Here is a 56,464-nt window from a genome sequence, read left to right on the forward strand (position 1 = left end):
TGGTTCACGGGCTCCTTGAAAAACGGTGCAGTTTTGAAAGCGGGGAATGTGCGGCCCTGCATCAGCGCAAGGCCGGTATCAAAATCAAGCGGCAGCCTTGGAAAGTGCTGCCTTCTGCGTCTGGTAGGCCCAGGCGAGCCAGGGCATGACGGCTTCCATATCCGCCGTCTCGATGGTGGCGCCGGCCCAGATGCGCAGACCGGACGGGGCGTCACGGTAAGCGCCGATATCCAGGGCGACATTTTCCTTTTCGAGCAGGGCGACGACGCCCTTGGCGAAATCGGCCTGTGCGGCGGCATCCAGCGCCTGTACCTCGGGATCGACGATCTTCAGGCAGACGGAGGTGTTGGAGCGGGTTTCCGGCTTGACGGCCAGATTGGCGATCCAGTCGTTCTTCTCGATGAAGTCGTAAATGACCTTGGCATTGGCATCGGCACGGCCGATCAGCGCCTTGAGGCCGCCGAGATTCTTCGCCCACAGCAGCGCGTCGATGTAATCTTCAACGCAGAGCATGGACGGCGTGTTGATGGTTTCGCCGGTGAAGATGCCTTCGATCAGCTTGCCGCCGGAAACCATGCGGAAGATTTTCGGCAGAGGCCATGCCGGCGCGTAGCTCAAGAGACGCTCGACAGCGCGGGGCGAAAGAATGATGACGCCATGGCCGCCCTCACCGCCCAGAACCTTCTGCCAGGAGAAGGTGACGACGTCGAGTTTCGTAAAATCCATGTCCTGTGCGAAGGCCGCCGAGGTGGCGTCGCAGATGGTCAGACCCTTGCGGTCAGCCGGGATGAAATCAGCATTGGGAACGCGAACGCCGGAGGTGGTGCCGTTCCAGGTGAAAACCACGTCGCGGTCGAAATCGACTTCGGCAAGGTTCGGCAGCAGACCGTAATCGGCCTCGAATTTGCGGACGTCCTTCAGCTTCAGCTGCTTGACGACGTCGGTGACCCAGCCCGCACCGAAGCTTTCCCAGGCGAGCATATCGACGCCGCGTTCACCGAGCAGCGACCAGAGCGCCATTTCAACGGCGCCGGTGTCGGATGCGGGAACGATACCGATACGATAATCGGCAGGAACGTTCAAAACTTCACGGGTGAGATCGATGGCCTGCTTCAGCTTGGCTTTGCCAACCTTGGCGCGATGCGAGCGACCGAGCGGCGCATCAGAGAGAGCATCTAGCGACCAACCGGGACGCTTCGAGCAGGGACCAGAGGAAAAATGCGTATTGCCCGGACGGACGTCCGGCTTCACGATATCTGTCATTTAACTACCCTTTCAGATAGGCGCCTCTCGTTAGGGAGAGGTGTCCTGACGCCGTTGCTATTCCTCTGGCCGATCCCAGTCAAGCGGAATATGTCGATACGCAGAAGAATTTTGGTCCATATGCGTCATGCCCCGTGTCAGATGCCGGTAAAACAAAACCGCCCGCACCCGGAGGATGCGGACGGTCTGAAACTACCAGCTGGGCGTGACGTTTATTTATAAACGGCAGGCTGCAGCGGAATATCGGCGGGCGGCATGTATTGTGCGGTATCGCAGCCGTTGAAGACATAACGGCCACCGACGCGCACTTCATGCGAATAAAGGCCCTTGTCACGGCCCGGACCGCCATTGTTTTCGTACCCGAACATATCGCCCTTGTTGATATGGCGGAAACGGTAGCCGATGTCGGCCTTCAGGTTACAGGTGACATCGATGGAGGCACCAGCCATCAGGGCGTAAGCGAAACGCCACTTGCCCTTGCCGCCATGTTCGGTGGTCGGGTCGCAACCGAGACCATTGGTGCTGCACGAGGTATTGCGCAGCTTGTCCCATTTGACATAGGAGCCGCCGATACCACCGCCGACATACGGCGTGACGCGGCCATAGGTGCCAAGATCGACATAGGCGTTCGCCATGAGCGTATAGGCTCTGAGCGAACTAAGATCGGTAGAGACGCATCCACCTGAGGGCGAAACACCGCAACCGCCGCTCGTGGAACCGCGGAAATCCGACTTACCCATATAGTCGAAGGTCACGTCACTGCGGAAATAGTTGTTGAACTGATAACCGACGCCGGCGCCGATGACATAGCTGTCCTTGATCGTCGCGGTATCGAAATCCGCGAGATAACCACCCGGACCACCCTGATAATAGTGAGCACCGCGTAGCTTGTTGAAGGAATAACCGACATCGCCCCGCAGATACCAGCCGCTCGCCTGGGTAACAGTAACCTCGGGTGCATCGACATAGGCCGGTGCAGGCTCAGCTTGATAAAGATCGGCAGCGATAGCGCTGGTACCGGTCAGCAGGACGGCCAGAAATCCGGCCAGGGCGTTTTTCATGACTTCCACTCCAGAAGAGGCACGTGCGGTTTCGGCAGCAGATGCCAGTGAACTGTTCAGTCATGGAGATTGACGTAAAATGGTTAAGTCCCGATTAACCACGATCATTCACTATATTTATTAGGAAATACTCAAAGAAAAAGCCGGCTGCAGAGCCGGCTTTTTGGGCGTTACTGTCTCGAAGGCTCACGCCGCCGAGCGGGCATTGGCGATGACGCCGACGAGATCGTTGACGATCTGCTCCACCTTAGCACTGTCATCGCCTTCCGCCATGACGCGGATCAGCGGCTCCGTACCGGAGGGGCGAATGACGAGGCGGCCATTATTGGCCAATGCGCTTTCCGCATCCGCAATCGCCTGCTGCACAACAGGGTTCTCCAGCGGCTTGCCGCCGGAGATACGGACATTCTTCAAAAGCTGCGGCACCGGCTCGAACTTGCGGCAGACTTCGCTGACCGTGAGGCCGGAGCGCTTGACCTTGGCGAGAACCTGCAAGGCCGCGACAAGACCATCGCCCGTCGTGCCGTAATCCGACAGCACGATATGGCCGGACTGCTCGCCGCCGACGTTGAAATTGTGGTTACGCATGTGTTCGACGACATAACGGTCGCCCACCTTGGTACGGGCAAGGGTGAGGCCCTTGTCGCCCAGGAAGCGTTCCAGCCCGAGATTCGACATGACGGTCGCCACGATACCGCCGCCGCGCAGCGTGTTGTCGGCAGCCCAGCTATCGGCGATGACGGCCATCAGCTGGTCGCCATCGACGATCTCGCCGCGCTCGTCAACGATGATGACGCGATCCGCATCGCCATCGAGCGCGATGCCGATATCGGCCCGTACTTCATGCACCTTCTTCTGCAGCGCTTCCGGGTGGGTGGAGCCGCATTCCAGATTGATATTGATGCCGTTCGGCTCATTGCCGATGGTGACGACTTCCGCGCCGAGTTCCCAGAGCGCAGCGGGCGCCACCTTGTATGCCGCGCCATTGGCGCAGTCGATGGCGATCCGCAGTCCGCTCAGCGTCACATCACGCGGCAGCGTGCGCTTGACGAATTCGATATAACGATAGATGTCGCCATCCACACGCTTGGCGCGACCGATCTCGCTCGGCTTGGCCAGCTGCGCATAGATATCCTTGTCGAGAAGGTCTTCAATCTCCAGTTCCAGCTCATCGGAAAGCTTGTAACCATCCGGTCCGAAAAGCTTGATGCCGTTATCGGAGAAGGGATTGTGCGAGGCCGAGATCATCACACCGATATCGGCGCGCAGCGACCGAGTCAGCATGGCGACGGCAGGCGTCGGAATGGGGCCGAGCAGGAAGACATCGAGACCGGCGGCGGTGAAACCGGCGACCAGCGCGTTTTCCAGCATATAACCGGAAAGACGCGTATCCTTGCCGATGACGACGCGATGGCGATGATGGCCACGGCGGAAAATCGTCCCGACCGCAATGCCCACCCGCATCGCCAGATCAGGCGTCATGGGAAAGACGTTCGATTGTCCGCGGATACCATCGGTTCCGAAATAACGGCGTGCCATTTGAACTCCAAATCTTTCGAGCATTCCGGCAAAGCTGAAAACAGCCGGAAGCGTTTTTGGCTAGATGCCACAAACCACGATAAACAGCACGTAAATTAGCGCAAAAATGGCTTATATCTTGTTACCAAAATGAAAAGGCCACCCGGAAGCCCGGATGGCCTTTTACAATTTTTAGCTTGCGCGAACGATCAATGCGGCTGCGGCTCCATGCCGCCTTCGGCCTCGCCGTCGCCCTTTGCTTCGCCGTCACCCTTCACTTCACTGGGACCGTCCTTCTTGGTGCCTGCCTTCGGCACTGCCGAACCACGGCTGCCCGGAGAATCGTCGCCCAGATCGCGAGCGGGCTTCTCGCCCTTCAGCAGGGCCTTGATCTCGTCGCCCGTCAGGGTTTCGTATTCAAGCAGACCCTCGGCAATCGCAACGAAACCATCGTGGTTTTCCGTCAGGATGCGACGCGCCTCACCATAGGCCTCGTCGATCAGGCGGCGAACTTCCGTATCGATGGTCTGGGCCGTTGCCTCGGAGACGTTCTTCGACTGCGAAACGGAATGGCCGAGGAAGACTTCCTGCTGGTTTTCACCATAGGACACCTGGCCAAGAGCATCGGAGAAGCCCCATTGGGTTACCATGGCGCGGGCAAGCTTGGTGGCCTGCTCGATATCCGAAGACGCGCCGGAGGTGATGTTTTCCTTGCCGAAGGTCAGTTCCTCGGCAACGCGGCCACCCATCATGATGACGAGGCGCGATACCATCCATTTGTAGCTCATGGAGTAGCGGTCGCCTTCCGGCAACTGCATGACCATGCCGAGCGCGCGGCCGCGCGGGATGATCGTCGCCTTATGCAACGGATCGGCCACGGCAACCTTCAGTGCGGTGATGGCATGTCCGGCTTCGTGATAGGCGGTCAGCTTCTTTTCGGCCTCGGTCATGGCGGAGGAACGACGTTCCGCACCCATCATGATCTTGTCCTTGGCGTCTTCGAATTCCTGCATGGTGACCACGCGCTTGTTGCGGCGGGCAGCCATGAGGGCAGCTTCGTTGACGAGGTTCATCAGGTCCGCACCCGAAAAACCGGGGGTACCACGGGCCAGAACCTTAAGGTCGACATTCGGCGCCAGAGGCACGTTGCGGATATGCACCTTGAGGATGCGCTCGCGGCCGACAATATCCGGGTTCGGCACGACGACCTGACGATCGAAACGACCGGGACGCAGAAGTGCGGGGTCAAGAACGTCGGGGCGGTTGGTGGCGGCGATGAGGATAATGCCTTCATTCGCCTCGAAACCGTCCATCTCGACCAGCAGCTGGTTCAGCGTCTGCTCGCGTTCGTCGTTACCGCCGCCGAGACCGGCGCCACGATGGCGGCCGACGGCGTCGATTTCATCGATGAAGATGATGCAGGGCGCATTCTTCTTGGCCTGCTCAAACATGTCACGCACACGGCTTGCGCCGACGCCGACGAACATTTCCACAAAATCCGAACCGGAAATGGTGAAGAACGGCACATTGGCTTCGCCGGCGACGGAACGCGCCAGAAGTGTCTTACCCGTGCCGGGCGGGCCGACCAGCAGCACGCCGCGCGGAATCTTACCGCCGAGGCGCTGGAATTTCTGCGGATCACGCAGGAATTCGACGATTTCCTCGAGATCCTGCTTGGCTTCGTCCACGCCTGCAACGTCATCGAACGTCACGCGGCCATGGGCTTCCGTCAAAAGCTTGGCCTTGGATTTGCCAAAGCCCATCGCACCACGCGAGCCGCCCTGCATCTGCCGCATGAAAAACAGCCAGACGCCGAGAATGAGGAACATCGGCAGAAGCGTGCCGAGATAGCTCAGGAAACCGGAGGAACCGTCGCTTTCGGGACGCGCCACGATGGTCACGTTCTTGCTCTGCAAGCGCTCCATCAGGCTGTCATCGATGACGGGGGAATAGGTCTGAAAGGCCGTGCCGTTTTCGGTATAGGTTCCGAGAACCCGGTTACCGGTGACGGTCACGTCGCGAACTCGCCCGGAATCCACATCGCGAAGAAACTGGGAATACGGAATTTCCCGCGAACCCGTTTGCGTCGGCGATGTCTGGAACATGCTGAACAATGCGATCAGCAAGAGGGCAATCACGGCCCACAAGGCGAAATTTCTGAAATTTGGGTTCATCGAACTCCCCGAACTCACACGGACAAATTTGCTGCCCGCTATAATGTGCCCCTAACATAAGGACGACATCTCCCGTTGCCAAGGCGAACGGCGTTATCTGATGCGTTTTGGTGTAAAAACTATTCCAAGGCAATTCACGAAAAAGAGGCCGGATTTAAACCGGGGGCTGTGGATATGCCGTCCGCCCGAATAAATTGGCGATTGCATTCGCCAACTCAAGGTCGAAACGTGACAGGAACAGATCGAAAGGTGCGAGCCTCGGCGTGACGGTGACGGCCTCCGCCCGCGAACCCGGCTCATCGGCTGCTGCGGCAATTTGCGGCAGCCCCGCCATCGCCTGCTTCGCCACCCCGGCCGGTACCGACGGAAAAAGCGCGGCCACTTCCGCAGTATCGCTGGCCCTGTGCGCTTTGACGTGCACTGGAAAAGCCGATCCGTTCTTCACGAGAAAACGATCGTCCCACAATCTCTGTTCATGTGCGCCAATATCAAGCTCCGGCAGGTTTCGCTGCTCGCGGAACATATAAAGCCCGTCCCGCCGGCGATCGAGCAGGACGCGACCGACCGTCAGTCGCCCGTTTTCAGCCGCTTTAAGAAACTCCAGAACGCGCGCCATGCTGCTTGCGGCCGGAAAATATGCCCTTCCCCCAAGGGTTGCGATCAGCGCCGCCAACCCATGCCGGAACTCGGGAAGATCGGGATTGACGCCATCGCCGGCCAATCTGGCTAGCGCAGCATGGAAAACCTGTGTATGCCCCCGCAGAAAAGCAGCCGTTGTTTCGGAAAGCGCCTGCCTTTTGAGAGAGGTTTCCACATCGATCCGGACAGGAGAGACGGGAAGCGCCTGCCGTACACGCACCCTTTCATATCGGGTATTTTCATTGCTCGGATCGTCAAACCAACCGCGCGAGCGGGAGGACACATAGCCACGGATCGCCTGCCTCTCACACATCAGGAACGGCCGCATGATCCAATGGCGGCCATCGTATAAGACCGCATCCGCCATGCCGGAGAGACCGAGATTGTCAGAGCCGCCGCTGCGGGCAGCGCGCATCGCCACGGTTTCGCGCTGGTCGCCGACCGTATGTCCCGTCACGACAAGATCGGCGCCCGTCTCGCGGGCGACCTCGGCAATCAGGCGGTAGCGGGCAAGCCGGGAGGCTTCGGAAAGGCCCGAGGCCGGTTTGATGCCGTCCCATCGGCGGGTAACGTGGGGGATGCCTATTTCGGCGCAGAGCATCGCCACCTTGCGCGCCTCATCGGCGGATTCCGCTCTCAGCGCATGGTCTACGGTGACGGCGGAAAGGCGCAAGCCATCCCGATCCATCTCCACCATTGCCTCATGCAAGGCCAGCAACAGACCGGTGGAATCACTGCCTCCGGAGATTGCGACGAGCATATGGGCGGGTGTGTGGAGATTTTTGACAAAAGACCTTGCCGCCGCGAGCGGCGCAACAGTCTTTTCGTTCAGAATGCGGGCATCAACCGGCATGGAAATACCCGCCACGGCAGGGAAAAATCAGCAGCTCAGCCGTTTCTGTTCGCTGGCAACCTTGCTCAGCACGGTCTTGGAAGCATTGGGATAACGCTTCGGCACCTCGCGCAGCGTGGCGCAGGCGGTTTCGGTATTGTCGAGAGCGGCAAGCGACATGCCGAGCTTCATCAGCATTTCCGGCGCCTTCGGCGATTTGCCATAGGCCTGATGGCCGTTCAGGAAGGTCTTTGCGGCCTCGTTGAACTTGCCCTGGGAATATTGCGCCTCGCCCAGCCAGAAGCTCGCATCCGCGGCCTTCGTGCCCTTGGGATAACCCTGCAGATATTGCTGGAACCCCTGTTCCGCCAGCTTGTAGTCACCGGAAAGAACATGCCCGTAAGCGGCCTGATAAATATCGCCTTCGCTGGTAAGCGCCGCCGTATTCACCGGATCCGTCTTGCGCTGGCTATTGCCCGTGCTGACGCCCGGAAGGCTGGCGGAGGAATTATTCGCGCCTTGATTCAACGTGCCGCCAACCGGCATTCCCTTGGAATCAAGCTCGATGGAGCCGAGCGTCGTCTCTCCCGGTGCCCCTGTCGGCGCGGTGGAGGGAGCAGACGGAGAAACGGAAGCGCCACCCTCGGGTGGCGTTTCGATGATCGTTGCAACGTCGTCGGTCGGCGGTGAGGCCGGATTGACCGGACTGGCTTCCGCCTTCTTTTTCGGCGCAGCGGTCGGGCTTGCACCCTTGCCGCCGGCATTGCCGCTCTCCAGTTCCTGGAAGCGGAACTCATTGTCTTCCTGCGCCTTGCGGATCGTTTCCTGCATCTGCAGAAGCTGGAAGCTCATTTCCTCGATACGGCCGTTGAGCTGCCGGATCTGTTCTTCAAGCTGCTGAACCCGATAGGCTTCATTGGCCTGAACCCGGACGACCGGGGGCTGCTGCTGAGAGTTGATCGTGCCGAAGCTACCCCCCGCACCTAACAGCGGACCCGAAACGGCGATGCCGCTCAAGCCGGTGCAGGCTGCAAGCCCCAGCATTCCCGCCACGACAAGTTTCTTCATCTCATTCGTCCTGCCTTAACTGATTTGCACCGGAATGGCGCAAGCCGGATTTTTTCCATATCAACCGAAAAAGCAACTTAACTTCGGCCAAACTGTGAAAAAAACAAAAGGCGGCCCAAAGACCGCCTTTCATTCAAGATCACGATAACGTCAGGCAATCACATGCCCGCGCCACCGAGAACCGTCACGGCGCGGCGGTTCTGCGACCAGCAGGAGATGTCGTCGCAAACGGCGACCGGCTTTTCCTTGCCGTAGGAGATCGTCTTCATGCGGTTAGCCGGAACGCCCTGGGAAGCCAGGAAGTCGCGGGTTGCAGCCGCACGACGGGCGCCGAGCGCCAGGTTGTATTCGCGCGTGCCGCGTTCGTCGGCATGGCCTTCAACGGTGATGGCGTAGTTCGGGTAACGGGCGAGCCACTGAGCCTGGCGCTGCAGGGTCTGCTGGGCGTCAGCGCGGATAGAGGTCGAGTCGGTATCGAAGAAGATGCGGTCGCCGACATTGACCGTGAAGTCCTGCTGGGAGCCCGGCGTTGCGGAGCCCGCGCCACCAAGGCCAAGTTCACCGGCGCTGTTCGGCATGTTCTTCTTGTTCGCGCAGCCTGCGAGAGCGAGCGCGAGCGTCATGGCGATGACAGCCGGGTTACGGGCCAGTTTCTGCATGGGGCTGAGTGCCGAAATGTGTGTACGGCTCATCGCCGGTCTCTCCTTAGGATTTCAATAACGTTGCCGGACACTAACTGATCGCGGTTAATAGCCGGCAAACGCTTATGGTTAACAGAAAGGAAATGTCCCATTTTTTTGCTCCCTCACAACACTTTGCGGCAAGAAAGAGGCGCACTTCCCCATGGTATCAAGTAAAACATGACGGCGCCGGTTCATGCCGGCGCCGTCATGGCAGTCATATCAGTCCAGAAGCGGCGACCATGCCGGATCCGAAGCGAAAGTCGGCGTCTTGATGAGCTGCTCGTTGTAGCCCGTCAGGTCGATCGAATAGAGCTGCGGACCGCCCGCACCGGCGTTCTGACGGAAGAACATCAGCACGCGGCCGTTCGGCGCCCAGGTCGGGCCTTCATTGTGGAAACCGCTGGTCAGGATGCGCTCGCCCGAACCGTCGGTCTTCATCACGCCAATCGAGAACTTGCCGCCCGACTGCTTGGTGAAGGCGATCAGATCGCCGCGCGGCGACCAGACCGGCGTGGAATAGGAACCATCGCCGAAGGAAACGCGCTGCTGGCCGGAACCATCGGCATTCATGACGTAAATCTGCTGGCGGCCGCCGCGGTCGCTTTCGAAGGCGACGCGCTGACCGTCGGGCGAATAGGACGGCGCCGTATCGATCGCCGACGTGTTCGTCAGCCGCGTCGTGGTGCGAGAGCGCAGGTCCATCGTGTAGATATTGGCATTGCCATCCTGCTGCAGGCTCATGATGACCTTCTGGCCATCCGGCGAGAAGCGCGGCGAGAAGGTCATGCCGGGGAAATTGCCGACAACTTCGCGCTGTCCGGTTTCCAGCTGCAGCAGGTAGACGCGCGGCTGCTGGCCTTCGAAGGACATGTAGGTCACTTCCTGACGGTTCGGCGAGAAACGCGGCGTCAGGACGATGTCGTTCGAGTTGGTGAGATTGCGGACGTTGAAGCCATCCTGGTCCATGATCGACAGCTGGCGCTTGCGGGCCGTCTTCGGGCCGCTTTCAGAGACGAAAACGACGCGGGTGTCGAAGTAGCCCTTTTCACCGGTGATCCGCTCATAGATGGCATCAGCGATGATGTGGGCGACGCGGCGCCAGTTTTCCGGCTGGGTAAAGAACTGCTGGCCAGTCATCTGCTGGTTGGCGAACGTATCCCACAGGCGGAATTCGGCGCGCAGGCGGCCATCGCTTTCACGCGTGACACGGCCGGTCACGAGCGCCTGGGCGTTGATGACCTTCCAGTCCTCGAAACGCGGCTGCTGATCCGGATTGCTGATCTTTTCGATGAAGGCGTTCTTGTTGACCGGCGCAAAAAGGCCGGAACGCTGCAGGTCGGCGGCAATGACCGCGGAAACCTGCGCGCCGATGCCGTCGCTCGACATGAAGTCGGTGATGGCGATGGGCAGCGGCTCGACATTGCCCTTGTTGATGTTGATTTCCACCCGCGCAAACGCCGGTGCGGAGAAAACCGACATGAGGGCCGCGACAGCGAGCACCAGCCGGATCGGCGAAAATATCTTCATGTTGCCAGGCCTTTCAGCATTCATAGCAATTCACTGGGATCGAAGTTCACGACAACTTCGTTCCATGCGTCATATTTGTCGGCAGGAAGGTTGGTGAACGGAGCAGAACGCATGATGGCGCGATAGGCTCCGCCGGAAAGAGCACGGCGCGTTCCTTCGGAACCGCCGGTCGCCTCGATCTCGGGCCGACCGATGATGGTTCCATCACGGTCGAGCTTCATGGTGACCCGAACGCGAACGTCCGAGGCATCCGCCATGCCGGGAATGATCTGCCAGTTCTTCTGGATCGCGCCACGCAGCGCATCCATTTCCGTCTGGCTGAGCGTCGAACCGCCCGTCGTTTTCTTGCCGCCAAGCGAGGCCTGCTGGGTGGAGCGCTTGGCGCCGCCACCCGAAGGCGCCTGCTTGTTCAAAAGCGCGGCGATATCGTCAGCGTTAAAATCGCTTTCCTTCGAGGAAGCCGATTTCGCAGTCTCCTGCTTCTTCTCGCCGGGCTTCTTGTCGGAAGGCTTGTCGGTGGACTTCGCCTGATCGGGCTTGGTCTCGGCCGGTTTTTCCGCGGGCTTCTGCTCGGCAGGCTTGGTCTCGGCCTGCTTCGGCTCTTCCGGCTTCGGCGGCTCGGGACGGGAATTCGGGCGCGGTACGTTCTGCGGCACGGGAATTTCGGCCGGTTCCTGCTGCGCGGGCGGCGGCTCTTCGGCCTTCGTTTCCTGCGGCGGCGGCTCCGTCTTCGGCTGCGGCGCGATCTCGGGCTTGGTCTGCGGCAAGGCGGCCATTTCCTGCGGCTTCGGAGCCGAGGTTTCTTCCTTGACGATTTCCTTCACCTCGTTCGCCTTGGTGTCGACGACGGGTTGCGGCTTTTCCTGCTTTGGCGGAGCGGCAGCGCTGATATTGTCGTTCGGCTTGGTGGTCGGCGTCGGCGGCGCGTCAAGATCGACCGTGTTGTTGCCGACGTTCTGGGCGTTCTCGACGATATCCGGACGCGTGGTCGGAACGGGGGCCGACTTTTCCGCTTTCGGCGCGTTCTTGTCCCCCTGCTGGATCTGGCTCAGCTCCTCGATGGGCACCAGTTCCACCGGCAGAGCCTCGGCCTGCGACACGTCAAGCGGCTCCGGCGAGCCCAGGGAAACGAGGGCGAAAGCCAGAAGCGACGCATGCACGATCGCGGATGTGGTAAGGCTGCCCTTCATCGTTTTACGTCAATTGTCCTGTTTCTGCTGGGTCACAAGGCCGATATTCTTGAAGCCCGCCGCCTGGATGCGCGCCATCACATCTGCGACGACGCCGTATGCGGCAACGGAATCCGCGCGCACGAAGATGCGCTCGTTATAACCTGTCGTGGCGATTGCCTGCAGCTTGTCGGCCACTTCTGCCGCCTGAATTTCCGTTTCCTGCAGATGGATCTGGCCATTGGCGTTGACGGAAATGGTGATCGGCTGCGTATCCGAGTTCAGCGCATTGGCGGATGTCTGCGGCAGATCGATCGGCACGCCGACCGTCATCATCGGCGCTGCCACCATGAAGATGATGAGCAGCACGAGCATGACGTCGACCAGCGGCGTCACGTTGATCTCGCTGATCGCGCCGCCCCTGCGTCGTCCGCCGCGCCCCCGGCGTCCACCGGAACCGCCGCCGCTGCCACCTGCTGACATACCCATATCATTTACTCCATTTTGCCTTGCGGCAAATTACTGCACAGCATGCGGCCGCTTACTGGGCGGCCTGCCGCGTCTGAAGTTTTTCATCGATCTGGCGCGACAGGATCGCGGAGAACTCGTCGGCGAAACCTTCCATGCGGGCGGAAAGCTTGTGCGCGTCGGCCGTAAACTTGTTGTAAGCGATAACCGCGGGAATAGCCGCGACAAGACCGATGGCCGTTGCCAGAAGCGCTTCGGCGATACCCGGCGCCACGACCGCAAGGTTGGTGGACTTCGAACCGGCAATCGCCTGGAACGAGGTCATGATACCCACAACCGTACCGAAGAGACCGATGAACGGACCGGCCGAACCGATGGTGGCGAGCGAACCGAGGCGCGCCTCGTATTGTTCGCTTTCACGCGCCATGGTCACGTCCATCGCCCGGTCGATGCGCATCTGCAGACCGATGGGCGAGCGTGCGCCGCGCTCGAAGGATTTCTTCCATTCGCGCATGGCGGAAACGAAAATCGCCGCGAGACCGCCATTCTGGCGTTCCGCCAGCGTGCGATAAAGCTCTTCGAGCGACTGGCCCGACCAAAAGACCTGTTCGAACTGGTCGAACTGGCGTCTTGCCTTGCCGAAGCTCACATATTTGTCGAAGACGATCGCCCACGTCCAGACCGAGGCGGCGATAAGTCCGATCATCACGAGCTTCACGATGAGGCCCGCCTGCATAAACAGTGCCCAGAGACTTACATCGTGCGTCGCCGCTGCCAAACCTGCCTGTTCCATAAATATCCAATCCCCGAATCCAAACGCCCGGTACGGGACCGGGCGATTCAAACGCGTGTTAACGCTCGAAGTCCTGCAGCAACAGCCGCCAACCCCTTAGCCATACCCCGATACTTGCCAGTAAGCCTTACTTGCCAATAAATTTGGTAAAAGGAAGGCGTGCGCCGCACAAATGCCAGTTGCTAAAGTAAGACACCATTATGGTTAAAGGAGTGTTACAACCGGGCCACGCCGGATGGATTTACTGGATCGGGCTGCCAATTACTTCAGGAATTTTTCCGCCACCGTCTCCGGAAGACGCCTCGGGCGACCGTTGGCGTTGATGACGGCGATGATGACCTTGGCGGCGACCAGCAGTGTTTCGCCGCGCCGGATTTCCTGATTGAGCACCATTTTCGCGCCGCCGGCCTTCTCGGTGATAGTCGTGATCGTCAAGACGTCATCCATCCGCGCCGGGCTTTTGAAATCGATCTCCATGCGATGCACGACGAAGACCAGCCCCTCCTCATCGGCAGTCAGAAGCGCGCTCTGTTCGCAGCCGAGGCAACGCAGGTAGTCTGTGCGGCCGCGTTCGAGAAAATGCAGGTAGCGGGCGTGATAAACGAGGCCGGAGAAATCCGTGTCCTCGTAATAGACACGCTGCGTCAGGCGGTGGCCATGTTCGATAAGCTCACCCGAAAGCGAAACCACAAGCTCGCTCATATTATCTCCTTGGGAATTTCAACTGCATCGCGGCGTCCTTCACGGACAATAAGATGCTCATGCCGTTGCGGCAGCGCGTCGATACGCTCCGCGATGAAACGGGGCCTCAGATCGCTCTTCAGAAGTGCTGAAGGCTGCGCGGGCAGCCAGCGGAACTCCACCTCGACACCATCCAGCATCCGATGCACGATATCGCTTTCATGGAACGGCAGGGGCTGGCGAAGCGAAACGAGATAATAAAATCCGAGTTCATGCGCCGCAAAATCGTCATAGGCGAAAAAATTCTCGGCCGACCAGAGAAGACGTTCGACCGAACAATCCCGGTCAAGCTCCTCGCCGATCTCGCGGATGATGGTTTCCTGCGAGCTTTCGCCGATTTCGGCACGGCCGCCGGGCAAGGCCCAGTAACTGTCCTTCGCACCGCGCTGGACGAGAACATGGCCGTTCTGAAAGATCAGCGCCGCCACGCGCATGCTGAAAAGCTGCGGTTTCCGGTCCAGCCGGATCATGTGACGTTCAGGGGCAGAGGTCATTTATCGTCCAGATCGCCGTCATGCCAGACGAGGTGTCTCGTGGCCTTCGGCAGGTGCTCTATTTCGTCGGCGATGAAATAGGGCGGAATATCAAGCTCGGTCAATGCCTGACGGGTTGCGGCGACCCAGCGGAACTCCAGCTCGTTATCGCCGTCCTGAACGCGGTGAATGATATCGGTCGGATGAAAGGCCAGCGTCTCCGGCAGGTCCATCAGGTAATAAAACCCGAGTTCGTGCCAGTCCTTGCCTTCGTAGTGGAAGAAATTTTCGACCGCCCAGAGAAGCCGCCCGATCTTGGCCTCGACGCCAAGCTCTTCCACCATTTCGCGCGCCAGCGTTTCTTCGGAGCGTTCGCCCATTTCGGCGCGGCCGCCCGGAAAGGTCCAGAATTTTTCATGCGACGCCCGGTGCACCAGCACGTGGCCATCGCGAAACGCCAGTCCCGCCACCCGCATCTGAAAAATGCGCTTCGGCTTGAACTTGATGCGGATGCGGGTGTCCTGCTTGGTATCGTGTGTCATGGCGCTGACCTGCGGGCTGGAAACATCAAATCGGTTTCCGTCCACCCTAGCGCATCCATCTCATCTTTTCTTGCCTTTGCGTCATCTCCCACAATGAATTCATCCAGTTGCGGCGGCTTGAGCGCGGTGCCGGACAACATGGCATGCGCCTGCCCGCGATGATGCGTCTGGTGCTGGAAGAGATGCGACAGAATATCGTCGTAGCGATCATGTTGGATACGCGCACCGCGGTGAATATTGACGTTAGCGGCAAGGCCGTCTTCATCGAGGCTGTCGACAAATGCGATCAGCACCTCGTCCAACTCCGTCTGGGCAACATGCAGATCGGCCATGGTGGCGAAAGGCTCTTCTTCAGCAAAGGCCGCAAGGCCGAGCGTGCCGCCTTGCAGGGCATCGATATAAAAACGGTCAACGGTGTAGATGTGGTTCAGCGTCGCGCGCAGCGTCGGAAAGAAACTCACACGGTACGCGACGAACGCTTCCTGCGAAAGCTGAAGACAGGCCTGATGCAGCCGAAAATTGGCCAGCCGGTTGTTGCGCGCGAGTTTGCGGAAGACCCGCAGCGGATCGTAAGACATGAAGGCTCCTCCATTGCCGCCGAAGGGCGGCGTCGTTCAATAGACGCGCTCAAGCTCCGATCTGCTTTTCAGAACCCTGGCGCCGTCTTCCTGTTCGATCAGATAGGCAGGCTCCTGCCTGCTCGCCTTCCGCTTTATTCTGGAGCCGGCGATGGTGCGTTCGACATCAACCGTGAAAATCTCGACGATTTTACCTTCACCGGTACCACTGCCCCAGTTCCACCGGACCTTCGTGCCCTTGCGATACACCGACATGATCATCTCCGTGCCAAAGACGATCAAATGCCGGCACGCCGGGCTTGTTCCCTCAATCCTCCTCCAGGGTCAGCCGGAACTGCGCCGCCTCAAGATCCTTGGGTGGCTGCTTGCCCAGATGTTTCCAGGCCGTGCCGGTCAGAATGCGACCGCGCGGCGTGCGCTGGATGAAGCCCTGCTGGATCATATAGGGTTCGATAATATCCTCGATCGCGTCGCGCGGCTCCGAAAGGCCGGCGGCGATGGTTTCGATGCCAACCGGGCCTCCGCCGAAATTGACCGCGATCATGGTGAGATACCGCATGTCGAGCTGGTCGAGACCCATTTTGTCGACCAGAAGCCGGGTCAAGGCCTCATCGGCGATCTCGCGGGTAACGGCTTCCGCCCGCGCCACCTCGGCGAAATCGCGCACGCGGCGCAGTAGCCGTCCGGCGATACGCGGCGTGCCGCGGGCACGCCTTGCCACCTCGCGTGCACCCTCATCGGTCATGTTCAGGCCCATCAGCCGCGCGCCGCGTCGGACGATCAATTCCAGTTCGTCGACGGTGTAAAAAGCCAACCGGACGGGAATGCCGAAACGGTCGCGCAGCGGCGTCGTCAAAAGCCCAAGACGGGTCGTCGCGGCGACAAGGGTAAATTTGGAAAGATCGATCTTCACCGAACGTGCCGCCGGTCCTTCGCCGATGATGAGGTCGAGCTGGAAATCCTCCATTGCCGGATAGAGAATTTCTTCCACCGCCGGGTTGAGACGGTGGATTTCGTCGATGAAGAGTACGTCGCGCTCCTCGAGATTGGTCAAAAGCGCGGCGAGATCGCCCGCCTTGGCGATGACGGGGCCGGAGGTGGATTTGAAGTTGACGCCAAGTTCCTTGGCCATGATCTGCGCCAGCGTCGTCTTGCCGAGACCGGGCGGGCCGACGAACAACACGTGATCCAGCGCTTCGCCACGGTTCTTGGCCGCCTCGATAAACACCTTGAGATTGGCGCGGGCCTCCGCCTGGCCGGTAAAATCGTCCAGCGACTGCGGGCGCAGGGTGGTGTCGATGTCCTCACCGCGCTTTTCGGGGGTGATAAGCCTTGCCGCATCACTCATGTCAGAAGTTCCATTCCGGGCAGCTTGCGAGCAGCTTTTTTGTCAAACGTATATGTCGCCACGCAGCCATTGACCCTGTTGCTTTCCGATACAATCGCGTCGGAAAAATCCGCATTTGTATTCCGGCATATGTCGATGGCATTGCCAATCGCCTCATAATCCGGAATTTCCAGTTCCCGCCGCTCAAGCATAAGCTGGAAAAACTCCAGAACGGCGCTTTTGGGATAACCGTAGAACTGGCCAAGTACCCACGCCGTCTCCAAAATCACAGCGAGACTTACAAGCAGGGTTTCTCCGTCCTCAAGCCGTGTAAGAAGACGCTTCACCGTTTCTTTTTGTTCGACATCGTCATCTACCACGATACGGAGCAGAATATTCGTGTCTATTCCGAAACGGCTGGTCATTCGTCTTCCGTCGTATCCGTAGAACGCTTGTACCGCGCAACAGCTCCCTCACCAATCGCATCATTCATCTGCTCGATGGTAAGCTTTTTGCCATTCGGGGGTTTACCGAGAATTCCGGCCAGATCGGCAAGAGATTTATTGCGAGGGACAACGATCATCTCCCCGTTACGAACCCAGGCGTAACATTTGTCGCCGGGCTTGATTTTCAATTGTTCGCGCACGTTCTTGGGAACTGTCATCTGCCCTTTGGAGGTGATTGTCACCTGAAAGCCCATGCCGCTGCCCTTTTCTTACTTTTTACCCATTGTAAGGAATTTAGCATCAAGCGCATCAACGCGAAAGCTCTTTCAGCCCGAGCCGGATCAGCTTGGCGCTGTCGCCGCCCTCCCCGCCGTTCTTCAGCGCCGCGGCAACCGCGTTGGCGGCCTGGTCGCGCGAGTAGCCGAGATTGGTGAGCGCGGAGACGGCATCCGCTACCGGCGCGGACGCGACGCCTTCGCCAAGCTCCTGCTTGAGGCCCATTGAGGCGGAAGCCTCTCCCGCAAAGGTCGGAGCCTTGTTGCGAAGCTCGGTCACAAGACGCACCGCCACCTTCGGCCCGACGCCCGGCGTGCGTGAGATCATCGTTTTGTCCTGTAGCGCAATGGCATTTGCCAGTTCGGAGGGCGACAGCGTGGAAAGAACGGCCAAGGCCACTTTCGAGCCAACACCCTGCACGCTTTGCAGCAGGTTGAACCATTCCCGCTCCAGCGCCGAGAGAAAACCGAAGAGCTTCAGCTGGTCCTCACGCACATAGGTTTCGATGAACAGCACCACCGCCTCCCCCACGGAGCCGATTTTCGACAGCGTGCGCGCCGAACAATAGGCGACGTAACAGACGCCGTGCACATCCACCAGCACATAGTCCGCGCCGATTTCCTCGATGCTGCCTTTCAGTTTTCCGATCATGATGCCGCCCGCTGCAATGAGATTTTAAATATTCAACCGGCCGCCAGCAGTCGCCGCATCCTGTCACCGCCGCGATTATGGGCGTGGCAGATTGCGATGGCGAGCGCGTCCGCCGCATCGTTACCCTTGAATTCGGCCTTCGGCATCAGGATTTTCAGCATCATGTGAATTTGCTGCTTTTCGCCGTGCCCGACACCGATGACGGCCTTCTTCACCGCATTCGGCGCATATTCAAAGACCGGCAACCCTGCGCGCGCCGGAACCAGCATGGCGATGCCGCGCGCCTGGCCGAGTTTCAGCGTCGCAACCGCATCCTTGTTCACGAAGGTCTGCTCCACCGCCGCCTCATCGGGCTGATGGCTGTGCACGATATCCGCCAGCCCGTCATGCAGCTGGCAGAGCCGCGAGGCGAGATCCATATCACCGTCCGACGTCACCGTGCCGGAGGCGACAAACCGCAGACTGTTACCGAGGGTGTCGATCACCCCCCAGCCGGTGCGCCTTAATCCGGGGTCAATGCCGATGATTCGAATCGTCTTTTGCATGAGGCACCTTATCTTTCCGGCTGCGACCCTGCCAGCGATAAGTGAACAAAACGACAACATTCATCAAATTTGCAGTGCAGCATTTACCTCTGCTTAAACCGCGTACCGCATTGTTCCCCCCACAAAATAAAAAAGGGGAGCTGCGGACATGATGATCCGCAGCATAATATCTGAGCCATATCAGCCATCCGGTGGCGCCACATGCATGGCGCGGGAACTGATCCGGCATTGGGGGCTGCATCGGCCATGCTGAACCGTTTTCATTCCATATCCACCAAAGTGCTGGCGATTTTCCTGGCGCTGATGGCGATCTCGACCGGGGCTCTGACACTTCTCGGTTATCAGAGCAGCAGCGGCGTTCTGGAAGAACAGGCGTCGAAATCCATGGAGAGCATTCTCGTCTTTCGCGGCGACATGCTTCAGGAGCGTCTTGAGCAACTGAAAACGCAGGCGGATTCCATCGCCAAGATCGAATCCCTGCAAATGGCTGTCGTTTCCATGCGCAGCGGCTGGGCGACCGTGCAGAAGAACTCGGGCGACGCGAAGGCGGAACTGCAGCGCGTCTTCGTCAAGGAAAACCCCTTCGGCGAAAAGGAAAAGCTGATCAAGCCGGAAAGCCCGAGCGGCTTTTATTATTCCACCCATGAAAAAACCCAGACGGATATTGGCGGTTATCTGCAGGGAACGCCGTTCAGCGACGTTCTCTTCATCGATCCCGCAGGCACGGTCTATTACTCTTACCTGAAAGGATCGGCTTTCGGGGAAACCGTCACCGGCAGCGCCTGGGCGGAAAGCGGCCTCGGCGCGGCCTTCGCACGTGGCGCCGCAAATGCCGAAAAGGCCGTTAACGACGTGGCCCAGACCAGCTTCTCCGGCCTGCGCATCGATGCCGCCACGAAAGAGGCCGGCATTTATTTCGGCGTTCCCGTCGTCAAGTTCGGCGCTTTCAAGGGCATCGTCCTCTTCCGGGTCAAGGAAGAGATCTTCGGCCAAATCCTCACGAAGGGTGTGACGGCCGGCAGTTCCGAGCAGTCGGCAATCGTTTCCGCCGATGGCAAGGTTATCGGCGTGGAGGGCAACAGGCTGGTCGGTCTCGATCCGGCAATCTATGGCTTCCACGGGCAGGCGCTGAATACGACGGGCATGACGATTGCCAAGATCGACCGTGCGGATGGCGAAGCCAATGCCTATGCCCGCCCCTTCTCCTTTGCCGGGGAAAAATATCTCGCGGTGGAAAGCATGCTGCGCAGCGAATTGAATGCGGGCTCGGTTTCGATTGCCGGCACGCTTGCCGTGATCGGCCTTTGCGTTCTGGCGGCCATGTGCGCGGCGACGGCCTTCTTTGCGCGACGCCTGTTCGCACCGCTGGAAAAGCTTGCAGGATTGACCGGCGAAGTGGCCGCAGGCCGTCTCGATGCGGAGATCGGCAATCAGGACCGGAAGGACGAGATCGGCCGCATGGCGCGGGCGCTTGGCAGTTTCCGCGAAAAGCTCATCCTGCAGCGGGAGATGCAAGAAACCGCATCGCGCACGCGTGAGGAAGCCGAAACGGCCCGCCGCGCGCATCTTGCGGAACGGGAGGCCGAGGCCGGCACCCTGCAGATGGTCGTGCATTCCCTGGATGAAGGGCTGGATCGGCTGGCGAACGGCAATCTCGCCTATCGTATCGAAACCGTCTTCCCCGACGATCTCGAAAGCCTGCGCCATAACTTCAACACGGCACTTTCCCGGCTCAGCGAAACCATGCAGGCCATCGGTGGCAACTCCGCCGCCGTTCGTGGCGGTTCCGAGGAGATGCGAGTGGGCGCCGATCAGCTCGCCGAACGGACCGAACGGCAGGCAGCTTCCATCACCGAAACGGCAAGCGCGATCAAGGCGATCACGGAGGCCGTCCGCGACCAGATCGAACGCGCCGAACAGGCAACGCGGATAGCCCGCGACGCCAGCGCGGAGGCCACGGCATCCAGCCGCATCATGGAGCAGACCATCGCCGCCATGGAGGCGATCCAGACCTCGTCACGCCAGATCAACCAGATCATCGGCGTCATCGATGAAATCGCCTTTCAGACCAATCTTCTCGCCCTCAATGCCGGCGTTGAGGCAGCCCGTGCGGGCGAAGCCGGCAAGGGCTTTGCGGTCGTGGCGCAGGAGGTGCGCGAACTGGCGCAGCGTTCGGCAGCGGCCGCAAAGGAGATCACCAGCCTGCTGAAACGTTCCACGGACGAAGTTTCCGCCGGCGTGGCGCTGGTGGAAAAAGCAGGCACGTCGCTTTCCGGCATCGGCAAGCATGTGCAGACCATCAGCACGCGCATCGAGGAGATCATGGACTCCACCCGCGAGGAAGCGCACACGCTCTCGGAAATCAACAGCACCGTCGCCAGCCTCGACGCCATGACCCAGCAGAATGCCGCCATGGTAGAAGAAACGACGGCCGCCATTCACAATCTCGCCTCCGAAGCGGGTGAAATGGATGGCAGGCTTGGACAATTCACGCTGGCTTCCGACCGGGATGCAGCAGGTCATCGCGACGCCCGACTAATTCGGCGGGCAGGCTGAAAAAGCAAAGGGGCCTCTTCGGAGGCCCCAATTTTTTTGAACCATCCTTCAATTCTGCGCGACTTCACTGGTAAATCGGGACACGCGCCTTACATCCGCAGCTAAAGATTTCAATTTCGCAGGAGCGTCGGATGATCCCCTTTTCCATTCTCGACCTTTCGCCCATCGGCGAAGGCGAGAGCGTCAGCGAGGCGCTTGAAAACTCCCGCCGAATGGCGATAAAGGCCGAAGAACACGGCTATAACCGCATCTGGCTGGCGGAGCACCACGGCATGCCGGGCATTGCCAGTGCGGCAACATCGCTCGTCATCGCCCATGTGGGCGCGGCCACGAAACATATCCGCGTCGGCTCCGGCGGCATCATGTTGCCCAACCACTCCCCGCTCGTCATCGCCGAGCAGTTCGGCACGCTTGCGGCGCTGCTTCCCGGCCGTGTCGATCTCGGTCTTGGCCGTGCGCCCGGAACCGACATGCGCACGGCACGGGCGCTGCGCCGCAATCTCGATGCCGGCGCGGAAAACTTCCCGCACGATATCGTCGAACTCCAGCGTTACCTTGGTCCGCCGCAGCAGGATCAGGCGATTCTTGCCGTGCCAGGCATGAATTCGAATGTGCCGATCTGGCTGCTCGGCTCCAGCACCTACAGCGCACATCTCGCCGCAGCCCTCGGCCTGCCCTATTCCTTCGCCTCGCATTTTGCCCCTGACATGCTGATGGAAGCGATCCATATCTATCGCGAGCGCTTCCAGCCCTCCGAAGTACTGGACAAGCCCTATGTGATGGTGGGTGTGATGGGGGTCGGCGCCGATACGGACGAGGAGGCGCAGCATCTCTTCACCTCGTCGCAGCAGCAATTCGTCAACCTGCGCCGCAACGTGCGCACGCAGTTTCCGAAGCCGGTGCACAGCATGGACGATTACTGGAACGAGATGGAACGTTTCTCTGTCGAACACACGCTGCGTTTTGCGGCCGTCGGCTCGCCTGAGACGATCCAGCGCCATCTCGACGGTTTCCTGGCGGAAACGCAGGCGGATGAGCTGATCGTTTCCATGCCGATCCATGACATCGAAAAGCGACTGCGATCCGTGGAGATTTTTGCCGACGTGCGAACCTCCATAAAGAAGGCTGCCTAAACAAAAAAGCCCCGGAGCGGATCGCTGCCGGGGCTTTCTTTGAAACATGAGACGTCAGGCGGAAAGCTTGGCGAGAATTTCTTCAGACACTTCGAAGTTGGAGTAGACGTTCTGCACGTCGTCATCGTCTTCGAGATTGTCGATGAGCTTCATCAGCGACTGCGCCTTTTCTTCATCCACCGGCACCGTGTTCTGCGGCTTCCAGATAGCCTTGACGCTTTCGGCTTCGCCCAGCACGCCTTCCAGCGCCTTGGAAACCTCGTTCATCGCTTCGAAACCGCAGATGATGGTGTGGCCGTCCTCGGAAGATTCGACGTCGTCGGCGCCGGCTTCGATGGCGGCTTCCATCACCTTGTCGGCATCGCCGACTTCAGCCTTGTAGGAGATTTCGCCAACCCGATCGAATGAGAACGAGACCGAGCCGGTTTCGCCGAGAGCGCCGCCGGCCTTGGTGAAAATGGAGCGAACGTTGGAAGCGGTGCGGTTGCGGTTGTCCGTCAGGGCCTCGACGATGACGGCGACGCCGCCCGGGCCGTAACCTTCGTAACGGACTTCGTCATAGTTTTCGCCATCGGCGCCGGACGCCTTCTTGATCGCACGCTCGATGTTGTCCTTCGGCATGGACTGGGCCTTGGCGTTCTGGATTGCCAGACGCAGGCGCGGGTTCATGTTCGGGTCGGGCATGCCCGTCTTTGCCGCAACGGTGATTTCGCGCGCAAGCTTGGAAAACATTTTGGACCGCACGGAGTCCTGCTTGCCCTTGCGGTGCATGATGTTCTTGAACTGTGAATGACCAGCCATGGAAAACCTGATTGTCGTAATTTGGAGATTGCGGGCCTTATAAGTGCGATAGCCGCGCCATTCAACCCCGCAAGCGCTTTCTCTTGCCGCAACAACGGAAGGAACCGATTTATCCGCTCTTCGTTCTGATCATGAACGCGGCGGAAAAGGATATTTTTCCTCCGTCGCAACATGAGACCCGAAGGAGAAAACATATGGTCAGCCTGACTGAAGCACGAGAAGCACCGGCCCGCCAGCTCTGGGACGAGATCAATTCCGTCCACGCCGGCATGCTCGGTCTCGAAGGACTGCACAACCACATGCAGCCCATGGCGCCTCACGCTGACCCCAAGACCAACACCGTCTGGTTTTTCTCCAAAAAAGACACCGATCTGGTGAAATCGCTGAAATCCGGCTCCCGGGCGCATTTCTGCGTGGTGGGCAAGGACCATGACTACCACGCCTGCCTTTCAGGCATCCTCGAAGCACGCGACGACAAAACCAAGATCGACGAATATTGGAACTCGGTCACCGCCGCATGGTACGAACATGGCAAAAGCGACCCGCAACTGATCATGCTGGCGTTGCATGTCGACGATGCCGATATCTGGGCTTCGACGGACAGCACGCTGAAATTCGGCTGGGAAATCGCCAAGGCGAACATGTCGGATGACAAGACGCCTGATGTCGGCGTCCGCCAGCACCTCACTTTTGCCTGATAAATGGCTCCCCCCGGCCTTCCCCGCCCGTCGCCATGCTACATGCCTTTTGGCACCAGTATCTGCGGCTGGCGGGGAAGGTTTCTCATCGAAACCCGGATCACCGGATCGGTCGCATAGGCAACGCGGAAACTCTCGCCGAACATCGTCAGAAACTGCTCCAGTGGCGGGCCGGTGCGGTGCATCGGCAGGATCAGCGCGGAGCGCAGGCGCTTGACCACCCGGCTCATGCTGTCTGCCCCCATGGTCAGCCCGCCATCCACCGGCACCATCAACACATCCAGACGGCCGATCTCGGCGTAATGCGTATCCGTCAACTCGTGATGCAGATGCCCGAGATGGCCGATGCACAGCCCGGCAACCTCGAAGATGAAGATGGAATTGCCGTTCTCCTGAAAGGATTCGTAATCGCCCCAGCGGTTGCGGATGTCGGTTGCGACATTGCGGATATAGACATCGCCCACCAGAACCTTGTGCTCGGCCTTTTCTCCCGGCGTATCGCTCCAGCCATGCAGCACATATTGAATGGCCGGGTCCGGACTGAGGGTAAAATGCGTCGAATGCGCCCGGTTCATCGTCACCACCGTCGGCGTGACGGGCGGACGATAGACGCCGTTATAATCGGTGGCGATTGTCACACCGCCTGGGCTTTCGATGAGATAGGTGGAATGGCCGATGAAGCTGATCTTCACCTCTTCCTTTGCCGTCGCCTGCGCCAGCTGAACACCCGGCGGATTGAAGCTCGCGAACATGACGCCCGGAATGTTGCTGGCGATCGCCTGGCACTGGCTGACGGGAGGACGGCTCGCCGTCTGGGAGAAGGCCGCTCCCGAACAGGCGATCAGCCCCGTTATTGCAAGCATTAGCACGTGCAGCATCATGCCACTCCCCTGAACTTGCGAAGCTGAGAGGATGGGGCAGGTTTTGGCGAGCGTCCAGTTACAAGAGCAGTGGAAGGCTCACCCTCTCGTCATTGTGAACGCTTCGGGGGAAGATTAAACCCAGAAGGACGGCAGGGTTTCAGAAAGCCGCGGCCCGATGCGCAGCGGCGCAATCTTTTCCGCCAGTCCGGTTCGGTCGGAAATCTCCACGCCGACGCCGCAGATTGTCGCAGGTCCGCTGGCTGCCTCGAAACGGCCCTTCGGCATTTTGGAAATGAAGCGGTTGATCGGCTCCTCCTTCTCCATGCCAAGCGAGCTGTCATAATCGCCGCACATGCCGGCATCCGACATGTAGGCGGTTCCGCCGTTCAATATCTGCGCGTCGGCTGTCGGAACATGGGTGTGGGTACCGACAACGAAACTAGCGCGCCCGTCGACGAAATGGCCGAAACACTGTTTTTCGCTGGTCGCTTCCGCGTGGAAATCGAAAATAATGGCGTCGGCCTGTTCCTTCAGCGGGCAGGCGGCAAGAATGTTTTCAGCCGACTTGAAGGGATCGTCCAGTTCCGGATGCATGAAGACCCGGCCCATGATGTTGGCAACCAGTATGCGCGCGCCGTTGCGGGCATAAAAAATGCCCGAGCCTTTGCCCGGCGTACCATCCGGATAATTGGCGGGCCGGAGGAACTGGTCATGACGCTCGCAGAAGGAAACCGCTTCCTTCTGGTCCCAGACGTGGTTGCCGGTCGTCACCACATCGGCGCCGGCATTGATGGTCTCGAGATAGATATCCTCGGTGATCCCAAAACCGCCGGCAGCGTTTTCACCGTTGACGATGACGAAATCCAGCTTCAGGTCGGAAATCAGCCCCGGCAACCGCTCCCAGACAGCCGTGCGTCCGGTCTTGCCAACCATATCTCCGAGAAAAAGAAGCCTCATTCACCCGCCCCGATCTTGCGCATGTTTCTATATTTCGTCCCCTCTAGTGCATTTCCAGGAAAAGTGGAACCCGGTTTCCCGTCCGCAAATGCGACGAAACAAAGAGTTAGGGGTCTTCGCCATTCAAGGAAAAGTGGAGACCCTCTAACCGGAAATCCATCTTTTAAAAAGTGCTAAAGCGCCTTTTGCCCACTATCGGAGATCGACAATGGGGCGGAAAACCAGCGCAGGCCGCTTTCGGTCAGAATGGCGTGAAGCGACACATCATGCGGCTCCGCCGGCACGGACGGCACTTCCTGACAATCGAAGGCGACGCCGACGAGCACGGGCTGACGACCCCTGGCGTGCAATCGCGCAATGGCGCGGTCATAATGGCCTGCGCCATAACCGACCCGCTGACCTTTGCCATCGAAGACGGAGAGAGGCACGAGCAGAATATCCGGATCGAGAACCTCCGCATCCTCACCCGGGCCGGTCGTGCCAAAGCCGGTCTTCACCAGCGGCGTATCCGGCTCAAAGGCGCGGAAGACGATGGTTTCACGATCCAGCACAACGGGCAGGACAAGACGCCCGCCCCTTGTCCGCAACGCCTCCATCAGCGGCCGGGTATCGGCCTCGGAGCGGATCGGCATAAAGCCGGAAATTACGGTGCCCGGTGCAAAGGGGATATCGGAGGCGCCATGGGCCGTTATGGACTGGCTCTTCTGCTGGCGCTCCGCCAGCGTCAGCGCATCGCGCGCGGCGAGCCTTTCGCCGCGCAGCCTTGCTTTTTCGGCAACGTCACCGGGCATCAGGCGGCCCGGCTCACGAGAACCTTGTCGATGCGGTGGCCATCGAGATCGATGACCTCGAAACGCCAGCCATTGCGGGTGACATGTTCGCCCAGTTCCGGCAGGCGGCGGAACTCGTCCAGAACCAGACCGGCAACGGTCTCGAACTCGGCATCCTCGTCAATCTGGAAACCCATGCGATAAGCGAACTCATCGGCGGGCATCCAGCCGGCGACGAGGAACGAACCGTCCTCGCGCTCGACCATGGCCGGCTCCTCATCGTCATCTTCCTGGAACGCACCGGTGATGGCTTCCAGCACGTCGCCGGAGCTGATGATGCCTTCGAAATGGCCGTATTCGTCGTAGACCAGCACCATATGCACGGTGGAACGGCGCAGCGACTGGATGACGTCCACCGCGCTCGTCAGATCCGATACGACCGGCACTTCCCGCAGAAGCTCGCGAATGTTGAGTTCCTTGCCGGAAGCCAGCGCATCGAAAGCGTCCTTGGCGAAAAGCACGCCGAGAATTTCATCCGAGGCGCCGTTGCGCACCGGCAGGCGCGAACGCTGCGTCTGGCGAAGCTGCTCGCGGATTTCTTCGGCGCTGTCTTCGATATCGACCACTTCCACATCGCGTCGCGGCGTCATCAGGCCGCGCGCATTGCGGTCGGCAAGGCGCATGACGCTGGTGATCATCGCCGATTCCTCGGTCTCGATCACACCGGCGCTGTGAGCTTCGGCCAGAACCGTGCGGATTTCATCGTCAGTGACCGAAGCGTTGGATTCACCGCTATGGCCTAGAAGCGCCAGAACGGCCTTGCCCGACCGGTCGAGCAGCCACACCAGCGGCGCGCCGACCTTGGACAGCAGCATCATGGTGGGGGCGACGCGGGCGGCGACCTTTTCGGGATCGCGCAGCGCAATCTGCTTGGGCACCAGTTCGCCGACGATCAGCGACAGATAGGTGATGGCCACGACCACCGAGCCGACGCCGAGCGCATCGGCGGCACGGTCGGGAACGCCCTGCTCCAGAAGCCACGCCGTGAAGCGGGCGCCGAGCGTGGCGCCGGAAAAAGCGCCGGAAAGGACGCCGACCAGCGTGATGCCGATCTGCACCGTGGAAAGAAAGCGTCCGGGATTTTCGGAAAGGCTGAGCGCCATTGTGGCGCCCTTGCTGCCTTGTGTGGCAAGCACTTTGAGCCTCGCCGGTCTGGAGGAGACAACGGCAAGCTCGGACATGGCAAGCACACCGTTCAATACGGTGAGCAGGACCACGATCATAATTTCAGTAAACAAGTTTAGCTCTTTGGGCTGTTGAACGGCACGTCGCGGTTTTGACCGCAGCGCCCTTTTTTAAAGGGCATGACAGACATACCAATCCGGATAATAGGGAATTGTTCCGCCATTGCAATGACGGCAATATAAAAAAGCCGCGTCCGGCAGTTATGAAAAATGACTGTCGAATATATCAAGGATACAGGGAAGCCCCGGAGGTTGATCCGAAACTTCAAGCGCGATCCACGGCGACCGATGGAGATTTACGATCCTGGGCGCCTACAAAAGTAGGTGGGCACCGTGTGTCCAGCCCCACGGGACTGGCCAGGGACAGCTCCCTTTGGATCGAGTATGGCCCCAGGGATTGTGGTTCCTGTCGGGAAGCGCAGAACGCATAGAAGATATAGGACGGATCGGAGAAAACCGCCAGAGGGCAGCGCGCGAAATTTTGCCGCCTCAGAACCCTTCAGGCCATCAATGCGCGGCGGGCTTCGGCCGCGCCAGCAGTTTTTCGGTAATCCCGTTCAGGCGGTCGGCCAGATCGCCGATGGCGAGCGCCACCATCTCGTCTGATTTCGCCCGGTGCTCGGCCATGCCGTCGCGGTTGCGGGAAAGGGAGGCGACCTCTCCTTCCAGCTTCTCGATCTTGCGATTGAGTTCGGAAAGCTCGTCCATCACCATGATGCCCGCCATAACGGTCAGGCGAAGATCGCCGATTTCGCCGAACTGGCTCTTGAGGTGCCCGACATACCGGTCGAACCTCGTTGCGAGATCGGTCAGATGGTCTTCCTGCCCCGCCTCGCACGCCATGCGATAGGCCTTGCCGTCGATCATAACTGTGACTTGCGCCATGAGCCCGCTCCTATCGATCCAGCACCGCGCGGATCGTCTCCATCGCCGTCACCAGCCGGCGGGAAACCTCGCGATTGACTTCTTCAAGACGATTGGCGCGAAACTCGGCCTGATCCAGCTCATGCGCGAGCCTTGCGCGGTCGACATGGACCCGCTTGACCTCGTTATCGATCTCGCCCGTCTCCCTTTGCCGCTCGATACGCATATCGATGGCATTTTCGAGATTTGTGATGGCAGCATTCAGCTCCGTCAGCGCAGATTGTACGGTCTTGTCAGCCGACATCGTTTTTTCCAACTCGCACGCCACCGGCCGAATCGTCCGGTTTCAGGCCTTTTCAACAATCACGAGGTTATTACCCGATTTACCATCCCGTCAATCAAACCAGTGCATTGAGACGTTTTGCTCTGTGGATGAACGAAGAGGCGGCAACGCCTATCGCACGGATTTTGTCAGGATGCCCGATTTTCTAAACGATTTTTTCTCCCTCAGCGAACCGCAAACGCCCGTGGATTTATTGACTTGCCGGCCTCACCTGCTATGGATCAACCCGCTTTTTGGATAGTTGCGTAAAACTATCTCCTTTCACCCGGAAACAGACGGAAAAGCCATGATTTCTCGCGACAAACACAACCGGATGGCAAATGCGATCCGATTTCTTGCCATGGATGCAGTGGAGAAGGCCAATTCCGGCCATCCCGGTCTGCCGATGGGCGCCGCTGATGTCGCCACCGTTCTCTTCACCCGTTACCTGAAATTCGATCCCAAGGCGCCGCTCTGGGCGGATCGCGACCGCTTCGTGCTGTCGGCAGGTCATGGCTCGATGCTTCTTTACTCGCTGCTCTATTTGACGGGCTACGAGGACATGACGATCGACGAGATCAAGCGCTTCCGTCAGTTCGGTTCCAAGACCGCCGGCCACCCCGAATATGGCCACGCGACCGGCATCGAAACCACAACCGGCCCGCTCGGCCAGGGCATCGCCAACGCCGTCGGCATGGCGATTGCCGAGCGCAAGCTGGAAGAGGAATTCGGCTCCGACCTGCAGAGCCACTTCACCTATGTCCTGTGCGGTGACGGCTGCCTCATGGAAGGCATCAGCCACGAAGCCATCGCGCTTGCCGGCCACCTGAAGCTCAACAAGCTCGTTCTGTTCTGGGATGACAACAACATCACCATCGACGGCGAAGTCGGCCTCTCCGACAGCACCGACCAGATCGCCCGCTTCCAGGCCGTTCACTGGAACACCATCCGCGTCGACGGCCACGATCCGGACGCGATTGCCGCCGCCATCGAAGCCGCGCAGAAATCCGACCGCCCGACCTTCATCGCCTGCAAGACCGTCATCGGCTTCGGCGCCCCCAACAAGCAGGGCACCCACAAGGTTCACGGCAACCCGCTCGGCGCCGAAGAAATCGCCGCCACCCGCAAGCACCTGAACTGGGAAGCCGAAGCCTTCGTCGTTCCGGAAGATGTGCTCGATGCATGGCGTCTCGCCGGCCTGCGCTCCACCAAGACCCGCCAGGATTGGGAAGCCCGCCTTGAAGCCGCTGAAGCCGGCAAGAAGGCCGAATTCAAGCGTCGCTTCGCCGGCGACCTGCCCGGCAATTTCGACAGCGCCATCGATGCCTTCAAAAAGAAGATCATCGAGAACAACCCGACGGTCGCCACCCGCAAGGCTTCGGAAGATTCGCTTGAAGTCATCAACGGCGTCCTGCCGGAAATGGTCGGCGGTTCGGCTGACCTGACGCCGTCCAACAACACCAAGACCAGCCAGATGAAGTCCATCACGCCGACGGACTTCTCCGGCCGTTACCTGCATTACGGCATCCGCGAACACGGCATGGCAGCAGCCATGAACGGCATCGCGCTGCATGGCGGTCTCATTCCTTATGCCGGTGGCTTCCTGATCTTCTCGGACTACTGCCGTCCATCGATCCGTCTGGCTGCCCTCATGGGCATCCGCGTCGTCCACGTTCTGACGCATGATTCCATCGGCGTCGGCGAAGACGGCCCGACCCACCAGCCGGTGGAGCAGATCGCAGCCCTGCGCGCCATTCCGAACCTGCTCGTCTTCCGCCCGGCGGATGAAACCGAGACGGCAGAATGCTGGCAGCTCGCGCTGGAACAGAAGCATCGTCCTTCCGCACTGGCGCTTACCCGCCAGAACCTTGCGCCCTCACGCAAGGAATATGAAGAGAAGAACCTCTCCGCTTACGGCGCTTACGAACTCGTCTCCGCCAGCGACGCCAAGGTTTCGATCTTCGCCTCCGGTTCGGAAGTCGAAGTGGCGCTGAAGGCCGCCGCAACGTTGAAGGACAAGGGCGTTTCCGCCCGCGTCGTTTCCGTTCCCTGCTTCGAGCTCTTCAAGGAACAGCCGGAAACCTATCGCAACGCCATCATCGGCAAGGCTCCGGTGAAGATCGCGGTCGAAGCCGCCATCCGCCAGGGCTGGGATTATTTCATCGGCTCCGACGGCGCATTCGTCGGCATGCACTCCTTTGGAGCGTCCGCACCGGCGAAGGATCTCTTCAAGCACTTCGGCATCACGGCAGAAGCCGTCGTCGCCGCAGTCGAGGCAAAACTTGCGTGAGGGCTTCCCAGGCCCTCACCATTCAGCAAAGACCACGCCCATTCTTGTTCGGGAGACTGTAAATGACTGTAAAAGTTGCCATTAACGGCTTCGGCCGCATCGGCCGCAACGTCCTGCGTGCCATCGTCGAATCCGGCCGCACCGATATCGAAGTCGTTGCCATCAACGACCTCGGCCCGGTTGAGACCAACGCACACCTGCTGCGCTACGATTCGATCCACGGCAAGTTCCCGGCCGATGTGAAGGTCGAAGGCGACACGATCATCGTTGGCGGCGGCAAGCCGATCAAGGTGACGGCCGTTCGCGATCCGGCAACACTGCCGCACAAGGAACTCGGCGTTGACATCGCCCTGGAATGCACAGGCATCTTCACCGCCCGCGACAAGGCTGCCGCTCACCTGACGGCCGGCGCAAAGCGCGTCATCGTTTCGGCTCCGGCTGACGGCGCTGACCTCACCGTCGTCTTCGGCGTCAACGACGACCAGCTGACGAAGGACCATCTGGTCATTTCCAACGCGTCCTGCACTACCAACTGCCTCGTGCCGGTCGTGAAGGTTCTCGATGACGTCGTTGGCATCGACCATGGCTTCATGACGACGATCCACTCCTACACGGGCGACCAGCCGACGCTGGACACTATGCACAAGGACCTGTACCGCGCCCGCGCCGCAGCCCTGTCCATGATCCCGACCTCGACGGGCGCTGCCAAGGCCGTTGGCCTCGTTCTGCCGCACCTCAAGGGCAAGCTGGACGGCACGTCGATCCGCGTTCCGACCCCGAACGTTTCGGTCGTGGACTTCAAGTTCATTGCCAAGCGCGCCACCACGGTTGAGGAAATCAACGAAGCGATCAAGTCTGCCGCCAATGGCAAGCTGAAGGGCATCCTCGGCTACACGGACGAGCCGCTTGTTTCCCGCGACTTCAACCACGACAGCCATTCGTCGATCTTCGCCAACGACCAGACCAAGGTCATGGAAGGCAATTTCGTGCGCGTCCTGTCCTGGTACGACAACGAGTGGGGCTTCTCCAACCGCATGTCGGACACGGCCGTCGCCTTCGCGAAGACCATCTAACGAAGACGCATTAATGGATGCAGGTCCGGCGGGAGCAATCTCGCCGGATTTTTTATTTCGATTTTCCTATGAGGTGCCTCCAAGTTTTCAATTTCCTGCCTTTGTCTGGTCGATTTTGAAACGGACAAGAGATGCAGGGATAACGGTCGTGCGCAATGCACTTCGGCCCTGCCGTATCATTCGATACACCCCGCCTTGCGTCGCCTTTCAACGCCACCCGAAACAGCGCTGACAGACCGCAACCCGTGGCGCATTGACTGCAGACGCGCAGAGCATTCATTGCGCCACGGGTTGCGGTCTATCAACGCGGTTTGAATGAGGCGGTGGACGTGGAATCATTTTATCTTCTGTTGCTGGTCGCAACCGTTCTCGTTCTCGTCGCCGCCTTTTCGAGCCTTATCGCCTTCCGCTTCGGCGCACCGCTGCTGCTGCTTTTCCTGATGATCGGCCTTGTGGCCGGTGTGGACGGCCTCGGCATCGAATTCACCAACAATCCGCTGGCCTATATGCTCGGCTCGCTGGTGCTTGCCGTCATCCTGTTCGATTCCGGGTTCGGCACATCCATCCAGTCCTTCCGGCTTTCGGCGGCACCCGCCGTCGCTCTCGCCACAGTCGGCGTCATCCTCACATCCGTCTTTTTTGCCGGCGCGGCGGCCCTGCTGCTCGGGCTTTCATGGCTTGAGGGCCTGCTGCTTGGCGCCATCGTCGCCTCCACGGACGCGGCGGCCGTGTTCTTCCTGCTGCGCATCGGCGGCATCCATATCCGCGATCAGGTGCGCTCGACGCTGGAAGTCGAATCCGGCACCAACGATCCGATGGCGATCTTCCTCACCATTGCCCTGGTCGAAATCATCGCCAAGGGCCAGGGGCTGGCCGGCATCGATAGCGGCTTTCTGCTGCTTTTCATCGAGCAGATGGGCCTTGGCGTGATTTTCGGCCTGCTCGGCGGCGTCATGATCGCCACCGTCGTCAACCGTTTCGCCGCTGACCGGGGGCTTGCGCCCATCTTCGTGCTGGCGCTGGCGCTGCTCGTCTTTTCCTTCACCGGCACAATTGGCGGCAGCGGTTTTCTGGCGGTCTATGTCGCTGGCATCGTTGCCGGCAACCGCCGGATTTTCGCCAAGGAAACAATCCGCCGTTTCCATGAGGGGCTGACCTGGCTTGCCCAGATCATCATGTTTCTGATGCTCGGCCTGCTCGCCACCCCGTCGCAGTTTCCGGCAATCGCCATTCCGGCCGTGCTGCTCGCGCTTTTCCTGATCTTCGTCGCCCGCCCGCTTGCAGTGTGGCTGAGCTTGATGCCCTTCAACTATACCCAGCAGGAAACCTCCTTCGTCGCCTGGGTGGGTCTGCGCGGCGCGGTTTCCATCCTGCTCGCCATCATGCCCATTCTCGGCGGGCTTGACGATGCGCAGATTTATTTCAACGCCGCCTTCATCATCGTACTGGTGTCGCTGCTGGTGCAGGGCTGGACCATCAAGCCGGTGGCGACAAGGCTCGGGCTGATCGTGCCGCCGCGCATGGGTGAGGTGGACAAGCTGGAAGTCGACCTGCCCGGCACCGCCAATCACGAACTGATTTCCTACCGGGTCGCCAAAGGCAGCGCCATCATGCAGGGCGAGCGTATTCCGCGCTGGGCCATGCCCTCGCTGGTGGTGCGCGACGGCAAATCGATCCGCTATCAATATGCCGGGCGGCTGCGCGAGAACGATCTCGTCTACCTCTTCATCGCCCCCGGCTATTCCCGCCTTATCGACCGGCTGTTTGCGAGCGCCCTGCCGGTTGCCGATGACGACGCCGATTTCTTCGGCACCTTCGCGATCTCGCCGGCCCGTCCGGCGAAGGAACTGGATGCAGCCTATGGTCCCGGCCTGCTTTCGCCCGCCGAACAGGCGATGAGCGTCGCGGAACTCATCGAAGCGCGCCTTGCCGGAAAAGCCGATTATGCCGACCGCGTGCGCCTCGGCTCCATCGTGCTGATCGTTCGCACACTGGACGAACACGAGGCGATAACCGGTGTGGGCATCTCCCTAGAACCGGTGGAACCGGCGACCAGCCTACCGATCTTCATCAGCTTTTCGGAAATCCTCAATCGTGTGCGCAACCATCTAGCAGAGAAGCGCCAGCCACGCTCCGCCAGCGTTGAAGAAAGCGCCCCCAACGCTGCGAATACAGTGAGAGAAAATGAGGCCTGACCGGCTTGCGTCGTCAATCAGGCATAGTATGGTCCGTGCCGAACTCGCAACAAATCAGGATCGACCTATGCCCGCTTTCAAGACCCTCGACGACCTCAACGACATTGCCGGAAAGCGCGTTCTCGTCCGCGTTGATCTCAACGTGCCGGTCGCAGATGGCAAGGTGACGGACGCAACCCGTATCGAACGCGTTGCGCCGACCATTCTGGAACTGTCCTCCAAGGGCGCGAAAGTCATTCTGCTTGCCCATTTCGGCCGCCCGAAGGGCGAACCGGTGGCCGACATGTCGCTTTCCCAGATCGTACCCGCCGTCGAGGAAGTATTGGATCACGCCGTTTCCTTTGCGACCGACTGCATCGACGCACCCGCGGCGGACGCCGTCGCTAAACTGAACGATGGCGATATCCTGCTTCTGGAAAATACCCGTTTCCACAAGGGCGAAGAAAAGAACGATCCGGCCTTTGTCGAAGCTCTGGCAGCCAATGGCGATATCTACGTGAACGACGCCTTCTCCGCCGCCCATCGCGCCCACGCTTCCACCGAAGGCCTTGCACGCCACCTGCCCGCCTATGCCGGCCGCACCATGCAGGCCGAGCTTGAGGCTCTGGAAAAGGGCCTCGGCCAGCCAGTCCGTCCGGTCGTCGCCATCGTCGGTGGCGCCAAGGTTTCGAGCAAGATCGATCTGCTGATGAACCTCGTCAAGAAGGTCGACGCCCTCGTCATCGGCGGCGGCATGGCCAACACCTTCCTCGCCGCCCGCGGCGCGCAGGTCGGCAAATCGCTGTGCGAGCATGATCTCGCCGAGACCGCAAAGCAGATCATGATCGAGGCTGCGACATCCGGCTGCGCCATCGTGCTGCCGGAGGACGGCGTCGTCGCTCGCGAATTCAAGGCCGGTGCGGCCAATGAAATCGTCGACATCAACGCCATTCCCGCTGATGCCATGGTTCTCGATGTCGGCCCAAAATCGGTTGAAAGCATCAAGGCCTGGATTTCCCGCGCCGAAACGCTGGTCTGGAACGGTCCGCTCGGCGCTTTCGAAATCGAGCCCTTCGACGCGGCGACCGTTGCCGCTGCAAAACACGCGGCGGAATGCACCAAGGCCGGCAAGCTCGTCTCCGTCGCCGGCGGCGGCGACACCGTTGCCGCGCTCAACCATGCCGGCGTTTCTGAGGATTTCTCCTATGTTTCGACGGCCGGCGGCGCCTTCCTCGAATGGATGGAAGGCAAGGAATTGCCGGGCGTTGCCATCCTGACCGCCGCCAAGTAAACTCACCCTACTTGCCTGACACGAGGCCGGACAAGCCATGCTTGTTCGGCCTTGCTTTTTGGTAAGCGGCACCGGGAGGAAAAGTTTCAAACGATTGAAATCATTTCAATCGTTTCAATGAGTTAGCGTGCCATTTCCCTGCCCTGGAACTTCTGTTATCGGAAATTTATTGTGCCTTGGGAGAATAGCAAATGACCGAACGTCTCGAAGACATCGCAATCAAAATGGTCGCCGACGGCAAAGGCCTGCTCGCCGCCGACGAATCCACGGGAACGATCAAAAAGCGTTTCGACAGCATCAATCTGGAGTCCACCGAGACCGCCCGCCGCGATTATCGCGAGATGCTGTTCCGTTCCGACGACGCCATGAAGAAATACATCTCCGGTGTCATCCTTTATGAAGAGACCCTGTTCCAGAAGGCCGCCGACGGCACGCCTTTCGTGGATATCATCAAGGCGGCCGGCAGCCTGCCGGGCATCAAGGTGGATATCGGCGCCAAGCCGATGGCTTTCCATCCGCATGAATTCATCACCGAAGGCCTCGACGGTCTTTACGAGCGCCTGCGCAAGTATCATGAGGCCGGCGCGCGTTTCGCCAAATGGCGCGGCGTCATCACCATCGGTGAGCAGCGTCCGAGCTGGGGTTCGATCAAGGCAAACTCCCAGTCGCTCGCCCGTTACGCCGCTCTCTGCCAGCAGGCGGATATCGTGCCGATCGTGGAGCCGGAAGTGCTGATGGACGGCGAACCGGGCACGCATGACATCGACCGCTGTGCGGAAGTCACGCAATGGGTTCTCCAGACCGTTTTTGCGGACCTGTTCGACGCCCGTGTGAATCTTGAAGGCATGATCCTCAAGCCGAACATGATCATCGACGGCAAGAAGGCCCGCAAGGCCTCCGTCGAGGAAGTGGCGGAAAAGACCGTGAAGGTTCTGAAGGCGACCGTGCCTTCGGCTGTTCCCGGCATCGCCTTCCTTTCCGGCGGCCAGTCCTCCGAAGAGGCGACCGCCCATCTCTCCGCCATGAATGCCGGCTACGACCTGCCCTGGTCTTTGACCTATTCCTACGGCCGCGCGCTTCAGGATACGGCCCTCAAGACATGGGGCGGCAAGCAGGAAAACGTCGCCGCCGGCCAGCGCGCCTTCACGCACCGCGCCGCGATGAACAGCCTCGCCGCCAAGGGTAACTGGAAGCAGGAACTCGAAAAGGCAGCCTGAGGCTGACAGAGAACATCAGATAAACAGCAGCCGCCTTAAAGGGCGGCTGCTTCGTTTGATAAAGCAAGATCGTCCGTATTCCGTCACCCGGACCCAATCGTCTTTCATTTTACCCGACTGATAATTCTCAACCGTTTTGATTGTGCATCGCCTGAGTGGAAGCATGTCCACCATGGGCAGCCTTATCCGCTCAAGTCGTGCAACCTGACGACTTTATGACCGTCATTGCCGCAATAGGCAGCGGATTTGCTCTCCGACTTCTTCAGCGCGTAACGCCAGACCATCCGGCTCGCCCGGCATCATAAGCGATTTTGTCTCGACGGGCTTCCGAAAAGCCCCGGAAATTGCTGCGCGCTCGTTACATCACAGATAAATTTCAATCAATTATAGTATGATCCACTATGTGGACCTATAAGCATACGATGAAAACCGCGCAATACTGCATTTATACAGTTGATTTCGGCACTTTTCCTGTGTATCCCGAATGCATAGTTTTTTAACGGTCCATATTGTGGAGGCAATATACCGCTAGTTTCAGGCTTTTGGAGGGGTCTGGCCGGTCTGGCAATGACAGATATATCCTGATGCGTCGGTCATGATATTGGCCTGGGCGCGGATAACTCTCTTTGTCTGCCGCAGTCCGTTGCGAAGGTTGTTCTGTGGGAGAGGAGGCCCCGATGACCATGACCGCAAACGCGAATGACGACGTATTTGTGCTCGATGGAGAGCTTTTGCATACCGGGCCGGTAACAGGCTCATGGTTCATGCGACCCATCGAGGCTGTCGCGGCGGTGCTGCTGGCGGTGATGATCGGCCTGCTTCTGCTGGGCGTGACATCGCGCTATGCCCTGCATTTGCCAATCGTCTGGATCGATGAAACGGCGTCGTTGAGCTTCCTGTGGTTTGCCATGCTGGGTGCGGCAATTGCCATCGACCGCAGCGAGCACCTGCGCCTGACACTATTTCTCAATATGTTTCCGCAGCGCATTCTGGGCTATGTCAACTCGCTCGCTTTGGTGCTGGTAGCGACATTTCTTGCGGCGATTATCAAGCCGGCGATAGAATATGCCATCGAGGAATGGGTCGTCACCTCGGCGGCGCTGAATATTCCAATGTCCTTCCGCGCTGCCGCCTTGCCGGTTGGCGCCTGTCTGATGCTGCTGCTGGTCCTCAACAATCTCTTCCGCAGGGAGAATCTACGGGACATCATCGCAGCCGTTGTCACCGTCGCGGTCGCCTCCGGCCTACTCTATCTGGCATCGCCGACGCTCGAAACTTTCGGCAATTTCAATCTCGCGATCTTCCTCGGCCTGTTCGTGGCGGTGTTTCTGGTGCTGGGCGTACCGATCGCCTTCTGTTTCGGTCTTGGAACGCTTGCCTACCTGACCTTTACCACCTGGGTTCCGACCATCGTGATGATCGGGCGCATTGACGAAGGCATGTCGGGGATCATTCTGCTCTCGGTTCCGGTTTTCGTGCTGCTGGGCTGTGTGCTCGATGCCACCGGCATGGGCAAGGCGATTGTCGAGCTGCTATCCTCGATGTTCGGGCATATTCGCGCCGGCATGTCCTATGTGCTGCTCGGATCGCTGTTTCTGGTCTCGGGCATTTCCGGCTCCAAGGTTTCGGATATGGCAACGGTTGCACCGGCGCTGTTTCCGGAAATGAAGCGCCGTGGCCACAAGCCCAAGGAAATGATTGCGCTGCTCGCCACCGGCGCCGCCATGGCCGATACGGTTCCGCCCTCCATCGTGCTGATCGTTCTCGGTTCGGCGGCGGGCGTGTCGATTGCCGGCCTGTTCACTTCCGGCTTCATGATCGCCATGGTGCTGCTTCTGGTGCTGGCCGTGCTCGCCCGCTGGAAGGCGCGGCATGAAAACATGGAAGGCGCAAAACGCACCCCGTGGCCGCTGGTCGGCAAGGCGGCGCTGATTGCAGCACCGGCGCTGGTTCTGCCCTTCCTCATCCGCAGCCTCGTCGGCGGCGGCGTGGCGACGGCAACCGAGGTTTCCACCATTGCCGTGCTTTATGCGATGATTATCGGTGCGGTGCTTTATGGCGGCATCAGCCTCAAAAAGCTCTATTCCATGCTGGTGGAGACGGCCGCCCTTTCCGGGGCGATCCTGCTGATCCTCGGCTGCGCCTCGGCCATGGCCTGGGGGTTGACGCAAAGCGGCTTTGCCTTCCAGCTGACCGCGATGATCACCGATCTGCCGGGCGGCTGGATGACCTATATGGTCGTATCGATCCTGATTTTCATGATCCTCGGCTGCGTGCTGGAAGGCCTGCCGGCAATCGTATTGCTCGCACCGATCATGTTCCCCATTGCCCGCACGCTTGGCATCAACGACATCCATTATTCGATGGTGGTCGTGGTCGCGATGAATATCGGCCTGATGGCGCCGCCCATCGGCATCGGTTTCTATATCGCCTGCAAGATAGGCAATGTTTCGCCTGATGAGGCCATGGGCGCCATCTGGCCCTATCTCGCAGCCATGGTCATCGGTCTGCTGCTGATTGCGGCAGTTCCGGGCTTCTCGACAATTCTGCTCTGAGACCGTGGCGGGTCCACCCGCCACGCCGATGAATGACACATGCTTTTATTTTGGGAGGAGAAAGCAATGAATATCAACAGACGTACCGTGTTGGCCGGCGCCGGTTCTGCCGTTCTTGCCACCGCTTTTGTGTCGCGCGCCCGCGCTGCGCAATTCAATTATAAATATGCCAACAACCTGCCTGCCGCGCACCCCATGAACATCCGCGCCAAGGAAGCGGCTGACCGTATCGCCAAGGAAACCGACGGCCAGGTGATAATCAACATCTTTCCCAGCAGCCAGTTGGGCGCTGATACCGATGTGTTGAGCCAGGTACGCTCTGGCGGCGTTGAATTCTTTACGCTTTCGCCACTGATTCTGTCGACGCTAGTGCCGAATGCATCCATCAGCGGCATCGGCTTCGCCTTCCCGAACTACGATTCGGTTTGGGCGGCCATGGATGGCGATCTCGGCAAATATGTGCGCGGCGAAATCGCCAAACAGAACCTCGTTGCCATGGACACCATCTGGGATAACGGTTTCCGCCAGATCACCAGCGCGTCCAAGCCCATCGCCACGCCGGCCGATCTCGAAAGCTTCAAGATCCGCGTGCCGGTAAGCCCGCTTTGGACCTCGATGTTCAAGGCCTTCAAGTCGGCCCCAGCCTCGATCAATTTCGCTGAAGTCTACACCGCCCTGCAGACCGGCGTTGTCGATGGCCAGGAAAATCCGCTGGCGATCATTTCCACCGCCAAGCTGTTCGAAGTGCAGAAATTCTGCTCGGTCACCAACCATATGTGGGACGGCTTCTGGTTCCTGGCGAACAAGCGCGCCTGGGAGCGCCTGCCGGATGACCTGCGCGCCATCGTCGCCAAGAACCTCAATCAGGCCGGTAAGGACGAGCGGGCCGATGTGGCGAAACTCAATGCCTCGGTGAAGGAAGACCTGATTGCCAAGGGCATGACCTTCAACGACACCGACGCCTCACTCTTCCGCGCAACTCTCAAGGAAGCCGGTTTCTATTCCGAATGGAAGGGCAAATATGGCGATGAAGCCTGGGCCATTCTCGAAAAGGCTGTTGGCGCCAGCCTGACCTGATCGGTCCGCTGAATAATTGGCCCCGCTTTGAGAGCATTTCCAGGAAAAGTGAAAACGCTCTAGCGGGGCCGACCCGACTATTTCTGACGATTGTAATGGAGACTGTTTTGACAGGTCGCCTGACGGGAAAACGCGCCATAGTTTTTGGCGCAGGATCATCTGGTCCGGGTTTCGGCAATGGCAAGGCTGCGGCCGTGCAATTTGCCCGCGAAGGCGCGCGCGTAGCCTGTGTCGACCTTTCCGCTGACGCGGCCGAGGAAACCGCGCAGATCATTCGCGGCGAAGGTTTCGAGGCGATTGCGGTTGCTGCCGATGTCACGGAACTCGATTCCGTATCGGCTACGGTTGCGCGGACCTGCGAGATCTTCGGCGGCATCGATATTCTGCACAACAATGTCGGCGTGACCCATATGGGCGGCCCGGTAGAGCTGGACGAGGAACGTTTTCGAGCCTCGGTCGATCTCAATATCGGCTCCGTTTATCGCACCGCCAAGGCGGTACTGCCGGTGATGCTGGCGCAGGGCGGTGGGGCCATCGTCAACATCTCCTCGCTCGCCTCCATTCGCTGGACCGGTTATCCCTATTTTGCCTATTACGCCATGAAAGCCGCCGTAAACCAGGCAACCGTGGCGCTGGCAATGCAATATGCCCGCCAGGGCATTCGCGCCAATTGCGTTCTGCCCGGAATGATCGATACGCCGCTGATCTACAAACAGATCAGCAATCAATATGCCTCCGTCGAGGATATGGTGGCGGCGCGCAATGCCGCAGTCCCGGTCGGCCGCATGGGCGATGCCTTCGATATCGCCCGCGCGGCAGTCTTTCTGGCATCCGATGAAGCCAAGTTCATCACCGGAATCTGCCTGCCGGTCGATGGCGGGCAAAGCTGTGCGGTGGGAGCGTTTTCCTGATATGGCCACGATGATCCCGATGGAAAACGACCTGACAGGCGCGCGCGCGGTAGACCGGGCGCTGGGGCTGCTCTCCATGGTGGGGCGTCATGCCGAACGCGGTGTGGCGCTTTCGGTCATCGTCACCGAAAGCGGGCTGAACAAGCCCACGGCCCGCCGCCTGCTGCTGGCGCTGATCCGCGCAGGCCTGGTGGAGCAGGATGAGGAAACGCGGCGTTATTATCTGGGCGAGGAAGCCTATGTGCTCGGCAGCCTGTCATCGCGCCGTTTCGGCTTGCTGCAGATGGCCCAGGACAGTCTGACGCGCATTTCCCGCCGGACAGAGGATTCGAGCTTCCTTTCCGTGCGTCGCGACACGTTCGCATTATGCCTCTATCGCGAAGAAGGCACCTGGCCGGTGCGCACCCACGCGCTTCAGGCCGGTTTCGAGCACCCACTGGGCATTGGCGCGGGATCGCTCGCCATGCTGGCGGCGCTGCCCGATGCCGAGGTGGAAAGCGTCATTGCCGCCAATAGCGGGCTGATTGCCGCGAACTATCCCGGCATCACGCTGGACGGACTGCGCCGCGATGTCGAATTGACGCGAACCAATGGTTATTCGCTCAATCCGGGTCTGATCCTCTCGAATTCCTGGGGTATCGGCGTTGCCATCCGGACACCGGATGGCGCAGTGGCGGGGGCGTTGAGCATTGCCGCCGTCGACAGCCGCATGCGGCCGGAGCGCCAACCGGAACTGGCGGCGGTGCTGCGCGAGGAAGTGACCCGCATCGAGACACGCATTGCGGAAATGATGGCAAGCCGCGCCCGCACGCGTGGCGAAGGCGATGCGAAACGGCAAACAAGGAGAACGAGCAAATGAGCAAAGCGCAGATCGTCGGCTGGGCGCATTCGCCTTTCGGCAAATCGGCCCTTGAAAATACCGAACAACTGATGGCTTCGGTCGTGGCGCCAGCCATAGACCATGCGGGCGTCGATGTCGGCGATATAGACGGCATTTTCGTCGGCGTGATGAATAACGGTTTCTCGAAACAGGATTTTCAGGGCGCGCTGGTGGCCATGGGCGATGAGCGCCTCGCCTACACGCCCGCCGTGCGTTTCGAGAATGCCTGCTCGACAGGATCGGCCGCCCTTTACAGCGCCATGGATTTCATCGAGGCCGGGCGTGGGCGCATCGCGCTCGTTGTCGGCGCCGAAAAAATGACGGCGCTGCCAACCGCCGAGGTGGGTGAAATCCTGCTATCCGCCTGCTACCGTGCCGAAGAAGCCGATATTTCCGGCGGCTTTGCCGGCCAGTTCGGACGTATCGCCCAGGCTTATTTCCAGCGCTATGGCGATCGCTCGGAAGAACTGGCGATGATCGCCGCCAAGAACCACGCCAATGGCGCGGTCAATCCCTACGCCCATATGCGCAAGGATTTCGGCTTCGATTTCTGCAACACGGTATCGGATAAGAACCCTTACGTCGCAGGCCCGCTGCGCCGCACCGACTGCTCGCTGATTTCCGATGGCGCCGCCGCCATCATTCTGGCCGATGAGGAAACCGCAGCGACACTCAACCGGGCCATCGGTTTCCGGGGCCGCAAGCATGTCAATGACATTCTGGCGCTCAGCCGCCGCGATCCGCTGGCCTTCGAGGGCGCGCGCCGCGCCTGGGCAGGTTCGCTGGAACTCGCAGGCGCGACGCTCGACGACCTCTCCTTCGTCGAAACCCATGATTGCTTCACCATTGCCGAACTCATCGAATATGAGGCGATGGGATTGGCGAAGCCCGGTGAAGGGCACCGGGTGGTGCGCGAAGGCACGGCCCTGAAAACCGGTCGCCTGCCGATCAACCCCTCCGGCGGGCTGAAATCCAAGGGGCATCCGGTTGGGGCAACCGGGGTCTCCATGCATGTCATGGCGGCGATGCAATTGATGGGCGAAGCGGGCGACATGCAGATCCCCGGCGCCTCGCTCGCCGGTGTTTTCAACATGGGGGGAACTGCGGTTGCCAACTATGTCTCGATCATGGAGCGCGTGAAATGACGATACATCCTCCGGGCGGGGTTGCGCCTTCGACCACGCGGGTCATGAATCTCTCGCATTTCCTGACCCAGGCAGCGCGCCGCAACCCCGCCGACATCGGCTTCGTATGGGGTGAGAAGAGCTGGACATGGGCTGAAATGGACGCCCGCGTCGATGCGATGGCACAGGCGCTGGTAACAGAATTCGGCGTCAGGAAAGGTGACCGCATTCTGGTGCAGTCTTCCAACAACAACCAGATGTTCGAATCCATGTTCGCCTGCTTCCGCGTGGGCGCGGTGTGGGTGCCGACCAATTATCGCCAGTCGCCCGATGAGGTGGCCTATCTGGCAAAAGCCAGCGGCGCACGCGGCATGATCTGCGCCAGCGCTTTTCCCGAGCATGCAAGGGCGAGCCGCGAAGCAACCGCGATCGATTTCACCATCGCCATTGGCACGGCCGAATTCGGCGAGGACTACGACACTATCGTGGCCCGCCATCTGGGCCAAAAAGTAAAAAGCGAGGCGGTGGATCGGGACGATCCCTGCTGGTTCTTCTTCACCTCCGGCACGACGGGTCGGCCCAAGGCTGCGGTGCTGACCCATGGCCAGATGGCCTTTGTCATCACCAACCATCTTTGCGATCTGATGCCCGGCACCGGACCGGGCGACGCTTCCATCGTCGTTGCGCCGCTTTCGCACGGCGCGGGCATTCACCAGTTGGTGCAGGTGGCGCATGGGGCAAAAACGGTGCTTCCGGCTGCGGAAAAACTCGATGTGCCAGCGGTGTGGGCGCTGATCGAGAAATGGCGCGTCACCAATGCCTTTACCGTGCCGACCATTCTGAAAATGCTGATCGAAGACCCTTCCGTGGATCGTTTCGATCATTCCTCGCTGCGCTACGTCATCTATGCCGGTGCGCCCATGTATCGCGCCGATCAGAAACGGGCGCTCGCCAAGCTCGGCCCGGTGCTGGTGCAATATTTCGGCCTTGGCGAAGTGACCGGCAACATCACCGTGCTGCCGCCTTCCTTCCACAACACCGAAGACGGCCCGGAGGCGCGGATCGGCACCTGCGGTTTTGATCGCACCGGCATGGAAGTGCAAATCCAGAACGATGCGGGCGAGGAGCTTCAGGCCGGTGAAACCGGCGAAATCTGCGTTATCGGCCCTGCTGTTTTCGCGGGTTACTACGATAATCCCGATGCCAATGCCAAAGCCTTCCGCAACGGCTGGTTCCGCACCGGCGATCTTGGTCACCGCGACGAGAACGGTTTTGTCTACATCACCGGCCGCGCCTCCGACATGTATATTTCCGGCGGCTCGAACATCTATCCGCGTGAGATCGAGGAGAAAATCCTCATGCATCCGGATATCAGCGAGACAGCGGTTCTGGGCGTGCCGGATGCGGTGTGGGGCGAGGTCGGCGTCGCCGTCTGCGTGGCGCGGGAGGGCGCGGATATCGCCGGCATCGACCTGAAAGCCTATCTCGACGGCAAGATGGCCCGTTACAAGCTGCCGAAAGCCATTGTGTTCTGGGATGCCATGCCGAAATCCGCCTATGGCAAGATCACCAAGAAGATGATCCGCGAGGAGCTGGAAAAGCGCGGCCAGATGCCGGTTTTTGAGGAAAAACTGACTGGCTGAAGGCCGTAACGCATAACCGGGAGGAGACGGTATGACACAGCAGACGAGAGAGATGAAAGGCGCTGTCGCCATCACCGGCGGCGCATCGGGTATCGGCTTTTCCACGGCGCAGCTGTTGATGGCGCGCGGCTGGCAGCCATGGCTACTGGATCTCAAGCGTGAGGCGCTGGATGCGGCCTGCGAAAAACTCGGCATCGATGCTTCGCGCGGCATCGTCTGTAACGTGGCGGATGAGATGTCGATAGAAAAGGCATTCGCCGCCTTGACGTCAGACGGCGCCGATCTGGTGGCCGTCGTCAACAGCGCCGGCATCGGCATCGACAAGCTTTCCGTCGATACCAGCGTGGAAGAATTCCGTCGTATCGTTGACGTCAATCTCGTCGGCAGTTTCGCCGTGGCCCGCACCGCCGCGCGTTATTGGCTGGACCGCGCAATTTCCGGTTCGATCGTCAATATCAGCTCGGTTTCCGGCATGTGCGGCAATCGTGGTCGCAGCGCCTATGGCGCTTCAAAAGGCGGCGTCAATCTTCTGACGATGGTTATGGCAAACGAACTGGGGCAATCGGGCATTCGCGTCAATGCGATTGCGCCCGGCCCCGTCGATACCCCCCTCACCCAGGCGGTTCATACGGAGAATGTTCGCAGCCAGTGGCACAGCCGCGTTCCCATGCACCGCTATGGCAGGACGGACGAGATCGCCTCTGCCGTGGCTTTCCTTGTCTCGGACGACGCGAGCTACATCAACGGACAGGTGCTGGCCGTAGACGGCGGCTTCATTACCGCAGGGCTTGCGGTATGACGATAACGCCCCCGGAGGGGCTTCCGCGCAGCATCGTCCATCCGGGGCCGGCAACACCCGAACGCTTCCGAGTCGTCGGTTGCCACGCCCATCCGGTCAGGCTGAATGCCAGACCCGGTGTCTGCGTCAATGAGGCGATTGCAGAAGCCTTTGTCGAACAGGGTTTCTATGGGGGTTATGTCAGACTGAAAAATGTGCCGATGAAGCGGTTGCACTATGTCATGCCCGCAGCGGCACCCGATGACGCGCATGCCGCCTGGTATAGCGAAACATTCTCCATGCCGGGAGGTACAATCATCGATGCCGGCCTGCATATGGGGCGGCGCGACGGTCAGCCGTTCCTGCACTGCCACGGTTCGTGGAAAAGTGCCGAAGGCGTTCTCTCCATGGGCCACCTGCTGCCTTTGGAGTCCGAATTTGCCGGGGAAACGCCGCTCGAGGCGCTGGCGCTGGATGGCGCAATTCTGGACGTGCAGAAGGATGAGGAAACCAATTTCCCCCTCTTCACGCCCATCGCTCAGCAGCGCAAACGGAAAGATGCAGGGCTCCGGGCGCTGTTGTGCACCGTGCGGCCCAATACCGATATCTGCACGGCGCTTGAAGCCGCTTGCAGACAGTTCGACCTGAGGGAAGCCGAGGTCAATGGTATCGGCAGCCTGATCGGTGCGGATTATGAAGACGGAACAAGTCTCACCGCCTATGCCAGCGAAATCCTCATCCGCAATGGCCGCATCCACCCCTCCGCCACGGGTGGCGAACGGGCAATGCTGGATATTGCGATGGTCGATCTTACCACGCGGATCAGCGGCGGGCGGCTGGTGCGCGGCAAAAACCCGGTCTGCGTCACTTTCGAGCTGCTTCTGACCGAAAGACAGGGGGCGGCTGCATGAGTTGCGCCGTGCAACTCCACCGCCCGCCTTACCGTACCTCACGCCGCCTACGGCTTTTCCGCAGGCAACCATTCTTCCAGCGTCACCTCAAAGGTCATGCACACCGGGTTGGCGCCGGCGATGAAGGGACCGCCATAAACCGCGCCATCGGTATCGGCGACAACGCCGGTCAGCGCGGCGCGCAGGGAGCCATCCGTCTGGGCGCGCACTTCACCGGCAATCGAAACGATTTCAACGGCAGGACCGCTTATCTGCAAAAACGCGCCGCTGCGGGTGCCGAGACACGCATCCACCAGACTGCCCAGCGCGCCGCGCACGAAGGCATTACGGAAACCTTCGGCCAGACACAGTTTCTCGACGCCGAGCACGAGATCTTCATTGGGCGCAATGCGGGCATAGGCCACGCGGCCCATGGAGCCGGATTCGACAGTGTTATGCGTGTTCATCGGCGGGCTCCGTGCGGTTCCTGGGTTGAAGAAGGGGAATATTGGTTTCGGGATCGAAGGACTGCTGCAGCACAAAACTGTCGAGCGAGGTCACAAGGGCGGAAATGCCGCCTTCTCCGACGATACAGGATTCCGTCAGCAAATGGCCCCCTTTGACCACACCCGCCGCGGTCCGCATGGCGGCATGGCAGTGCACGATCGGCTCGCCCTTCATGCTCCGCCCCAGCGTGGCGTTGCCGAAAACCAGCCAGGCCGCCCCGGCATCGATGGGTTTCGTATAGGCGATGACCGCCCTGCCGGAGGGATCGGGTGGAGCCACGCAATAGGACAGAATGTCGAAATAACCGCCGAGAATGGTCAAAGAGGCATTTTCAATGCCGTTTTCGGCCAAAGACCGCACGATTCCATCGTAAAGGCTGCACCCCGGCGCGATGAACAGCCGCATATGGCGCGCAGATGGCGAGCGCAGGCTGTTGATACGCACCGGCGAAGAAATACCGGGGTGTATCAGCGTTCTCGGCCTTGGAAAATGCTGTTGCCGTGTGGGTGCCATGCCTGCTCCTCCCTGCTGCCTGTACCTTGCAGTACGGTACTTAAAGACCAGCCAAAGGTGCTTTCGAATGGCGTCGCCAAAGTGCCCTCCGGAAAACACTTCTTTCGCGAGCGGCCCCACGGACGGCAGATTTTTTTGCGATACATTTCAGGGAGACCGGCATGACGAAGCCGCTGGACAGAATTGACCGCAAAATATTGCGAGCCCTGCTGGAGAACGGCAGGCTGAGCAATACGGAACTATCGGAAAAGGTGGGGCTGTCGCCCAGCCCTTGCTGGCAGCGCGTCAAGCGGCTGGAAGACGAAGGGGTCATTCGCGGCTATACCGCCATTCTCGATCAGGCCCATCTTGGACTGACCGAGACGGTGATCATCGAGGTCATGCTGGAACGTCACGACGATGAAGTTCTGGAACGTTTCGGTAAGGCCATGGCCGCTCTTCCCGAAGTGCTGGAAGCCTATCTGACAACCGGCGAATATGATTATCTCATCAAGGTGGCGGTGGCGGGAACCGCGGGCTACGAGCAGTTTCTGCGCCGCAAGCTTTACAAGATCGAGGGTGTGCGCCATTCCCGCTCCTGTTTCGCACTTAAATGCCTCAAGCATACTTTATCGGTCGTGCCCGATGCGGAGCCGCCACCCGCCTGAAAGGAGCCTGCCTCCGCGGCGGTTTTTCCTTACGGGCGCAGAAGCAGCGTCACCGACCAGATGACAAAGGCGGCAACCGCGATCTTCCAGCAATCGCCTCTTTTTTTCAGGCCCGGCAGACCGAGCGGCCGGATGATCTGGACCACCATGGCCAGCAGTAAAAAAAGGCCGATCGCCTTTGTCATTTATTGAGCCTTTTCTTTATTTCTGCATCGTCACAGGCTGGACATTTTTACCGTTCACCAGAAGAGTGCAACTCATTCGGGTAACGCCCGTCCTATGACCTGTCCGACCGTCCGTCCGAACGCATGAGAGTGTTTTCATGAGCAGAAATCTTCTACCCGTATTCGCTCTTTTATCCAGCACTCTGTTTCTTTTTCTCGGCAACGGCCTTCAGGGCCTTGTGCTGCCGGTGCGTGGTTCGGCGGAAGGTTACTCCAATGAAATTCTTGGCTTTCTGGGCACTTCCTGGGCGGCGGGATTCGTCGTCGGTTGCTTTGTCGCGCCTGCCATCGTGCGCCGCGCCGGGCATGTGCGGGCATTCGGGTCCTTCGTGGCGCTGGTGTGCCTGACGGTGCTGATGACCGGCCTTATCATCGACGACACCTCATGGATCGCGCTGCGCGCGCTTACCGGTTTCTGCACGGCCGGAACCTCGATGATCATCGAAAGCTGGCTGAACGAGCGCGCCACCAATGAAAGTCGTGGCATGATCTTCTCGCTTTATATCGCCATCACGCTGCTCGGTGTCGTGGCGGGGCAGATGATCGTGCCGATGGGGGATATCAGCAATACCTCGCTGTTCATGATCTGCGGCATCATCTATTGCATCGCGATTCTGCCGGCCACGCTTTCGAAAGCGGCGAGCCCACAGCCGTTGCAGAAGGTGAAGCTGGATCTGCCGGCCCTTTACCGCAACTCACCGGTTTCCTTCATCGGCATTCTGATGATCGGCATTGCCAACGGCGCTTACGGTACGCTTGGCGCCGTCTTCGGTGCACGGGCAGGGCTGGACCCGACCATGATCGCCATCATGGTGTCCGTCACGATTTTCGTCGGTGCGCTGGCGCAATTTCCCGCAGGCCGGCTTTCAGACCGGATAGACCGCCGCTATGTGCTGGCCGGGCTGGCCGGGCTTGGCGCGGTCGCGGGCCTGGCTGTCGCGGTGGTCCAGCCGCATGATGTCTATGTGCTGATTTCGATGATCGCCATTTATGGCGCCGCCGCCAACGCGCTCTATCCCATCGCCGTGGCCCATGCCAACGACTTCGCCGCATCGGAAGACTTCGTCAAGGTTTCCGGTGGTCTGCTGCTGCTTTATGGCATCGGCACCATCATCGGCCCGACGCTCGGCGGCGCGATCATGACCCATTTCGGCCCCTATGCGCTGTTTCTGGTCACGGCTGTGGCGCATCTGCTCATCACAGCCTATGCCATCATCAGAAGCCGCCGGCGCGCAGCGCTTTCAACCGAGGAAAAAGACAATTTCTCGACGATGATGCCAACGACACCCTCGCCGCTCGTCACGCCGGAAAGTATTGCGCTTGACCCGCGCGCGCCGCAATATCCAGGCGACGATGGCGACTATGTGGAAAAAGGAGCAGGCATATGAGCCTCTTTGACGATGACCGTCCGCAAAAACCGGCAGCGCATGAGATCGGTGGCGATCTCAGCCTTCTTTCCGTGGACGAACTGAGCAGCCGTATCGATCTTCTGCAAGCCGAAATCACCCGACTCGAAGAGGAGAGGACACGGAAATCCGCCGGAAGGCAGGCGGCGGAAAATCTCTTCCGATCCTGACGCGCACTGCAGAATAGGTACACGACTGCACTTCCGCTGCCGTAAGCTAAGGCTCAGCCAGCGCCCGAAAATGAATATTACGGGGCAGTCTTTCGTTTACCATTAACCAAAAATTAAGCTTTCTGAGAGATTACTATACATGTCCAGTTCTTCTGGACCTCAGGCATCTTCTCCATACGGCGAATTGGTCTGATTTTTCTCCCTGTTTTACCTTGAGAGCCGCTTTCGCGGCTCTTTTTTTGCCGCTGGCCGGTTTCCGTAAAACTGTGGGTATTAACCCTTCTTTAATAATTGCCTTGCGCATTTCAGGTAAAGATACCATCCTGAAAACACTAAAGGCCGGAACAAAATATCCGCGTCGTCGTTGCCTGACAGTGTGGTGCGTGAGCAGGGATTTAAAGAAAATGTCGGAACAGGTTTTAAATACCATAAGCTTTGCGGGTCGCGCAGCTGCTTCCAACCAGTTCAAGACCCTCTATACCGAAGGCATGACCTTGGTTGAGGAAACGGCAAGTTATCTCGACGGCGCCGGCCGCGCCGCCTCCAAGGTGCTGCCGCGCATGGCCTCGGTGCTTTATGCGGCGGAATCGATGCGCCTCACCACCCGCCTGATGCAGATGGCCTCCTGGCTGCTTCTGCAGCGCGCCGTCAACAACGGTGAAATGACGCGCGATCAGGTTCTGAGCGAAAAGAACAAGGTGCGACTCGACAGCTTCAACGTCGACCGCAATGCGCCCGGCTGGAACGACCTGCCGGAATCCTTCCGCGACCTCATCGAGCGCTCGCTGCGTCTCCAGAACCGCATCGCCCTGCTCGACCGCGAAATCTATCGCCCGTCCGAAGCCGCCAAGGTGCCGGACAATGAAAACAGCGTGCAGGCGCAGCTCAACCTCCTGCGCACGGCTTTCTCGATCAACTGAGAAAAGACGACCTTATCCGGACAATTTGAAAAGCAGGCTCACCGGCCTGCTTTTTTCTTTTGCGTGCTACGCGGGCGCGAGCGCCATCGCCGAAAAATGGCAACAAAAAAGCCCGGCAAAACCGGGCTTTTTTTAAACGATCCGTCCGCAAGAGGATCAGAGGCCGAGGCCGCCGAAACGCTTGTTGAATTTGGAAACGCGACCACCGCGGTCCATAAGCTGCTGGTTGCCGCCCGTCCATGCCGGATGGGACTTGGGGTCGATTTCAAGGTTCATGACGGCGCCTTCCGAACCCCAGGTGGAGCGGGTTTCGTATTCGGTGCCATCGGTCATGACCACCTTGATCGTGTGATAATCGGGATGGATATCAGCCTTCATGACAATCTTCCTGGTTAAGTGACGTGCGGTCCATTTGCCGCAATTGCGTCAACTGAGCCATTTCAATAAATGAAGCCATAGACCAGATGGGCTATGGCTTCCCAATTCGATGCGGAGCCTATACATGAAGGTCGCCCAGATAACAAGAGCCTGCAATCCCCTTGTGAAGGGAGATGGCCAAAGGGGCGGGAATTTTGCCGCACGCGGGAAATTCACCCGCAAAAGGCCCAAAACGGCAGGGAATGAGGAGCATAGAGGACGTGGCAGACATTGACGAGCAGAAAGCGGCGAAACAACGAAGCCTGAAGCCGCTTCTTGGCCTGTTTCCCTATCTCCGGCGTTACCGCGGCCTGATGGCGGCTGCCCTTTTCGCTCTCGTGCTTTCTTCCGCCACGACACTCGCCCTGCCGCTTGCCGTTCGCCGCATTATCGATCACGGTTTCCAGACGCCGGACGGCGGCATGATCAACAGCTATTTCGCCATGCTTCTGGCGATTGCGGTAGTCCTCGCGCTCGCCAGCGCCATGCGTTATTATTACGTCATGACCATCGGTGAAAGGGTCGTCGCCGATCTGCGCCGCGATGTCTTTGCCCACCTCACCACCTTGTCGCAGCAGTTTTTCGATAGCAATCGATCCGGCGAGCTGACCTCGCGGCTGACCGCCGATACCGTGCAGATTCGCTCGGCTTTTGGCTCGTCCGCCTCGGTAGCGCTGCGCAATATCATCATGTGCTGCGGAGCGGTGGCGATGATGATCTATACCAGCCCCGGCCTTTCCGGCCTTGCGCTGCTTGCCATTCCCTTCATCGTTTTTCCGCTGATCGCCTTCGGACGCTCGGTTCGCGCCCGCTCCCGCACCACGCAGGACACATTGGCCAATTCCGCCGCCTATGCTTCCGAGACGATTGCGGCGAGCCGCACCGTGCAGTCCTTTAATGCCGAGGTGCTGGCGAATGCCCGTTATGGAGCCTCCGTGGAAGCCGCCTATCAGGGCGCACGCGCCGCCATCGGCGCCCGCTCCATCCTCACCGCCGTTGCCATTGCGCTCGTCTTCGGCAGCGTCGTCGGCATTCTCTGGTATGGCGCGCAAAGCGTGCTCTCGGGCACTATGACGGCCGGTACGCTCGGCCAGTTCGTGCTTTATTCGGTCATCGCGGCAAGCGGTCTCGGTCAGCTCTCGGAAGTCTGGGGTGAACTGGCGCAGGCGGGCGGTGCGGCAGAACGGCTCTCCGAACTGCTGAACGAGCACTCGCCCGTCGCGGAACCCATATCGCCCGTCGCCATGCCGCAACCGCCGCGCGGCGAGGCGGAATTCGAGAATGTCGATTTCGTTTATCCGCTCGCGACAGAACGGCCGATCGTTTCCGGCCTCTCCTTCAAGGTCAGCGCCGGCGAAACCGTCGCCATCGTCGGACCTTCCGGTGCGGGCAAGAGCACGGTTTTTTCCCTGCTGATGCGCTTTTACGATCCGCAGCAGGGCCGCATCACCGTCGATGGCACGGATATTCGCGACGTCACCCTTGCCGATCTGCGCGCGCGCCTGTCCATCGTTCCGCAGGATGTGGCGATATTCGCCTCCTCCATCCACGATAATATCGCCTTTGGCCGACCTGACGCGACACGCGAGGAGGTGCGGGCCGCCGCCATCGCCGCACAGGCCGACAGCTTCATCGAACGTCTCACCCACGGATATGATACGCAGGTGGGCGAGCGCGGCGTGACGCTTTCCGGCGGCCAACGCCAGCGCATCGCCATTGCCCGCGCCATCCTGCGCAATGCGCCAATCCTGCTACTGGACGAAGCCACCTCGGCGCTGGATGCGGAAAGCGAAACGCTGGTGCAGAAGGCGCTAGATGAGTTGATGAAAACCCGCACCACCATCGTCATCGCTCACCGCCTCGCCACCGTGCTGAAGGCTGACCGTATTCTGGTGATGGATGAGGGCCGCATCATCGAAGAAGGCACGCATCAGAGCCTCATTCGCCAGAATGGCCTTTACGCGCGGCTTGCCCGGCTGCAATTCCAGACCGGGCCGGACGAATTGCGCGCCCAGGCCTAGATCACGCCAGCACTTTGCGCCCCGCAACGCGGCCGGAAAACAGGCATCCGCCAAGGAACGTGCCCTCCAGCGCATTATAACCATGCATGCCGCCGCCACCGAAACCCGCCACTTCGCCGGCGGCATAAAGGCCCGGCACCGGCGCACCGGCAGCAGCCAGCACCCGACCCTCAAGATCGGTGTGAAGGCCGCCAAGCGTCTTGCGCGTCAGCACATGCAGCCGCACGGCGATCAACGGCTCCATTGCCGGATCAAGCAGCCGGTGCGGTTTTGCCGTCCGCATCAGCCGGTCACCGAGATAACGGCGCGCGCCGTGGATGGCCGTTACCTGCGCATCCTTGCTGAAACCGTTTGCGATTTCGCGGTCGCGCGCCTCTATCTGATGACGGATATGGTCTATATGCAGCCGGTCGTCGCCGCTGATGGTATTCATCGCCGTCACGAGTTCTTCGAGCGTATCCCGGACGGCGAAATCTTCGCCGCGCTCCATGAAGGCACGCACCGGTCCCGGCGGTTCCTTGCCCAACCTCTTGAGCAGCAGCCTTATATCCTTGCCGGTCAGATCCGGATTCTGCTCCGAGCCTGAAAGCGCAAATTCTTTCTTGATGATCGCCTTGGTCAGAATGAACCAGCTATGGCCGCTGCCGCGTTCGCCCAGCATTTTAAGCGTGCCTAGCGTATCGAAACCCGGCATGGCGGGGGCGGCGAGGCGGTTTCCATCCGCATCGCACCAGAAGGACGAGGGGCCAGGCAGGATGCGGATGCCGTGGCCCGGCCAGATCGGATCGTGGTTCTTCACGCCCTCGGTATAATGCCACATGCGGTCACGGTTGATGACGGCTCCACCGGCGGTTTCCGTAATGGCGATCATGCGGCCATCCACATGCGCGGGAACACCGCATACCATGCTGGCAGGAGGCTGGCCCAGCCGTTCCACCGGCCAGTTGCGCCGCACCAGTTCCTGATTGCCGCCGATGCCGCCAGAACTGACGATGACCGCAGCAGCGGAGAAGACAAAATCGCCCTGCTCTTCCCGGCTGCTCTCCTGCCCGCGCTGCACCTGGTCGGGTGCAAGAACAGCGCCTGAAACACCGGTCACCCGGCCGTCGGTGATCTCCAGACGATCAACCCGGTGGCGAAAGCGAAAGGTTAGCCGGCCGGTTGCCGCCATGGCCTTCGCCTTTTTTACGAAGGGTGCAAGTACGCCCGGACCCGTGCCCCAGGTTACATGGAAACGCGGAACGGAATTGCCATGGCCGTGGGCGAGGCTGCCGCCGCGCTCGGCCCAGCCAACAACGGGAAACCAGCGCATGCCCATGCGGTGCAGCCATTCGCGTTTCTCACCGGCAGCAAAATCGAGATAAGCCTCCGCCCAGCGGCGCGGCCAATAATCCTCCGGACGGTCGAAACCGGCCGAACCGAGCCAGTCCTGTCTTGCAAGATCGAGACTGTCTCGCACCCGCATCCGGCGCTGTTCGGGACTATCGATGAAAAACAGTCCGCCCAGCGACCAGAAGGCCTGCCCGCCAAGGTTCTGCGCGCCCTCCTGATCCACGACGCAGACGCTGAAACCCCGCTCAGCCGCCTCGGTTGCCGCCACCAGCCCGGCAAGCCCCGCACCGACAACGATCACATCATAGCCTTCCATCAGCCCCTCCCAGATATGACGGAATTACTTTTACGCGAACGTAAATTTAGAAACTATCGCAGACGCCCCGAATGTTGGAGATAAAATTCTTGAAGTGGCTAAAATTTTTTAAGCGACCAAAGCTTGGTTTCTTTATTCTGCTCTACCACGCCCTCTGCCTCCATAATCGACAACAAAGTCCGTGAAATATGGCCTTCGTGTTCCACATGGCCCGTGTAGATTCCAAGCGCACGACCGATTTCAGAGTTCTTTAGCCCGACGCTTTGGGCGTCTTTCAGCAAGAGATAAATGGCCGACTTCAACTGCGACATTGCAAGTTGAGCAATGGCGTAAGGCTCATTTGGAAACGTCATGCATTCTCCATAAGTGCTAGCGTTCGGTGAGCTTGAGTTCGATACGGCGGTTCTGCTGCCGTGCTTCCGGCGTATCGCCTTCGGCAATCGGCTGATATTCGCCGAAGCCGGCGGCGACCAGCCGGTTTGCCGGAACGCCCTTGGAGATCAGGAATTTCACCACCGAGGTGGCGCGAGCCGAGGAAAGCTCCCAATTGTCCCGGTAACGCCCGGAACCGGAAAGCTGGACATTGTCCGTATGGCCATCCACGCGCAGCACCCAGTTGATCTCCGCCGGAATCTCCTTGGCGAGATCGAGCAGCGCGACAGCCAGCTTCTCCATCTCCGCCTGCCCTTCCGGGTTGAGTTCGTTGCCGCCGGAGGGGAAGAGCACTTCGGACTGGAAGACGAACCGGTCGCCGACGATGCGGATGTTTTCGCGGTCCGACAGGATTTCGCGCAGCCGCCCGAAGAAATCGGAGCGATAACGGTTCAGTTCCTGCACCCGCTGCGCCAGCGCGACATTGAGACGGCGACCGAGATCGGCGATCTTGACCTGAGAAGAGGCATCCTTGGCTTCCGAGGCCTGAAGCGCGGCTTCGACCGAGGCGATCTGCGCTCTCAGCGCTGCAATCTGCTGGTTGAGCAATTCGATCTGTGCGGAGGCACGGGAATTGGCCTGCCGCTGCTCGTCCAGCTCACCGGTCAGGCTACCGATCCGGGCATTGGCATTCGCATTGCTGCCAGATCCCGCATCGAGAAGCGCCTGCAGGC

General features: G+C 59.8%; 57 protein-coding genes and 1 other RNA gene (2 of these 58 only partly in view). 21 read left to right on the forward strand and 37 right to left on the reverse strand.

Annotation, left to right across the window (positions count from 1 at the left end; translation table 11 throughout):
- The 22 genes from serA to ruvC all read right to left on the reverse strand — a co-directional run.
- On the reverse strand, position 1 holds a 1-nt sliver of the coding sequence (serA, locus tag AGR7B_RS17560) for a phosphoglycerate dehydrogenase (RefSeq protein ID WP_003523252.1). The gene continues 1,595 nt to the left of window position 1, outside the view; a 1-nt sliver of its 1,596-nt coding sequence is all that appears in the window; its start codon straddles the left edge of the window (only 1 of its three bases is visible, at position 1); the stop codon falls past the left edge of the window.
- A gap of 83 nt (positions 2–84) precedes the next feature.
- Positions 85–1,263: a phosphoserine transaminase gene (locus tag AGR7B_RS17565; RefSeq protein WP_065656473.1), complete on the reverse strand. Its 1,179-nt coding sequence runs from the start codon at positions 1,261–1,263 to the stop codon at positions 85–87.
- A gap of 212 nt (positions 1,264–1,475) precedes the next feature.
- Positions 1,476–2,324, reverse strand: coding sequence for an outer membrane protein (locus AGR7B_RS17570; protein ID WP_065656474.1), 849 nt, complete (start codon positions 2,322–2,324; stop codon positions 1,476–1,478).
- A 186-nt stretch (positions 2,325–2,510) separates the two neighbouring features.
- A complete protein-coding gene (gene glmM, locus AGR7B_RS17575; protein ID WP_003523248.1) occupies positions 2,511–3,863 on the reverse strand; it encodes a phosphoglucosamine mutase in 1,353 nt (450 codons plus the stop codon).
- Positions 3,864–4,051: 188 nt separating this feature from the next.
- Positions 4,052–6,016: an ATP-dependent zinc metalloprotease FtsH gene (ftsH, locus tag AGR7B_RS17580; protein ID WP_080819500.1), complete on the reverse strand. Its 1,965-nt coding sequence runs from the start codon at positions 6,014–6,016 to the stop codon at positions 4,052–4,054.
- 154 nt (positions 6,017–6,170) lie between these two features.
- Positions 6,171–7,508 carry a tRNA lysidine(34) synthetase TilS gene (tilS, locus tag AGR7B_RS17585; protein ID WP_080857461.1) on the reverse strand — a complete coding sequence of 446 codons (1,338 nt, stop codon included), beginning with the start codon at positions 7,506–7,508 and terminating at the stop codon, positions 6,171–6,173.
- A 27-nt stretch (positions 7,509–7,535) separates the two neighbouring features.
- Positions 7,536–8,555 (reverse strand): tol-pal system protein YbgF, encoded by a 1,020-nt coding sequence (gene ybgF / locus AGR7B_RS17590; RefSeq protein WP_162934192.1) that lies wholly within the window; start codon positions 8,553–8,555, stop codon positions 7,536–7,538.
- Positions 8,556–8,713: 158 nt separating this feature from the next.
- Positions 8,714–9,247 carry a peptidoglycan-associated lipoprotein Pal gene (gene pal / locus AGR7B_RS17595; protein ID WP_003506243.1) on the reverse strand — a complete coding sequence of 178 codons (534 nt, stop codon included), beginning with the start codon at positions 9,245–9,247 and terminating at the stop codon, positions 8,714–8,716.
- A gap of 210 nt (positions 9,248–9,457) precedes the next feature.
- Complete coding sequence (gene tolB / locus AGR7B_RS17600) at positions 9,458–10,765, reverse strand: Tol-Pal system beta propeller repeat protein TolB (RefSeq protein WP_003523242.1); 1,308 nt, start codon at positions 10,763–10,765, stop codon at positions 9,458–9,460.
- Positions 10,766–10,785: 20 nt separating this feature from the next.
- Positions 10,786–11,955 (reverse strand): cell envelope integrity protein TolA, encoded by a 1,170-nt coding sequence (locus tag AGR7B_RS17605; RefSeq protein ID WP_003523241.1) that lies wholly within the window; start codon positions 11,953–11,955, stop codon positions 10,786–10,788.
- Positions 11,956–11,964: 9 nt separating this feature from the next.
- Positions 11,965–12,423 (reverse strand): protein TolR, encoded by a 459-nt coding sequence (gene tolR, locus AGR7B_RS17610; RefSeq protein WP_003523240.1) that lies wholly within the window; start codon positions 12,421–12,423, stop codon positions 11,965–11,967.
- A 52-nt stretch (positions 12,424–12,475) separates the two neighbouring features.
- Entirely contained in the window at positions 12,476–13,195 is a 720-nt protein-coding gene (gene tolQ, locus AGR7B_RS17615; protein ID WP_003523238.1) for a protein TolQ, read from the reverse strand.
- A gap of 261 nt (positions 13,196–13,456) precedes the next feature.
- Entirely contained in the window at positions 13,457–13,897 is a 441-nt protein-coding gene (gene ybgC, locus AGR7B_RS17620; protein WP_065656478.1) for a tol-pal system-associated acyl-CoA thioesterase, read from the reverse strand.
- Positions 13,894–14,430 (reverse strand): NUDIX hydrolase, encoded by a 537-nt coding sequence (locus AGR7B_RS17625; RefSeq protein ID WP_080857462.1) that lies wholly within the window; start codon positions 14,428–14,430, stop codon positions 13,894–13,896. The genes ybgC and AGR7B_RS17625 overlap by 4 nt, the downstream gene beginning before the upstream one ends.
- Positions 14,427–14,951, reverse strand: coding sequence for an NUDIX hydrolase (locus AGR7B_RS17630; protein ID WP_078052024.1), 525 nt, complete (start codon positions 14,949–14,951; stop codon positions 14,427–14,429). Before AGR7B_RS17630 ends, AGR7B_RS17625 begins: the two co-directional genes overlap by 4 nt.
- Entirely contained in the window at positions 14,948–15,529 is a 582-nt protein-coding gene (locus AGR7B_RS17635) for a DinB family protein (protein WP_080857463.1), read from the reverse strand. The genes AGR7B_RS17630 and AGR7B_RS17635 overlap by 4 nt, the downstream gene beginning before the upstream one ends.
- A 36-nt stretch (positions 15,530–15,565) precedes the next feature.
- Positions 15,566–15,784 carry a hypervirulence associated TUDOR domain-containing protein gene (locus AGR7B_RS17640; protein ID WP_078052217.1) on the reverse strand — a complete coding sequence of 73 codons (219 nt, stop codon included), beginning with the start codon at positions 15,782–15,784 and terminating at the stop codon, positions 15,566–15,568.
- Positions 15,785–15,836: 52 nt separating this feature from the next.
- Positions 15,837–16,877: a Holliday junction branch migration DNA helicase RuvB gene (ruvB, locus tag AGR7B_RS17645; RefSeq protein ID WP_080857464.1), complete on the reverse strand. Its 1,041-nt coding sequence runs from the start codon at positions 16,875–16,877 to the stop codon at positions 15,837–15,839.
- Positions 16,874–17,281, reverse strand: coding sequence for a type II toxin-antitoxin system VapC family toxin (locus tag AGR7B_RS17650; protein WP_065656484.1), 408 nt, complete (start codon positions 17,279–17,281; stop codon positions 16,874–16,876). Before AGR7B_RS17650 ends, ruvB begins: the two co-directional genes overlap by 4 nt.
- Positions 17,278–17,556 carry an AbrB/MazE/SpoVT family DNA-binding domain-containing protein gene (locus tag AGR7B_RS17655; protein ID WP_078052026.1) on the reverse strand — a complete coding sequence of 93 codons (279 nt, stop codon included), beginning with the start codon at positions 17,554–17,556 and terminating at the stop codon, positions 17,278–17,280. The genes AGR7B_RS17650 and AGR7B_RS17655 overlap by 4 nt, the downstream gene beginning before the upstream one ends.
- Positions 17,557–17,611: 55 nt before the next feature.
- Positions 17,612–18,229, reverse strand: a complete 618-nt coding sequence (ruvA, locus tag AGR7B_RS17660; protein WP_080857465.1) for a Holliday junction branch migration protein RuvA — start codon at positions 18,227–18,229, stop codon at positions 17,612–17,614.
- A gap of 32 nt (positions 18,230–18,261) precedes the next feature.
- Positions 18,262–18,774, reverse strand: coding sequence for a crossover junction endodeoxyribonuclease RuvC (gene ruvC / locus AGR7B_RS17665; RefSeq protein ID WP_003523217.1), 513 nt, complete (start codon positions 18,772–18,774; stop codon positions 18,262–18,264).
- Positions 18,775–19,020: 246 nt separating this feature from the next.
- Between ruvC and AGR7B_RS17670 the strand changes: the two genes are divergently transcribed.
- Both AGR7B_RS17670 and AGR7B_RS17675 read left to right on the forward strand, forming a co-directional pair.
- The gene (locus tag AGR7B_RS17670) at positions 19,021–21,330 is read left to right on the forward strand and encodes a methyl-accepting chemotaxis protein (protein ID WP_080857466.1); all 2,310 of its coding nucleotides are present in this window, start codon (positions 19,021–19,023) and stop codon (positions 21,328–21,330) included.
- A gap of 131 nt (positions 21,331–21,461) precedes the next feature.
- Positions 21,462–22,463, forward strand: coding sequence for an LLM class flavin-dependent oxidoreductase (locus tag AGR7B_RS17675; RefSeq protein WP_080819508.1), 1,002 nt, complete (start codon positions 21,462–21,464; stop codon positions 22,461–22,463).
- Between the two features lie 54 nt (positions 22,464–22,517).
- Here the strand turns inward: AGR7B_RS17675 and AGR7B_RS17680 are convergent, their stop codons facing one another.
- Positions 22,518–23,264 (reverse strand): YebC/PmpR family DNA-binding transcriptional regulator, encoded by a 747-nt coding sequence (locus AGR7B_RS17680; RefSeq protein WP_003523214.1) that lies wholly within the window; start codon positions 23,262–23,264, stop codon positions 22,518–22,520.
- Between the two features lie 194 nt (positions 23,265–23,458).
- Between AGR7B_RS17680 and AGR7B_RS17685 the strand changes: the two genes are divergently transcribed.
- Entirely contained in the window at positions 23,459–23,962 is a 504-nt protein-coding gene (locus tag AGR7B_RS17685; protein ID WP_065656489.1) for a pyridoxamine 5'-phosphate oxidase family protein, read from the forward strand.
- A gap of 38 nt (positions 23,963–24,000) precedes the next feature.
- Here the strand turns inward: AGR7B_RS17685 and AGR7B_RS17690 are convergent, their stop codons facing one another.
- The 7 genes from AGR7B_RS17690 to AGR7B_RS17725 form a co-directional block, all read right to left on the reverse strand.
- Positions 24,001–24,843 carry an MBL fold metallo-hydrolase gene (locus AGR7B_RS17690; RefSeq protein WP_121490437.1) on the reverse strand — a complete coding sequence of 281 codons (843 nt, stop codon included), beginning with the start codon at positions 24,841–24,843 and terminating at the stop codon, positions 24,001–24,003.
- 114 nt (positions 24,844–24,957) lie between these two features.
- Positions 24,958–25,782: a TIGR00282 family metallophosphoesterase gene (locus AGR7B_RS17695; RefSeq protein WP_003523211.1), complete on the reverse strand. Its 825-nt coding sequence runs from the start codon at positions 25,780–25,782 to the stop codon at positions 24,958–24,960.
- A 173-nt stretch (positions 25,783–25,955) separates the two neighbouring features.
- On the reverse strand, positions 25,956–26,573 hold the full coding sequence (locus AGR7B_RS17700; RefSeq protein ID WP_065656491.1) for a 5-formyltetrahydrofolate cyclo-ligase: 618 nt from the start codon (positions 26,571–26,573) through the stop codon (positions 25,956–25,958).
- Positions 26,573–27,835: a hemolysin family protein gene (locus AGR7B_RS17705; protein WP_020812224.1), complete on the reverse strand. Its 1,263-nt coding sequence runs from the start codon at positions 27,833–27,835 to the stop codon at positions 26,573–26,575. Before AGR7B_RS17705 ends, AGR7B_RS17700 begins: the two co-directional genes overlap by 1 nt.
- A gap of 230 nt (positions 27,836–28,065) precedes the next feature.
- Positions 28,066–28,224, reverse strand: a non-coding RNA gene (gene ssrS / locus AGR7B_RS17715) — 6S RNA.
- A 79-nt stretch (positions 28,225–28,303) separates the two neighbouring features.
- Positions 28,304–28,681, reverse strand: coding sequence for a cell division protein ZapA (locus AGR7B_RS17720; protein ID WP_003523207.1), 378 nt, complete (start codon positions 28,679–28,681; stop codon positions 28,304–28,306).
- A gap of 10 nt (positions 28,682–28,691) precedes the next feature.
- The gene (locus tag AGR7B_RS17725; RefSeq protein ID WP_035263131.1) at positions 28,692–28,964 is read right to left on the reverse strand and encodes a DUF4164 domain-containing protein; all 273 of its coding nucleotides are present in this window, start codon (positions 28,962–28,964) and stop codon (positions 28,692–28,694) included.
- A 325-nt stretch (positions 28,965–29,289) separates the two neighbouring features.
- On the opposite strand from AGR7B_RS17725, the gene tkt reads away from it, so the two are divergent.
- From tkt to AGR7B_RS17790, 13 genes are all read left to right on the forward strand, one after another.
- Entirely contained in the window at positions 29,290–31,272 is a 1,983-nt protein-coding gene (gene tkt, locus AGR7B_RS17730; protein ID WP_080857467.1) for a transketolase, read from the forward strand.
- A 62-nt stretch (positions 31,273–31,334) separates the two neighbouring features.
- A complete protein-coding gene (gene gap, locus AGR7B_RS17735) occupies positions 31,335–32,345 on the forward strand; it encodes a type I glyceraldehyde-3-phosphate dehydrogenase (RefSeq protein ID WP_059755800.1) in 1,011 nt (336 codons plus the stop codon).
- A 329-nt stretch (positions 32,346–32,674) separates the two neighbouring features.
- A complete protein-coding gene (locus AGR7B_RS17740; RefSeq protein WP_080858156.1) occupies positions 32,675–34,540 on the forward strand; it encodes a potassium/proton antiporter in 1,866 nt (621 codons plus the stop codon).
- Positions 34,541–34,607: 67 nt separating this feature from the next.
- Positions 34,608–35,810: a phosphoglycerate kinase gene (locus tag AGR7B_RS17745; protein ID WP_080857468.1), complete on the forward strand. Its 1,203-nt coding sequence runs from the start codon at positions 34,608–34,610 to the stop codon at positions 35,808–35,810.
- Between the two features lie 191 nt (positions 35,811–36,001).
- Complete coding sequence (locus AGR7B_RS17750; protein WP_003523197.1) at positions 36,002–37,027, forward strand: class I fructose-bisphosphate aldolase; 1,026 nt, start codon at positions 36,002–36,004, stop codon at positions 37,025–37,027.
- Positions 37,028–37,704: 677 nt separating this feature from the next.
- Positions 37,705–39,582 carry a TRAP transporter large permease gene (locus AGR7B_RS17755; RefSeq protein ID WP_080857469.1) on the forward strand — a complete coding sequence of 626 codons (1,878 nt, stop codon included), beginning with the start codon at positions 37,705–37,707 and terminating at the stop codon, positions 39,580–39,582.
- A gap of 66 nt (positions 39,583–39,648) precedes the next feature.
- Positions 39,649–40,659: a TRAP transporter substrate-binding protein gene (locus AGR7B_RS17760; RefSeq protein ID WP_080857470.1), complete on the forward strand. Its 1,011-nt coding sequence runs from the start codon at positions 39,649–39,651 to the stop codon at positions 40,657–40,659.
- Positions 40,660–40,766: 107 nt separating this feature from the next.
- Entirely contained in the window at positions 40,767–41,570 is an 804-nt protein-coding gene (locus tag AGR7B_RS17765) for an SDR family NAD(P)-dependent oxidoreductase (RefSeq protein ID WP_161987910.1), read from the forward strand.
- A 1-nt stretch (position 41,571) separates the two neighbouring features.
- Positions 41,572–42,429: an IclR family transcriptional regulator gene (locus AGR7B_RS17770; protein WP_065656496.1), complete on the forward strand. Its 858-nt coding sequence runs from the start codon at positions 41,572–41,574 to the stop codon at positions 42,427–42,429.
- Positions 42,426–43,595: an acetyl-CoA acetyltransferase gene (locus AGR7B_RS17775; protein WP_065656497.1), complete on the forward strand. Its 1,170-nt coding sequence runs from the start codon at positions 42,426–42,428 to the stop codon at positions 43,593–43,595. Before AGR7B_RS17770 ends, AGR7B_RS17775 begins: the two co-directional genes overlap by 4 nt.
- The gene (locus AGR7B_RS17780; protein WP_080857472.1) at positions 43,592–45,217 is read left to right on the forward strand and encodes an acyl-CoA synthetase; all 1,626 of its coding nucleotides are present in this window, start codon (positions 43,592–43,594) and stop codon (positions 45,215–45,217) included. The genes AGR7B_RS17775 and AGR7B_RS17780 overlap by 4 nt, the downstream gene beginning before the upstream one ends.
- A gap of 31 nt (positions 45,218–45,248) precedes the next feature.
- Positions 45,249–46,016 carry an SDR family NAD(P)-dependent oxidoreductase gene (locus AGR7B_RS17785; protein ID WP_080857473.1) on the forward strand — a complete coding sequence of 256 codons (768 nt, stop codon included), beginning with the start codon at positions 45,249–45,251 and terminating at the stop codon, positions 46,014–46,016.
- Positions 46,013–46,906, forward strand: coding sequence for a PCC domain-containing protein (locus AGR7B_RS17790; RefSeq protein WP_080857474.1), 894 nt, complete (start codon positions 46,013–46,015; stop codon positions 46,904–46,906). The genes AGR7B_RS17785 and AGR7B_RS17790 overlap by 4 nt, the downstream gene beginning before the upstream one ends.
- Before the next feature lie 47 nt (positions 46,907–46,953).
- Here the strand turns inward: AGR7B_RS17790 and AGR7B_RS17795 are convergent, their stop codons facing one another.
- Together AGR7B_RS17795 and AGR7B_RS17800 are read right to left on the reverse strand one after the other, a co-directional pair.
- Positions 46,954–47,352 (reverse strand): PPC domain-containing DNA-binding protein, encoded by a 399-nt coding sequence (locus tag AGR7B_RS17795; protein WP_162934193.1) that lies wholly within the window; start codon positions 47,350–47,352, stop codon positions 46,954–46,956.
- A complete protein-coding gene (locus AGR7B_RS17800; protein ID WP_162934194.1) occupies positions 47,339–47,905 on the reverse strand; it encodes a PCC domain-containing protein in 567 nt (188 codons plus the stop codon). Before AGR7B_RS17800 ends, AGR7B_RS17795 begins: the two co-directional genes overlap by 14 nt.
- 161 nt (positions 47,906–48,066) lie before the next feature.
- Between AGR7B_RS17800 and AGR7B_RS17805 the strand changes: the two genes are divergently transcribed.
- Positions 48,067–48,552, forward strand: coding sequence for an Lrp/AsnC family transcriptional regulator (locus AGR7B_RS17805; protein WP_065656502.1), 486 nt, complete (start codon positions 48,067–48,069; stop codon positions 48,550–48,552).
- Positions 48,553–48,581: 29 nt separating this feature from the next.
- On the opposite strand, the gene AGR7B_RS25985 is transcribed toward AGR7B_RS17805, so the two are convergent.
- Positions 48,582–48,737, reverse strand: coding sequence for a hypothetical protein (locus AGR7B_RS25985; RefSeq protein ID WP_003520354.1), 156 nt, complete (start codon positions 48,735–48,737; stop codon positions 48,582–48,584).
- Between the two features lie 137 nt (positions 48,738–48,874).
- Here AGR7B_RS25985 and AGR7B_RS17810 point away from each other — a divergent pair, with 137 nt between their 5' ends.
- The 3 genes from AGR7B_RS17810 (at position 48,875) to rcdA (ending at position 51,272) form a co-directional block, all read left to right on the forward strand.
- Positions 48,875–50,164, forward strand: a complete 1,290-nt coding sequence (locus AGR7B_RS17810) for an MFS transporter (protein ID WP_035262904.1) — start codon at positions 48,875–48,877, stop codon at positions 50,162–50,164.
- Positions 50,161–50,352, forward strand: a complete 192-nt coding sequence (locus tag AGR7B_RS17815; protein WP_003506186.1) for a DUF1192 domain-containing protein — start codon at positions 50,161–50,163, stop codon at positions 50,350–50,352. Before AGR7B_RS17810 ends, AGR7B_RS17815 begins: the two co-directional genes overlap by 4 nt.
- A 404-nt stretch (positions 50,353–50,756) precedes the next feature.
- Entirely contained in the window at positions 50,757–51,272 is a 516-nt protein-coding gene (gene rcdA / locus AGR7B_RS17820) for a protease adaptor protein RcdA (RefSeq protein ID WP_003506184.1), read from the forward strand.
- 156 nt (positions 51,273–51,428) lie between these two features.
- Here the strand turns inward: rcdA and rpmE are convergent, their stop codons facing one another.
- Complete coding sequence (gene rpmE / locus AGR7B_RS17825; protein WP_003497640.1) at positions 51,429–51,650, reverse strand: 50S ribosomal protein L31; 222 nt, start codon at positions 51,648–51,650, stop codon at positions 51,429–51,431.
- A gap of 260 nt (positions 51,651–51,910) precedes the next feature.
- Between rpmE and AGR7B_RS17830 the strand changes: the two genes are divergently transcribed.
- Positions 51,911–53,710, forward strand: a complete 1,800-nt coding sequence (locus tag AGR7B_RS17830; protein WP_080857475.1) for an ABC transporter transmembrane domain-containing protein — start codon at positions 51,911–51,913, stop codon at positions 53,708–53,710.
- 1 nt (position 53,711) lies between these two features.
- Here AGR7B_RS17830 and AGR7B_RS17835 read toward each other — a convergent pair whose 3' ends face one another.
- From AGR7B_RS17835 to AGR7B_RS17845, 3 genes are all read right to left on the reverse strand, one after another.
- Positions 53,712–55,358, reverse strand: coding sequence for an FAD-binding dehydrogenase (locus AGR7B_RS17835; RefSeq protein WP_080857476.1), 1,647 nt, complete (start codon positions 55,356–55,358; stop codon positions 53,712–53,714).
- 98 nt (positions 55,359–55,456) lie between these two features.
- On the reverse strand, positions 55,457–55,711 hold the full coding sequence (locus tag AGR7B_RS17840; RefSeq protein WP_080857477.1) for a hypothetical protein: 255 nt from the start codon (positions 55,709–55,711) through the stop codon (positions 55,457–55,459).
- 16 nt (positions 55,712–55,727) lie between these two features.
- Positions 55,728–56,464, reverse strand: partial view of a peptidoglycan -binding protein gene (locus AGR7B_RS17845; protein WP_003520358.1) — the 3' portion only. Its footprint extends 295 nt past the window's final position; only the last 737 of its 1,032 coding nucleotides appear in the window; its start codon lies beyond the right edge, outside the window; its stop codon occupies positions 55,728–55,730.

The organism is Agrobacterium deltaense RV3 (assembly GCF_900013505.1).
In the GTDB taxonomy this organism is placed as follows: Bacteria; Pseudomonadota; Alphaproteobacteria; order Rhizobiales; family Rhizobiaceae; genus Agrobacterium; species Agrobacterium leguminum.

Coding starts and splice junctions, on each gene's coding strand:
- AGR7B_RS17565 (WP_065656473.1), bottom strand. CDS start 1,263: ATGACAGATATCGTGAAGCCGGACGTCCGTCCGGGCAATACGCATTTT.
- AGR7B_RS17755 (WP_080857469.1), top strand. CDS start 37,705: ATGACCATGACCGCAAACGCGAATGACGACGTATTTGTGCTCGATGGA.
- tolQ (WP_003523238.1), bottom strand. CDS start 13,195: ATGGAACAGGCAGGTTTGGCAGCGGCGACGCACGATGTAAGTCTCTGG.
- ruvA (WP_080857465.1), bottom strand. CDS start 18,229: ATGATCGGAAAACTGAAAGGCAGCATCGAGGAAATCGGCGCGGACTAT.
- AGR7B_RS17800 (WP_162934194.1), bottom strand. CDS start 47,905: ATGGCACCCACACGGCAACAGCATTTTCCAAGGCCGAGAACGCTGATA.
- AGR7B_RS17790 (WP_080857474.1), top strand. CDS start 46,013: ATGACGATAACGCCCCCGGAGGGGCTTCCGCGCAGCATCGTCCATCCG.
- AGR7B_RS17635 (WP_080857463.1), bottom strand. CDS start 15,529: ATGTCTTACGATCCGCTGCGGGTCTTCCGCAAACTCGCGCGCAACAAC.
- AGR7B_RS17785 (WP_080857473.1), top strand. CDS start 45,249: ATGACACAGCAGACGAGAGAGATGAAAGGCGCTGTCGCCATCACCGGC.
- AGR7B_RS17835 (WP_080857476.1), bottom strand. CDS start 55,358: ATGGAAGGCTATGATGTGATCGTTGTCGGTGCGGGGCTTGCCGGGCTG.
- tkt (WP_080857467.1), top strand. CDS start 29,290: ATGATTTCTCGCGACAAACACAACCGGATGGCAAATGCGATCCGATTT.
- AGR7B_RS17795 (WP_162934193.1), bottom strand. CDS start 47,352: ATGAACACGCATAACACTGTCGAATCCGGCTCCATGGGCCGCGTGGCC.
- AGR7B_RS17720 (WP_003523207.1), bottom strand. CDS start 28,681: ATGGCGCAAGTCACAGTTATGATCGACGGCAAGGCCTATCGCATGGCG.
- AGR7B_RS17680 (WP_003523214.1), bottom strand. CDS start 23,264: ATGGCTGGTCATTCACAGTTCAAGAACATCATGCACCGCAAGGGCAAG.
- ybgF (WP_162934192.1), bottom strand. CDS start 8,555: ATGAAGAAACTTGTCGTGGCGGGAATGCTGGGGCTTGCAGCCTGCACC.
- tolR (WP_003523240.1), bottom strand. CDS start 12,423: ATGGGTATGTCAGCAGGTGGCAGCGGCGGCGGTTCCGGTGGACGCCGG.
- glmM (WP_003523248.1), bottom strand. CDS start 3,863: ATGGCACGCCGTTATTTCGGAACCGATGGTATCCGCGGACAATCGAAC.
- AGR7B_RS25985 (WP_003520354.1), bottom strand. CDS start 48,737: ATGACAAAGGCGATCGGCCTTTTTTTACTGCTGGCCATGGTGGTCCAG.
- AGR7B_RS17840 (WP_080857477.1), bottom strand. CDS start 55,711: ATGACGTTTCCAAATGAGCCTTACGCCATTGCTCAACTTGCAATGTCG.
- AGR7B_RS17670 (WP_080857466.1), top strand. CDS start 19,021: ATGCTGAACCGTTTTCATTCCATATCCACCAAAGTGCTGGCGATTTTC.
- AGR7B_RS17695 (WP_003523211.1), bottom strand. CDS start 25,782: ATGAGGCTTCTTTTTCTCGGAGATATGGTTGGCAAGACCGGACGCACG.
- AGR7B_RS17810 (WP_035262904.1), top strand. CDS start 48,875: ATGAGCAGAAATCTTCTACCCGTATTCGCTCTTTTATCCAGCACTCTG.
- AGR7B_RS17760 (WP_080857470.1), top strand. CDS start 39,649: ATGAATATCAACAGACGTACCGTGTTGGCCGGCGCCGGTTCTGCCGTT.
- ruvC (WP_003523217.1), bottom strand. CDS start 18,774: ATGCAAAAGACGATTCGAATCATCGGCATTGACCCCGGATTAAGGCGC.
- AGR7B_RS17725 (WP_035263131.1), bottom strand. CDS start 28,964: ATGTCGGCTGACAAGACCGTACAATCTGCGCTGACGGAGCTGAATGCT.
- AGR7B_RS17655 (WP_078052026.1), bottom strand. CDS start 17,556: ATGGGCTTTCAGGTGACAATCACCTCCAAAGGGCAGATGACAGTTCCC.
- AGR7B_RS17640 (WP_078052217.1), bottom strand. CDS start 15,784: ATGTCGGTGTATCGCAAGGGCACGAAGGTCCGGTGGAACTGGGGCAGT.
- AGR7B_RS17675 (WP_080819508.1), top strand. CDS start 21,462: ATGATCCCCTTTTCCATTCTCGACCTTTCGCCCATCGGCGAAGGCGAG.
- AGR7B_RS17570 (WP_065656474.1), bottom strand. CDS start 2,324: ATGAAAAACGCCCTGGCCGGATTTCTGGCCGTCCTGCTGACCGGTACC.
- AGR7B_RS17815 (WP_003506186.1), top strand. CDS start 50,161: ATGAGCCTCTTTGACGATGACCGTCCGCAAAAACCGGCAGCGCATGAG.
- AGR7B_RS17605 (WP_003523241.1), bottom strand. CDS start 11,955: ATGAAGGGCAGCCTTACCACATCCGCGATCGTGCATGCGTCGCTTCTG.
- pal (WP_003506243.1), bottom strand. CDS start 9,247: ATGAGCCGTACACACATTTCGGCACTCAGCCCCATGCAGAAACTGGCC.
- AGR7B_RS17705 (WP_020812224.1), bottom strand. CDS start 27,835: ATGATCGTGGTCCTGCTCACCGTATTGAACGGTGTGCTTGCCATGTCC.
- ruvB (WP_080857464.1), bottom strand. CDS start 16,877: ATGAGTGATGCGGCAAGGCTTATCACCCCCGAAAAGCGCGGTGAGGAC.
- rpmE (WP_003497640.1), bottom strand. CDS start 51,650: ATGAAGGCTGATATCCATCCCGATTATCACACGATCAAGGTGGTCATG.
- AGR7B_RS17750 (WP_003523197.1), top strand. CDS start 36,002: ATGACCGAACGTCTCGAAGACATCGCAATCAAAATGGTCGCCGACGGC.
- AGR7B_RS17805 (WP_065656502.1), top strand. CDS start 48,067: ATGACGAAGCCGCTGGACAGAATTGACCGCAAAATATTGCGAGCCCTG.
- AGR7B_RS17775 (WP_065656497.1), top strand. CDS start 42,426: ATGAGCAAAGCGCAGATCGTCGGCTGGGCGCATTCGCCTTTCGGCAAA.
- AGR7B_RS17780 (WP_080857472.1), top strand. CDS start 43,592: ATGACGATACATCCTCCGGGCGGGGTTGCGCCTTCGACCACGCGGGTC.
- AGR7B_RS17630 (WP_078052024.1), bottom strand. CDS start 14,951: ATGACACACGATACCAAGCAGGACACCCGCATCCGCATCAAGTTCAAG.
- AGR7B_RS17770 (WP_065656496.1), top strand. CDS start 41,572: ATGGCCACGATGATCCCGATGGAAAACGACCTGACAGGCGCGCGCGCG.
- AGR7B_RS17745 (WP_080857468.1), top strand. CDS start 34,608: ATGCCCGCTTTCAAGACCCTCGACGACCTCAACGACATTGCCGGAAAG.
- tolB (WP_003523242.1), bottom strand. CDS start 10,765: ATGAAGATATTTTCGCCGATCCGGCTGGTGCTCGCTGTCGCGGCCCTC.
- AGR7B_RS17685 (WP_065656489.1), top strand. CDS start 23,459: ATGGTCAGCCTGACTGAAGCACGAGAAGCACCGGCCCGCCAGCTCTGG.
- gap (WP_059755800.1), top strand. CDS start 31,335: ATGACTGTAAAAGTTGCCATTAACGGCTTCGGCCGCATCGGCCGCAAC.
- AGR7B_RS17650 (WP_065656484.1), bottom strand. CDS start 17,281: ATGACCAGCCGTTTCGGAATAGACACGAATATTCTGCTCCGTATCGTG.
- ftsH (WP_080819500.1), bottom strand. CDS start 6,016: ATGAACCCAAATTTCAGAAATTTCGCCTTGTGGGCCGTGATTGCCCTC.
- rcdA (WP_003506184.1), top strand. CDS start 50,757: ATGTCGGAACAGGTTTTAAATACCATAAGCTTTGCGGGTCGCGCAGCT.
- AGR7B_RS17690 (WP_121490437.1), bottom strand. CDS start 24,843: ATGATGCTGCACGTGCTAATGCTTGCAATAACGGGGCTGATCGCCTGT.
- AGR7B_RS17700 (WP_065656491.1), bottom strand. CDS start 26,573: ATGCCCGGTGACGTTGCCGAAAAAGCAAGGCTGCGCGGCGAAAGGCTC.
- ybgC (WP_065656478.1), bottom strand. CDS start 13,897: ATGAGCGAGCTTGTGGTTTCGCTTTCGGGTGAGCTTATCGAACATGGC.
- tilS (WP_080857461.1), bottom strand. CDS start 7,508: ATGCCGGTTGATGCCCGCATTCTGAACGAAAAGACTGTTGCGCCGCTC.
- AGR7B_RS17625 (WP_080857462.1), bottom strand. CDS start 14,430: ATGACCTCTGCCCCTGAACGTCACATGATCCGGCTGGACCGGAAACCG.